General features: G+C 60.7%; 57 protein-coding genes, 1 tRNA gene and 2 pseudogenes (2 of these 60 cut by a window edge). 27 read left to right on the top strand and 33 right to left on the bottom strand.

Annotated features, from left to right (window positions below):
- A protein-coding gene (gene ilvA, locus AC25BC_RS07910; RefSeq protein ID WP_128439338.1) for a threonine ammonia-lyase crosses the window boundary here: on the bottom strand, positions 1-418 show its beginning. Its footprint begins 833 nt before the window's first position; only the first 418 of its 1251 coding nucleotides appear in the window; its start codon is at positions 416-418; the stop codon falls past the left edge of the window.
- A 138-nt stretch (positions 419-556) separates the two neighbouring features.
- Between ilvA and AC25BC_RS07905 the strand changes: the two genes are divergently transcribed.
- Positions 557-991 (top strand): VanZ family protein, encoded by a 435-nt coding sequence (locus tag AC25BC_RS07905; RefSeq protein ID WP_206642389.1) that lies wholly within the window; start codon positions 557-559, stop codon positions 989-991.
- Positions 992-1001: 10 nt separating this feature from the next.
- Here AC25BC_RS07905 and AC25BC_RS07900 read toward each other — a convergent pair whose 3' ends face one another.
- The 3 genes from AC25BC_RS07900 to wrbA all read right to left on the bottom strand — a co-directional run bounded on the left by AC25BC_RS07900 (position 1002) and on the right by wrbA (position 2158).
- On the bottom strand, positions 1002-1133 hold the full coding sequence (locus tag AC25BC_RS07900; RefSeq protein WP_017993704.1) for a hypothetical protein: 132 nt from the start codon (positions 1131-1133) through the stop codon (positions 1002-1004).
- A gap of 133 nt (positions 1134-1266) precedes the next feature.
- Positions 1267-1351 (bottom strand) — tRNA-Leu (locus AC25BC_RS07895).
- A gap of 210 nt (positions 1352-1561) precedes the next feature.
- A complete protein-coding gene (gene wrbA, locus AC25BC_RS07890; RefSeq protein ID WP_017993703.1) occupies positions 1562-2158 on the bottom strand; it encodes an NAD(P)H:quinone oxidoreductase type IV in 597 nt (198 codons plus the stop codon).
- Between the two features lie 284 nt (positions 2159-2442).
- On the opposite strand from wrbA, the gene AC25BC_RS07885 reads away from it, so the two are divergent.
- The 4 genes from AC25BC_RS07885 to AC25BC_RS07870 all read left to right on the top strand — a co-directional run bounded on the left by AC25BC_RS07885 (position 2443) and on the right by AC25BC_RS07870 (position 5629).
- On the top strand, positions 2443-3219 hold the full coding sequence (locus AC25BC_RS07885) for a competence/damage-inducible protein A (protein ID WP_128439337.1): 777 nt from the start codon (positions 2443-2445) through the stop codon (positions 3217-3219).
- Between the two features lie 107 nt (positions 3220-3326).
- Entirely contained in the window at positions 3327-4169 is an 843-nt protein-coding gene (locus AC25BC_RS07880) for a universal stress protein (protein ID WP_012757155.1), read from the top strand.
- Positions 4170-4349: 180 nt separating this feature from the next.
- Positions 4350-4844: a xanthine phosphoribosyltransferase gene (gpt, locus tag AC25BC_RS07875; protein ID WP_128439336.1), complete on the top strand. Its 495-nt coding sequence runs from the start codon at positions 4350-4352 to the stop codon at positions 4842-4844.
- A 194-nt stretch (positions 4845-5038) separates the two neighbouring features.
- The gene (locus AC25BC_RS07870; RefSeq protein WP_041935508.1) at positions 5039-5629 is read left to right on the top strand and encodes a hypothetical protein; all 591 of its coding nucleotides are present in this window, start codon (positions 5039-5041) and stop codon (positions 5627-5629) included.
- A gap of 186 nt (positions 5630-5815) precedes the next feature.
- On the opposite strand, the gene AC25BC_RS07865 is transcribed toward AC25BC_RS07870, so the two are convergent.
- Complete coding sequence (locus tag AC25BC_RS07865) at positions 5816-6097, bottom strand: hypothetical protein (RefSeq protein WP_157628321.1); 282 nt, start codon at positions 6095-6097, stop codon at positions 5816-5818.
- A 121-nt stretch (positions 6098-6218) separates the two neighbouring features.
- Here AC25BC_RS07865 and AC25BC_RS07860 point away from each other — a divergent pair, with 121 nt between their 5' ends.
- Together AC25BC_RS07860 and AC25BC_RS07855 are read left to right on the top strand one after the other, a co-directional pair.
- Positions 6219-10034, top strand: a complete 3816-nt coding sequence (locus tag AC25BC_RS07860) for a vitamin B12-dependent ribonucleotide reductase (RefSeq protein ID WP_012757152.1) — start codon at positions 6219-6221, stop codon at positions 10032-10034.
- Between the two features lie 240 nt (positions 10035-10274).
- A complete protein-coding gene (locus AC25BC_RS07855; RefSeq protein ID WP_012757080.1) occupies positions 10275-11183 on the top strand; it encodes a COG3904 family protein in 909 nt (302 codons plus the stop codon).
- Positions 11184-11369: 186 nt separating this feature from the next.
- Here AC25BC_RS07855 and maiA read toward each other — a convergent pair whose 3' ends face one another.
- The 4 genes from maiA to hppD form a co-directional block, all read right to left on the bottom strand.
- The gene (gene maiA / locus AC25BC_RS07850) at positions 11370-12002 is read right to left on the bottom strand and encodes a maleylacetoacetate isomerase (RefSeq protein ID WP_012757079.1); all 633 of its coding nucleotides are present in this window, start codon (positions 12000-12002) and stop codon (positions 11370-11372) included.
- Positions 11999-13024 (bottom strand): fumarylacetoacetate hydrolase family protein, encoded by a 1026-nt coding sequence (locus AC25BC_RS07845; RefSeq protein WP_128439335.1) that lies wholly within the window; start codon positions 13022-13024, stop codon positions 11999-12001. Before AC25BC_RS07845 ends, maiA begins: the two co-directional genes overlap by 4 nt.
- A gap of 39 nt (positions 13025-13063) precedes the next feature.
- Positions 13064-14425 carry a homogentisate 1,2-dioxygenase gene (hmgA, locus tag AC25BC_RS07840; protein WP_012757077.1) on the bottom strand — a complete coding sequence of 454 codons (1362 nt, stop codon included), beginning with the start codon at positions 14423-14425 and terminating at the stop codon, positions 13064-13066.
- A 61-nt stretch (positions 14426-14486) separates the two neighbouring features.
- Positions 14487-15596 (bottom strand): 4-hydroxyphenylpyruvate dioxygenase, encoded by a 1110-nt coding sequence (gene hppD, locus AC25BC_RS07835; protein ID WP_487778548.1) that lies wholly within the window; start codon positions 15594-15596, stop codon positions 14487-14489.
- A 130-nt stretch (positions 15597-15726) separates the two neighbouring features.
- Between hppD and AC25BC_RS07830 the strand changes: the two genes are divergently transcribed.
- Complete coding sequence (locus AC25BC_RS07830) at positions 15727-16206, top strand: Lrp/AsnC family transcriptional regulator (protein ID WP_003558671.1); 480 nt, start codon at positions 15727-15729, stop codon at positions 16204-16206.
- Positions 16207-16257: 51 nt separating this feature from the next.
- On the opposite strand, the gene AC25BC_RS07825 is transcribed toward AC25BC_RS07830, so the two are convergent.
- On the bottom strand, positions 16258-16719 hold the full coding sequence (locus AC25BC_RS07825; RefSeq protein WP_128439334.1) for an Lrp/AsnC family transcriptional regulator: 462 nt from the start codon (positions 16717-16719) through the stop codon (positions 16258-16260).
- A 123-nt stretch (positions 16720-16842) separates the two neighbouring features.
- Here AC25BC_RS07825 and AC25BC_RS07820 point away from each other — a divergent pair, with 123 nt between their 5' ends.
- Positions 16843-17634 (top strand): phenylalanine 4-monooxygenase, encoded by a 792-nt coding sequence (locus AC25BC_RS07820; RefSeq protein WP_128439333.1) that lies wholly within the window; start codon positions 16843-16845, stop codon positions 17632-17634.
- Positions 17635-17694: 60 nt separating this feature from the next.
- Here AC25BC_RS07820 and AC25BC_RS07815 read toward each other — a convergent pair whose 3' ends face one another.
- Entirely contained in the window at positions 17695-18708 is a 1014-nt protein-coding gene (locus AC25BC_RS07815) for a L,D-transpeptidase family protein (RefSeq protein WP_041935502.1), read from the bottom strand.
- Positions 18709-18827: 119 nt separating this feature from the next.
- On the opposite strand from AC25BC_RS07815, the gene AC25BC_RS07810 reads away from it, so the two are divergent.
- Positions 18828-19721, top strand: a complete 894-nt coding sequence (locus tag AC25BC_RS07810; protein WP_012757072.1) for a LysR family transcriptional regulator — start codon at positions 18828-18830, stop codon at positions 19719-19721.
- Between the two features lie 47 nt (positions 19722-19768).
- On the opposite strand, the gene AC25BC_RS07805 is transcribed toward AC25BC_RS07810, so the two are convergent.
- From AC25BC_RS07805 to AC25BC_RS07785, 5 genes are all read right to left on the bottom strand, one after another.
- On the bottom strand, positions 19769-20653 hold the full coding sequence (locus AC25BC_RS07805; protein ID WP_012757071.1) for a hypothetical protein: 885 nt from the start codon (positions 20651-20653) through the stop codon (positions 19769-19771).
- Positions 20654-20724: 71 nt separating this feature from the next.
- Positions 20725-21039, bottom strand: coding sequence for a hypothetical protein (locus tag AC25BC_RS07800; protein ID WP_012757070.1), 315 nt, complete (start codon positions 21037-21039; stop codon positions 20725-20727).
- Between the two features lie 121 nt (positions 21040-21160).
- On the bottom strand, positions 21161-21742 hold the full coding sequence (locus AC25BC_RS07795; RefSeq protein WP_128439332.1) for a BA14K family protein: 582 nt from the start codon (positions 21740-21742) through the stop codon (positions 21161-21163).
- Positions 21739-21906, bottom strand: coding sequence for a hypothetical protein (locus AC25BC_RS07790; RefSeq protein WP_012757068.1), 168 nt, complete (start codon positions 21904-21906; stop codon positions 21739-21741). The genes AC25BC_RS07795 and AC25BC_RS07790 overlap by 4 nt, the downstream gene beginning before the upstream one ends.
- A gap of 159 nt (positions 21907-22065) precedes the next feature.
- On the bottom strand, positions 22066-22464 hold the full coding sequence (locus AC25BC_RS07785; protein WP_012757067.1) for a DUF1236 domain-containing protein: 399 nt from the start codon (positions 22462-22464) through the stop codon (positions 22066-22068).
- A gap of 298 nt (positions 22465-22762) precedes the next feature.
- Between AC25BC_RS07785 and AC25BC_RS07780 the strand changes: the two genes are divergently transcribed.
- A complete protein-coding gene (locus tag AC25BC_RS07780) occupies positions 22763-23029 on the top strand; it encodes a hypothetical protein (protein ID WP_012757066.1) in 267 nt (88 codons plus the stop codon).
- A 73-nt stretch (positions 23030-23102) separates the two neighbouring features.
- On the opposite strand, the pseudogene AC25BC_RS07775 reads toward AC25BC_RS07780, so the two are convergent.
- Positions 23103-23258 (bottom strand): annotated as a pseudogene (locus AC25BC_RS07775) (ubiquinone biosynthesis methyltransferase UbiE); the annotation flags it as partial.
- Positions 23259-23424: 166 nt separating this feature from the next.
- On the opposite strand from AC25BC_RS07775, the gene AC25BC_RS07770 reads away from it, so the two are divergent.
- The 3 genes from AC25BC_RS07770 to AC25BC_RS07760 all read left to right on the top strand — a co-directional run bounded on the left by AC25BC_RS07770 (position 23425) and on the right by AC25BC_RS07760 (position 25678).
- Positions 23425-23601, top strand: a complete 177-nt coding sequence (locus AC25BC_RS07770) for a hypothetical protein (protein ID WP_012757064.1) — start codon at positions 23425-23427, stop codon at positions 23599-23601.
- Positions 23602-23663: 62 nt separating this feature from the next.
- Entirely contained in the window at positions 23664-25052 is a 1389-nt protein-coding gene (locus AC25BC_RS07765) for a sensor histidine kinase (RefSeq protein ID WP_012757063.1), read from the top strand.
- Between the two features lie 2 nt (positions 25053-25054).
- Positions 25055-25678 carry a response regulator gene (locus AC25BC_RS07760; RefSeq protein ID WP_012757062.1) on the top strand — a complete coding sequence of 208 codons (624 nt, stop codon included), beginning with the start codon at positions 25055-25057 and terminating at the stop codon, positions 25676-25678.
- A 27-nt stretch (positions 25679-25705) separates the two neighbouring features.
- Here AC25BC_RS07760 and AC25BC_RS07755 read toward each other — a convergent pair whose 3' ends face one another.
- The gene (locus tag AC25BC_RS07755) at positions 25706-26218 is read right to left on the bottom strand and encodes a hypothetical protein (protein WP_128439331.1); all 513 of its coding nucleotides are present in this window, start codon (positions 26216-26218) and stop codon (positions 25706-25708) included.
- A 216-nt stretch (positions 26219-26434) separates the two neighbouring features.
- Here AC25BC_RS07755 and AC25BC_RS07750 point away from each other — a divergent pair, with 216 nt between their 5' ends.
- From AC25BC_RS07750 to AC25BC_RS07740, 3 genes are all read left to right on the top strand, one after another.
- On the top strand, positions 26435-26932 hold the full coding sequence (locus AC25BC_RS07750) for a hypothetical protein (protein WP_012757060.1): 498 nt from the start codon (positions 26435-26437) through the stop codon (positions 26930-26932).
- Positions 26933-27098: 166 nt separating this feature from the next.
- The gene (gene xth / locus AC25BC_RS07745) at positions 27099-27893 is read left to right on the top strand and encodes an exodeoxyribonuclease III (RefSeq protein WP_012757059.1); all 795 of its coding nucleotides are present in this window, start codon (positions 27099-27101) and stop codon (positions 27891-27893) included.
- 105 nt (positions 27894-27998) lie between these two features.
- On the top strand, positions 27999-28181 hold the full coding sequence (locus tag AC25BC_RS07740) for a hypothetical protein (protein WP_012757058.1): 183 nt from the start codon (positions 27999-28001) through the stop codon (positions 28179-28181).
- Between the two features lie 45 nt (positions 28182-28226).
- On the opposite strand, the gene AC25BC_RS07735 is transcribed toward AC25BC_RS07740, so the two are convergent.
- The 12 genes from AC25BC_RS07735 to AC25BC_RS07680 form a co-directional block, all read right to left on the bottom strand.
- Entirely contained in the window at positions 28227-30311 is a 2085-nt protein-coding gene (locus AC25BC_RS07735) for an FAD-dependent oxidoreductase (protein WP_012757057.1), read from the bottom strand.
- Between the two features lie 6 nt (positions 30312-30317).
- On the bottom strand, positions 30318-31487 hold the full coding sequence (locus AC25BC_RS07730) for a Gfo/Idh/MocA family protein (RefSeq protein WP_012757056.1): 1170 nt from the start codon (positions 31485-31487) through the stop codon (positions 30318-30320).
- A gap of 24 nt (positions 31488-31511) precedes the next feature.
- On the bottom strand, positions 31512-33167 hold the full coding sequence (locus AC25BC_RS07725; RefSeq protein ID WP_128439330.1) for a GMC family oxidoreductase: 1656 nt from the start codon (positions 33165-33167) through the stop codon (positions 31512-31514).
- Between the two features lie 9 nt (positions 33168-33176).
- Positions 33177-34715, bottom strand: coding sequence for a GMC oxidoreductase (locus tag AC25BC_RS07720; protein ID WP_128439329.1), 1539 nt, complete (start codon positions 34713-34715; stop codon positions 33177-33179).
- A 15-nt stretch (positions 34716-34730) separates the two neighbouring features.
- Entirely contained in the window at positions 34731-35846 is a 1116-nt protein-coding gene (locus AC25BC_RS07715; RefSeq protein ID WP_487778547.1) for an ABC transporter ATP-binding protein, read from the bottom strand.
- A gap of 3 nt (positions 35847-35849) precedes the next feature.
- The gene (locus tag AC25BC_RS07710; RefSeq protein WP_221966260.1) at positions 35850-36794 is read right to left on the bottom strand and encodes a carbohydrate ABC transporter permease; all 945 of its coding nucleotides are present in this window, start codon (positions 36792-36794) and stop codon (positions 35850-35852) included.
- On the bottom strand, positions 36791-37744 hold the full coding sequence (locus tag AC25BC_RS07705) for a carbohydrate ABC transporter permease (RefSeq protein ID WP_064650833.1): 954 nt from the start codon (positions 37742-37744) through the stop codon (positions 36791-36793). The genes AC25BC_RS07710 and AC25BC_RS07705 overlap by 4 nt, the downstream gene beginning before the upstream one ends.
- A gap of 149 nt (positions 37745-37893) precedes the next feature.
- Positions 37894-39156, bottom strand: a complete 1263-nt coding sequence (locus AC25BC_RS07700; RefSeq protein WP_222077663.1) for an ABC transporter substrate-binding protein — start codon at positions 39154-39156, stop codon at positions 37894-37896.
- An 88-nt stretch (positions 39157-39244) separates the two neighbouring features.
- Positions 39245-40765, bottom strand: coding sequence for an aldehyde dehydrogenase family protein (locus AC25BC_RS07695; RefSeq protein ID WP_128439661.1), 1521 nt, complete (start codon positions 40763-40765; stop codon positions 39245-39247).
- Entirely contained in the window at positions 40765-41544 is a 780-nt protein-coding gene (locus AC25BC_RS07690) for an enoyl-CoA hydratase/isomerase family protein (protein WP_128439660.1), read from the bottom strand. Before AC25BC_RS07690 ends, AC25BC_RS07695 begins: the two co-directional genes overlap by 1 nt.
- The gene (locus tag AC25BC_RS07685; RefSeq protein ID WP_128439659.1) at positions 41537-43150 is read right to left on the bottom strand and encodes an acyl CoA:acetate/3-ketoacid CoA transferase; all 1614 of its coding nucleotides are present in this window, start codon (positions 43148-43150) and stop codon (positions 41537-41539) included. Before AC25BC_RS07685 ends, AC25BC_RS07690 begins: the two co-directional genes overlap by 8 nt.
- 9 nt (positions 43151-43159) lie before the next feature.
- Positions 43160-44206, bottom strand: coding sequence for a LacI family DNA-binding transcriptional regulator (locus AC25BC_RS07680; RefSeq protein WP_128439658.1), 1047 nt, complete (start codon positions 44204-44206; stop codon positions 43160-43162).
- A 591-nt stretch (positions 44207-44797) separates the two neighbouring features.
- Between AC25BC_RS07680 and AC25BC_RS07675 the strand changes: the two genes are divergently transcribed.
- Together AC25BC_RS07675 and AC25BC_RS07670 are read left to right on the top strand one after the other, a co-directional pair.
- The gene (locus AC25BC_RS07675; protein WP_128439663.1) at positions 44798-46333 is read left to right on the top strand and encodes a sensor histidine kinase; all 1536 of its coding nucleotides are present in this window, start codon (positions 44798-44800) and stop codon (positions 46331-46333) included.
- 63 nt (positions 46334-46396) lie between these two features.
- Positions 46397-47014 (top strand): carboxymuconolactone decarboxylase family protein, encoded by a 618-nt coding sequence (locus AC25BC_RS07670; RefSeq protein ID WP_012757044.1) that lies wholly within the window; start codon positions 46397-46399, stop codon positions 47012-47014.
- Between the two features lie 40 nt (positions 47015-47054).
- Here the strand turns inward: AC25BC_RS07670 and AC25BC_RS07665 are convergent, their stop codons facing one another.
- A complete protein-coding gene (locus tag AC25BC_RS07665) occupies positions 47055-48029 on the bottom strand; it encodes an alpha/beta hydrolase (RefSeq protein ID WP_171815715.1) in 975 nt (324 codons plus the stop codon).
- A 466-nt stretch (positions 48030-48495) separates the two neighbouring features.
- Here AC25BC_RS07665 and AC25BC_RS07660 point away from each other — a divergent pair, with 466 nt between their 5' ends.
- Positions 48496-49086 carry a nucleoside 2-deoxyribosyltransferase gene (locus AC25BC_RS07660; protein ID WP_012757042.1) on the top strand — a complete coding sequence of 197 codons (591 nt, stop codon included), beginning with the start codon at positions 48496-48498 and terminating at the stop codon, positions 49084-49086.
- Here the strand turns inward: AC25BC_RS07660 and AC25BC_RS07655 are convergent.
- The gene (locus AC25BC_RS07655) at positions 49061-49948 is read right to left on the bottom strand and encodes a LysR family transcriptional regulator (RefSeq protein ID WP_128439657.1); all 888 of its coding nucleotides are present in this window, start codon (positions 49946-49948) and stop codon (positions 49061-49063) included. The two genes, AC25BC_RS07660 and AC25BC_RS07655, sit on opposite strands and share 26 nt — an antisense overlap.
- Before the next feature lie 126 nt (positions 49949-50074).
- Between AC25BC_RS07655 and AC25BC_RS07650 the strand changes: the two genes are divergently transcribed.
- Positions 50075-50926: an oxidoreductase gene (locus AC25BC_RS07650; RefSeq protein WP_012757040.1), complete on the top strand. Its 852-nt coding sequence runs from the start codon at positions 50075-50077 to the stop codon at positions 50924-50926.
- A gap of 148 nt (positions 50927-51074) precedes the next feature.
- Entirely contained in the window at positions 51075-52079 is a 1005-nt protein-coding gene (locus AC25BC_RS07645; RefSeq protein ID WP_012757039.1) for a ketopantoate reductase family protein, read from the top strand.
- A 41-nt stretch (positions 52080-52120) separates the two neighbouring features.
- Here the strand turns inward: AC25BC_RS07645 and AC25BC_RS07640 are convergent, their stop codons facing one another.
- Positions 52121-53068, bottom strand: coding sequence for an alpha/beta fold hydrolase (locus tag AC25BC_RS07640; protein WP_012757038.1), 948 nt, complete (start codon positions 53066-53068; stop codon positions 52121-52123).
- A gap of 196 nt (positions 53069-53264) precedes the next feature.
- On the opposite strand from AC25BC_RS07640, the gene AC25BC_RS07635 reads away from it, so the two are divergent.
- From AC25BC_RS07635 to AC25BC_RS07615, 5 genes and pseudogenes are all read left to right on the top strand, one after another.
- Positions 53265-53411, top strand: a complete 147-nt coding sequence (locus AC25BC_RS07635; protein WP_164902823.1) for a hypothetical protein — start codon at positions 53265-53267, stop codon at positions 53409-53411.
- Between the two features lie 8 nt (positions 53412-53419).
- Positions 53420-54276, top strand: a pseudogene (locus tag AC25BC_RS07630) (dihydrodipicolinate synthase family protein).
- A gap of 117 nt (positions 54277-54393) precedes the next feature.
- Positions 54394-54576, top strand: a complete 183-nt coding sequence (locus AC25BC_RS07625; RefSeq protein ID WP_012757035.1) for a hypothetical protein — start codon at positions 54394-54396, stop codon at positions 54574-54576.
- A 26-nt stretch (positions 54577-54602) separates the two neighbouring features.
- Positions 54603-54866, top strand: a complete 264-nt coding sequence (locus AC25BC_RS07620) for a hypothetical protein (RefSeq protein ID WP_012757034.1) — start codon at positions 54603-54605, stop codon at positions 54864-54866.
- Between the two features lie 132 nt (positions 54867-54998).
- Positions 54999-55015 carry the beginning of a DUF1883 domain-containing protein gene (locus AC25BC_RS07615; protein WP_003547605.1) on the top strand. 295 nt of this gene lie beyond the right edge of the window, so the window shows 17 of its 312 coding nt (coding positions 1-17); its start codon is at positions 54999-55001; the stop codon falls past the right edge of the window.

Raw genomic sequence — 55015 nt, 5'->3', positions numbered from 1 at the left:
CCTCTACGTGTTCGCGCGCGGCCTGGTAGCACTGGTCGAAGAAGTCGCCGAACAGCCGGATGGTGATGAATTCGGCGCCGAACATACGCGTTTTGTCGATCTTCTGCTGCGGTGTCGTCACCGGCATGAAGACGACGCCCGGTACGCCGAAATGGCGGCAGACGAAGGCAAAGCCCTGAGCGTGATTGCCGGCCGAGGCGCAGACGAAGGTCTTGCCGGCCGCACCCTGCCCGATCGCCTTGCGGAAGAAATTGAAGGCGCCGCGGATTTTGTAGGAGCGCACCGGCGACAGATCCTCGCGCTTCAGCCAGATATCGGCACCGTAGCGGGCCGACAGATGATCGTTGAGCTGCAGCGGCGTTGCCGGAAACAGGCTGCGCATTGCCTCTTCGGCGCTTTCGACATCAAGTCTCGTCACGGGCGTGGTCCATTCTCATGAGTAACCGCTGCCGCTATGGCATAGCCGGACCGGCAAAAGAAAGCCCGTTTCGGTCATTTCCGGTTCTCTCCCGGACCGGTTCGCTCCGAGGAAGGCTTTCTTAAGCCAATCGCGAAATTGGCGGCACATGAACTGATTTTAACTGTCAATGAAAAGGGCGGCCACTTATATGAAGCTATGATGATCTTCAAATTCGCAAAACCGCTCGCCTGGCTGCTGCTCGCCTTCATCATCTTCGCTACGGTTTCCCCGATCGGAGAGAGGCCGGACACGGTCACCACGGTCGATGTCGACCGTGCGGCCGCCTATCTTCTCGTCGGCTTGGCCTTTGCGCTCGGTTATCCCAAACAGTGGAAGATGGTGGCGGTGCTGCTGATCGTCGGCGCATTCGCCATCGAATATCTGCAATATCTCGCGCCTACCCGCCATCCGCGCCTGCATGACGCGAGCATCAAGGCGATGGGCGCAGCCCTCGGGCTGCTGGCTGGCTGGGTGATCAACAGGTGGCGCGAGACCAAAGCGCCAAACGCGCTTCCTTTCGCAGAACGCTGATTATCTCGAGTTAGAAATCGCTCAACTGCACTGCCCAGAAGAACAGTGGTATCGCAGCTATCGCAGTTCCGAGAACAAGTGCGACGCTGGTCTTGAAGATCCGGATGCGCCGAACCCTGGTCCCATTCCAATCGTAAACCATCGTCTTACTCCCACAAGACAATACTTACTCAACCGCCTTACTGTCGCGGCGCAATCCTTGCATCGAAAATGTCATTGTCAAGCAAAAACACGCTTTTACGCGCAGATACGGGCAGATTCAAAGTGGATAGTTGTGGTGCGGGCGACGGGGGTCGAACCCGTACAGCCAAGGCCGAGGGATTTTAAGTCCCTTGCGTCTACCAGTTTCGCCACGCCCGCTTGCGGCATTTTCAATATCTTGCGTCATGGGCGATGGGAAGAGCCGGGAGGCGTAAAAATCGCGCCTGTTTTGGCCGGCAGCACCGACGAATGATCGGCCAAGCATTTCCGCTCGAAAGCCGCCACTGATCAAGGGCCGCCAGTCTGTGGACAAAAAGAGGCGCGGCGAGTTCCACGCCCGCCGCGCCTTCATTATTCCAGCATCAAAGATCAGGCGAGCTTGGCAGCAAGCTTGGCGATGTGGGCGCCCTGGTATTTCGCGCCTTCCAGCTCGATCTCGGAAGGCTGGCGCGAGCCGTCGCCGTTGGTGATGGTGGAGGCGCCGTAAGGCGAGCCGCCCTTGACTTCCTCTGTGCCCATCTGGCCCTGGAAGGCATAAGGCAGACCGGCAACGACCATGCCCTGGTGCAGGAAGGTGGGGATGAAGCCGAGGATGGTCGATTCTTGGCCGCCGTGCTGGGTTGCCGAAGAGGTGAAGACCGAACCGAGCTTGCCGACAAGCTTGCCGGCGAACCAGAGGCCGCCCGTCTGATCCCAGAAATTGCGCATCTGCGAGGCGACCGTACCGAATCGGGTGCCGGCGCCGACGATGATGGCGTCATAGTCCGCCAGTTCATCGACGGTGGCGATCGGAGCGGCCTGGTCGACCTTGTAATAGGAAGCCTTGGCGACGTCTTCCGGAACCAGTTCCGGTACGCGCTTGACGGTGACCTCGGCACCGGCCGATTTCGCGCCTTCGGCGACGGCATAGGCCATGGTTTCGATATGGCCGTAAGCCGAATAATAAAGAACGAGAACCTTCGCCATCTTCTATCTTCCTTGAAACATCGTTGAATTTCGTGCCCGACGTGACTTCTATCAGCGCGCCTGGTTGAACAAAGCCCCGCCCTCAAGAACTCAGTGTTCAACACCCGGAGACGAAAATTCGCTTGCGGTTTTCATTTCGGCAAAAATGACGCATCGCCCGAATTTAAAAGTTAGAGCATCATGTCGTCCGAACCCGCCTGCACTTTTCGGCATCATGCTCTTGGTGTTTGCAAAGCGACCGAACGGCGCTACCTATTCCCCAGCCTCACATCACGGAACATCCTATGAGCCAAGACATCGTCGTCACCGCCGCCATGCTCGCCATCGGCGACGAACTTCTCTCCGGCCGCACCAAGGATAAAAATATTGGCCATCTCGCCGATTTGCTGACGCTTTCCGGCATCGATCTCAAGGAAGTGCGCATCGTCGCCGACGACGAGGACGCGATCGTCGAGGCGCTGAACGCGCTTCGCGGCAAATATGATTATGTCTTCACCTCGGGCGGTATCGGGCCGACGCATGACGACATCACCGCCGACGCCATCTCCAAGGCTTTCGGCGTGCCCTGCGAATATGACGAGACGGCGATGACGCTGCTTGCCGAGATGTATCGGCGCCGTGAAATGGAATTCACCGAGGCGCGCCAGCGCATGGCGCGCATGCCGCGCGGGGCTGCCCATATTCCCAATCCGGTCTCGACCGCGCCCGGCTTCATCATCGGCAACGTCTACGTCATGGCCGGTGTGCCGCAGGTCTTCCAGGCGATGGTCGACAATGTGCTGCCGACGCTTCGAACCGGCACGCCGGTGCTCTCGCTCGCCATCGCCTGCCCTTACGGCGAAGGTGAGATCGGTACGCCCTTGACCGCGATCCAGAAGGCACATCCGGAAACCAGCATCGGCTCCTACCCGCGTTATATCGGCCAGAAATTCTCGACCGAGATCGTCGTACGCGGCCGCTCCCAGGCGGTTATCGATGCAGCCGGCACCGAGGTGCGGGCGATGATCGACGCTATCCGCCAAAGAAAGGACATTGCCGAAAACCATTCCGCCGAGGCTTGAGGGCAACGCCGGAACCTGGGGCATCCTTGATCCCTATCAGGGAACAGGAGAACGGTCCGGCGCATTCCTTCCCTCGCGCAAGCCGTTTCAGCGCAAGGAGAATTGATATGTCTTACAAAACCATTCTCGCCATTCTCGATACATCTGACAATAGTACCGCGGTTGCCGATTTCGCCTTTGCCATCGCTGCTGAAAGCGGCGCCCATGTGATCGGCCTGCATGCCGAAATCATCTCCGCCGTGCCGCTAGTGGCGCCGATGGAAATCCCCGATCCCGTTGCCGTGCAGGCGCTGCAGGACATGGCGCATAGCGAAACGATTGCGGTTGAGCGCATCTTCAGGGCGAAAGCGGAGGCATCAGGCGCCTCCTCCGAGTGGCGCAGCTTTGCCACATCGACCGGATACGGCTCCGCGCCGCTGATCGAAAGTGCGCGCAGCGCCGACCTCTTGATCGCCTCGCAGGCCGACCCGGCCAGACCTTCCGACAGCCACGTCGACGTCGACAGCTTTCTCTTCGAAACCGGTCGGCCGGTGCTGATGATCCCCTATATCATCCGCCAACCGAAGCCGATCAAGCGCGTGCTGATCGCCTGGAACGGTTCGAAGGAGGCGGCGCGCGCGACCTTCGACGCGCTGCCGATCCTCAAAGCCGCCGACGAGGTGGAGATCTTTTCGGTCGATCCGGCCGAAACGGCGCTGCAATCGCCGCTGACGGCAGGCGCCGACATCGCCGCGACGCTTGCGCGTCATGGCGTGAAGACGACGCTTTCGACGGCACAAAGTGTGGACAAAAGCGCATCGCATGTCATCGAGAACCGGCTTTCGGACAGCAGCATCGATCTTCTCGTCATGGGCGCCTATACGCACTCCTGGCTCTGGCAGATGATCTTCGGCGGCACGACCAAGACCCTGCTGCAATCGATGACGGCGCTGACCCTGTTGTCGCGTTGATTGGCTGCTCTTGCCTTTTGCCGGCAAATCCCGCTAATTGCGGCGACCGATGACAGCTTCGAGCTCGGCCCCCTCTCGCGCAGTTCCGGCTGCGCGATTTGCGTTTTGCCAATCGCCGCTTCAAGCCTGTCCGGTCGCCGGCCAACGGCGTGTCGTTTTTTCATGCCGCGGAGCAGCCCGATGTCCCTTCCCGATAAAGCCTTTCCCGTTTCCTGGGATCAGTTCCACCGCGATGCGCGCGCCCTTGCCTGGCGGCTTGCCGGCTTGAATCAGACATTTAAGGCGATCGTCTGCATCACCCGCGGCGGCCTCGTTCCGGCCGCGATCATCTCGCGTGAACTGAACATCCGGCTGATCGAGACCGTCTGCGTCGCGTCCTATCATGACTATGTGAACCAGGGTGACATGGTGCTGCTCAAGGGAATAGCGCCCGAACTTATGGAGAATGGCGGCGAAGCCGTGCTGGTCGTCGACGATCTGACCGATACCGGCAAGACCGCCGCACAGGTGCGCACCATGCTGCCGAGGGCACATTTCGCCTGCGTCTACGCCAAGCCGAAGGGCGTGCCGACGGTCGACACTTTCATTACCGAGGTGAGCCAGGATACCTGGATCTATTTCCCCTGGGACATGGGTTTCACCTATCAGGAGCCGATCGCCAAGGGCGCGGGCTGATCGTTACAGACCAAAGCGCGCGACAATCGTATTTACTACTTGAAATTGTTCCAGATTTTGTCAGCGAGGTCTTCGGAATCCGCTATCGGGATCTGCACATCTATTTTATCTTTTGCTCATAAAATCGACAGATGCGAATCGTGTCGGGTTGCGCCTCAAGCGTGCGGCGAACAATACGGGTATAGGGAAGCAAGATGGCTCGATGGGGGCATATAGGAGCGGTTGTGACTGTCGGGCTGGGGACCTTTCTGTTGCCGCTGGCGCCTGTCCACGCTGAGCCTGCCTACGTTCCCCTCGTGCACGACTACGTCGAGAAGCGGATCCGACCAATTGTGGAAACGCCATTGGTACTGAAGGCCATTGCCGAGCAGAACGCGAAATTCGGCAATGTCAGCGAAATGGATATGCGGGTACTCGATGAGACCTACCGGTCGGAAGTCAATCAGCACCACCTGCAGATGGTCAAGCTGTTGCTCGACAAATCCGTGTCGCAGTACCTGAGGGAAAATCAGGATGCTTCGCAGGGCGCGATTCTCGAATTTTTCGTCACGGACTCGCATGGGCTGAATGTCGGGCAGAGCACCATCACCGCCGACTTCTGGCAGGGCGACGAGGAGAAATATCTCCAAACCTTCGCCAGCGGCTCCCGCGAGATCTTCATCGACCGGGCGGAACGCAACGAATCCACCCAGAATCTCGAGACGCAGGCGAGCTTCGTCGTCATGGACGAAGAGAACAGGCCTATCGGCGTCGCCATCGTTACCATCGCCATCGATGCGCTTTGACAGGCACTTGCACCCGGGCGAATCGGCATGCCCATTTGCACCGGAAATGCCATCACAAGATTTGCCGCATGACGCTTTTTTGCCGTTTCGACCTTTTCCTTAGCCGGCAACACCTGCAAGCCATTGTAATATCAGCGCTCCCCGGCTTTCCCCAATCTCCACAGGCGCATCCACAACATGTTGTGGTTAGCAATCAATTAAAAGCCAGCCCTTGACGGAATCAGCTGTTTCAAACTTTACTGATCCTGATGTTGCGGCGGCGACAGGACCGGAGGTAACGAGCCCGGTTCCCTTTTGAAAATTAGGACGCGGAATCAGGGCGATGGACCGGAAACAGTTCAGGCCCGACAGGATTTTTGCGCGGTTTTCAGCCTCCAAAAAAAGTGACATCGGGGCTGGCGATAATAAGCTGTTAATACTATATTTAGTGTTTGCAGCCACCATCACCACAAGATACAGGAAGGACATCTCCGGATGACACCCCTGTCACAATACGGAAACGAGACTGGCTGCGCGACGACAAAGTGCCGCCGGATAGGAATTTTGCGCCGAGGTCGCGGGGACCAGGCGCCAACACGAGGTCAAGACAATGCGCATCGAACGTCGTTTCACGAAGGCCGGCCAAGGCGCCTATGCGGATATCGAATTCCGCAAGGCGACGAGCGAGATCAAGAACCCCGACGGTTCGATCGTGTTCCGCCTCGAGAATATCGATGTTCCCGCGCAGTTCTCCCAGGTCGCGACCGACGTTCTGGCGCAGAAGTATTTCCGCAAGGCCGGCGTTCCCACCCGACTGAAGAAGGTCGAGGAAAACGATGTTCCTTCCTTCCTGTGGCGCTCCGTTCCCGACGATGCTGCGCTGAAGACCCTGTCCAAGGACGAACAGACCGGCTCCGAAATCGATGCGCGCCAGGTCTTCGACCGTCTTGCCGGCACCTGGACCTATTGGGGCTGGAAGGGCGGCTATTTCTCCTCCGAGGAAGATGCCTCGGCCTTCAAGGACGAGCTTGCCTATATGCTCGCCACCCAGCGTGTCGCCCCGAACTCGCCGCAGTGGTTCAACACCGGCCTGCATTGGGCCTACGGCATCGACGGCCCCGGCCAGGGTCATTTCTACGTCGATCCCTTCACCGGCAAGCTGACCAAGTCCAAGTCGGCCTACGAACACCCGCAACCGCATGCCTGCTTCATCCAGTCTGTCGAGGACGATCTCGTCAACGAAGGCGGCATCATGGACCTCTGGGTGCGTGAAGCGCGCCTGTTCAAATACGGCTCCGGCACCGGCTCCAACTTCTCGATGCTGCGCGGCGAAGGCGAAAAGCTTTCCGGCGGCGGCCGCTCCTCCGGCCTGATGAGCTTCCTGAAGATCGGCGACCGCGCCGCCGGCGCCATCAAATCGGGCGGCACGACACGCCGCGCCGCCAAGATGGTGGTCGTCGACATCGACCATCCCGATATCGAGGAATACATCAACTGGAAGGTCAAGGAAGAGCAGAAGGTTGCGGCTCTCGTGACCGGCTCGAAGGTTGTCGCCAAGCATCTGAAGGCGATCATGAAGGCCTGCTTCAATTGCGAAGGCGGCGACAACGGCGATTGCTACGACCCCAACAAGAACCCTGCCCTGAAGCGCGAAATCCGCGCCGCCAAGAAGGACCAGGTTCCCGAGAACTACGTCCAGCGCGTCATCCAGTTTGCCCGCCAGGGCTACAAGGATCTCCAATTCAAGACCTACGACACGGATTGGGATTCGGAAGCCTACCTCACGGTATCCGGCCAGAACTCCAACAACTCCGTCTCGATCAAGGACGACTTCCTGCGCGCCGTCGAGAATGATGGCGAATGGAACCTGACCGCCCGCAAGGACGGCCGAGTGATGAAGACGCTGAAGGCACGCGATCTCTGGGAAACCATTTCCTACGCTGCCTGGGCCTCGGCCGATCCGGGCATCCACTTCAACACGACGATGAACGACTGGCACACCTCGCCGGCCGGCGGCCCGATCCGTGGCTCGAACCCATGCTCGGAATATATGTTCCTCGACGACACGGCCTGCAACCTTGCCTCGCTGAACCTGCTGCAGTTCAAGGACAAGGCCACCAAGCGCATCAACATCGCCGACTACGAACATGCGGTTCGCCTGTGGACCGTCGTGCTCGAAGTCTCGGTGATGATGGCGCAGTTCCCGTCGAAGCGCATTGCCGAACTCTCTTACGAATACCGCACGCTCGGCCTCGGCTACGCCAATATCGGCGGTCTGCTGATGTCAACAGGCATTCCCTACGACTCCACTGAGGCCCGCGCCATTGCAGGCTCGTTGACCGCGATCATGACCGGCATCTGCTATGCCACCTCGGCCGAAATGGCTGCCGAGCTTGGGCCCTTCCCGAACTTCGCGCCGAACCGCGAGAGCATGCTCAAGGTCATTCGCAACCATCGCCGTGCGGCGCATGGCGAGAGCTCCGGCTATGAGGCGCTGTCGATCAACCCGGTCGCGCTGATCCATTCGGAAAACCCGGACCAGGATCTCGTCGCCCACGCCAAATCGGCCTGGGACAAGGCGCTCGAGCTTGGTGAACAGCATGGCTACCGCAATGCCCAGGTTTCGGTCATCGCGCCCACCGGCACGATCGGTCTCGTCATGGATTGCGACACGACCGGCATCGAGCCCGACTTCGCCCTCGTCAAGTTCAAGAAGCTCGCCGGCGGCGGCTACTTCAAGATCATCAACCGCGCCGTGCCCGACGCGCTGCGCACGCTCGGCTATTCGGAAAGCCAGATCGCCGAGATCGAGGCCTATGCCGTCGGCCACGGCAACCTGAACCAGGCACCGGCTGTCAATCCGTCGACGCTGAAGACCAAGGGCTTCACCGACGAGAAGGTCGAAGCCGTCAACGCCGCGCTGAAGAGCGCCTTCGACATCAAGTTCGTCTTCAACCAGTGGACGCTCGGCGCCGACTTCCTGAAGGAGACGCTGAAGGTTTCCGACGAACAGCTCGGCGACATGAGCTTCAGCCTGCTCGACCATATCGGCTTCTCGAAGAAGGACATCGAAGCCGCCAACATCCATGTCTGCGGTGCGATGACACTGGAAGGCGCGCCCTTCCTCAAGAATGAGCACCTGCCGGTCTTCGATTGCGCCAATCCCTGCGGCAAGGTCGGCAAGCGCTACCTCTCGGTCGAAAGCCATATCCGCATGATGGCGGCTGCCCAGCCGTTCATCTCCGGCGCAATTTCCAAGACGATCAACATGCCGAACGAGGCGACCGTCGAGGATTGCAAGAACGCCTACATGCTCTCCTGGAAGCTTGGCCTCAAGGCCAACGCGCTCTATCGCGACGGCTCGAAACTGTCGCAGCCGCTCAATTCCTCGCTGATCGAGGACGAAGACGACGAGGATGCGCTGGAGGAACTGCTGCAGGCGCCGCTGGCCGCCCAGGCCGTTACCGTCACCGAGAAGATCATCGAGCGGGTGATCGAACGAGTTTCGCGCGAACGCGAGAAGCTGCCGAACCGCCGCCAGGGCTATACCCAGAAGGCCGCCGTCGGCGGACACAAGGTCTATCTCCGCACCGGCGAATTCGGCGACGGCCGCATCGGCGAGATCTTCATCGACATGCACAAGGAAGGCGCTGCCTTCCGTGCGATGATGAACAATTTCGCCATCGCCATCTCGCTCGGCCTGCAATATGGCGTGCCGCTCGAGGAATATGTCGAGGCCTTCACCTTCACCAAGTTCGAGCCGGCCGGCATGGTCATCGGCAATGACGCGATCAAGAACGCTACCTCGATCCTCGACTATGTCTTCCGCGAGCTTGCCGTCTCCTATCTCGGCCGCCATGACCTGGCGCATGTCGATACGTCGGATTTCTCGAACACCGCGCTTGGCAAGGGCATCCAGGAAGGCAAGACCAACCTGCTCTCCACCGGCTGGACCCGCGGCTACAAGCCGACCCTGGTGTCCGGCACCGGCGGCGAACGCCAGGCAGGCGAACCCAAAGGTGCGGCCACCGCCGCCCCTGCCCGCGCCGCTTCCACCGGCACCGTGACCGCCTTTGCAGGCGCGGCTGCCCGCAAGCTGGAGCCGACGGTCGCCATCGCCACCTCCGAAATCGTCGCCTTCAAGCGCGATTACGAAGAGCGCGCCAAGGAACTGGCGGAAGAGATCGCCGAAGAGGTGACCGAGGAACTCACCAGCGACGCAACGGCCCTCTTCTCCGACAAGGCGGCAGCCGACGCGGCAACGGCGAAATCCGAAGCCAAGAAGCGCGAAGCCGAACGCCGCCAGCGCTCGATCATGCAGGGCTATACCGGCAACATGTGCTCGGAGTGCCAGAACTTCACGATGGTGCGGAACGGGACTTGTGAGAAGTGCGACACGTGTGGTGCTACGAGCGGGTGCAGCTGAGTAGGCGGTAGTTGTGTAGCGCCACCCGAAGGCGTCCGAGAAAAGTTGATCGATAGTGAAAAGCCGCCGGCAGTCAGCGCCGGCGTCTTTTTTTGGCCGAGACGATCGCCACTCGTTTGAAGCTCAAGATAAACGCCGCGGTCTTCTCACTTCTCCTACAGCCTGTCTGGTGAGCTACGAGCAGGCTTGCAAGAACATTCGTCGCAATGTTGAATAGTTACAGTAAACGCGGGGGAATCGATGCGTTACATCGTGGCTGGGTTGTTGTTTCTATGCGCATTTCCTCTGTCTGCGGCGGAGATCACGCGAGAGCCGTTGGAGGGCGACACAGACCTGATCTCCGTCACGGGCGTCTTGAACGAAGGCGACGAAATTGTCTTCAGAAACTTGGCCGCCGCCTCCAGCAAAGCCCTTGTTTTTCTAAACAGCGAGGGCGGTGATCTCAAAGCCGGGATTGAGATCGGACGTGCCATCCGCCTTCGAGGCTTTGCCACTGCCACCCCGCCGGGGACCTTGTGCGCGTCGGCTTGCGCCCTGACCTGGCTTGCCGGTTCGCAGCGGTTTCTTCAGCCCGAATCCAATATCGGTTTCCATGCCGCCTATCGCGTGGTCGACGGAAAGGCCAGCGAGAGTGGTGTCGCCAACGCACTGGTCGGAGCTTATCTCAACCAGTTGGGATTGTCCGAGACTGCCATCGCCTACGTGACGTCGGCACCGCCTGAAGGCATCGCGTGGCTGACGGCCGCGAAGGCGCAGATGGTGGGCATCACTTACGACGCGATTGACGAGGACGGACCTGATCCGGCGTCCGAGGCGGGCAAGACGTTTCCCCACGATCCCATGGGCACGGTGACGGCCTTCTACTCCGCGCTCGCCGCAGCCGATGGTGAAACCGCCTCAGCGCTGGTCGTTCCGGAGAAACGCGGCCAAGGCCCATTCAACGAAGTGTCGATCCACGCCTTCTTCGGCGCGATGTCGGAGCCGCTCAAACTCACGGGAACGGCACTACGCGGCAATGATGATGTCCGGGTTTCGTACGAATACGTCACCAATGATGGACGTCGCTGCCAGGGTCGTGCCGATGTCCAGACCACCTACGTGTTTGGCAAGACCCTGGTCTCGAGGATCAAGGCGCTTGATGGCTGCTAGACAAATTACCGCACCTCGCCCGCGGACCGGCGATGCTTACTCTTCATACCTATAGGAATTGGCATCGCATTCGCCGCGATCGTGAGATCCCAGTCCACGCGATCTGGTGTGTGCCGGCCATTGATGCGAGAGCCGCAGGAAGAAGGGGATGCTTCTTCGAATTTCGTCCCGGGTCCCGCTCTGCCGTTACGGCTTCACGCGGTCGGGATGCGCCGCCTGGAAGGCCGGCAGGTCTGCGCATCCGGCGTCGATGTCGACGATGCGCTTGAAAGCGGTCAACTCAACGCCCCAGCGACGGGCGTTGTAGACCTGGGGAACGAGGCAGAGGTCCGCCATCGTCGGCGTATTTCCAAAGCTGAACGCGCCATCGGCTTTGCCGATCATGGTTTCCAGTTTGCCCAGTCCGTCGGTAATGAAATGCTTCATCCATTCCTCGCGGGCATCGGCCTTGTCAGCCATGCTCATCAGATGTGACACGACATGCAGGTTGCAGATCGGATGGATGTCCATGGCGACCGCATATGCGAGAGCGCGGACTTTCTGGCGATCGGCAATGTCAGATGGCAGCAATCCGCATTCCGGCCTGGTCTCAGCGAGGTATTCGACGATCGCCAGCGACTGCGTCAGTGTTTTCCCGTCGATCACCAATGTCGGCACCAGTCCCTGCGGGTTGAGGGCCAGATATTCCGGGGTCTTGTGCGCTACTTCCAACAGGTTGATGGACACTGTCTGATAATCGACGCCCAAGAGATTGAGCGCGATGCGGACGCGATAGCTCGCCGAGGATCGCCAGTAGTCGTAAAGGACGACCTCGCTCATTGCGGTCCGGCCCCTTGGTATTTCTCGACCGTCTGCTCGATTGCCCCGAAGATCGAATGGCCGGCCTTATCCTTCATCTCGATGCGGACCTGATCGCCGAACTTCATGAAAGGGGTCTTCGGCGATCCGGTCTCGATCGTCTCGATCATCCTGATTTCGGCAATGCAGGAGTAGCCGTCTCCTCCCTCTTCCACCGGCTTGCCCGGGCCGCCGTTGAGCTTGTTGGAGACCGTTCCCGAGCCGATGATTGTGCCGGCCGCGAGATTGCGGGTTTTGGCGGCATGGGCGATCAACTGGGCAAAATCGAAGGTCATGTCGATGCCGGCGTTGGCCTTGCCGAATGGCTTGCCGTTCAAGCTCACCAGCAGCGGGAGATGCAGCTTGCCGCCGTCCCAGGCATCTCCGAGCTCGTCCGGCGTCACGGCGACCGGAGAGAATGCCGATGCCGGCTTCGACTGGAAGAAACCAAATCCCTTCGCCAACTCGCCAGGGATCAGACTGCGCAGCGACACATCGTTGACGAGCATCAGGAGACGGATGGCGCCGCGCGCCGCTTCCGGGCTGCAACCCATGTCAACGTCGCCGGTGAGGACGGCGACCTCGCCCTCCATGTCGATCCTGTAAGCCTCGTCGGCCGCCACGATCGGGTCACGCGGCGCAAGGAAAGCGTCCGAGCCGCCCTGATAGATCAGCGGATCGGTCCAGAAGCTCGCCGGCATCTCGGCGCCGCGTGCCTTGCGCACCAGTTCGACGTGGTTGACGTAAGCGGAGCCGTCGGCCCATTGGTAGGCGCGCGGCAGAGGTGACGTAGCGTCATGTTCGTGAAACCGGATCGTCGGCTGGGCTCCGGTCTCGACCCCTTCGGCAATCAGCGCGAGCCTCGGAGCCACATGCTCCCAGTCATCGAGTGCTGCCTGCAATGTGCGGGCGATATGGCCGACCTCGGAACAGCGGGTCAGGTCGCGGGAAACGACGACGAGCCGGCCGTCCCGCGTGGAGTCTTTTAACGTCGCAAGTTTCATGTCCGAATTCCGTGCAGGAGGATGACTTCAGTTGATGCATCACTTGATGCCGGGGGTTCCGTCGAACTTGCGTTCCAGGCCGTCCCAGCATTCCAGGTAATTATCCTGCAGCGTTTCGAGCTCGGCTGCGTATTTCGTCAGTTGCTGCGGGTACCGGGTCTCGAACATGAAGGCCATGGTGTGATCGAGCTTCACGGGTTTGAGCTCGGTATTGGATGCCTTTTCGAAGGCGAGCGCGTCCGGCCCGTGGGGAAGCATCATGTTGTGCAGGCTCATGCCGCCCGGCACGAAGCCCTCCTCCTTGGCGTCATATTGGCCATGGATCAGGCCCATGAATTCGCTCATGATGTTGCGGTGGTACCAAGGCGGTCGAAACGTATGTTCGGCGACCAGCCAGCGCGGCGGAAAGATCACGAAATCGACGTTCGCCGTACCCGCATCTTCGGTCGGCGCGGTCAGCACCGAAAAGATCGACGGATCGGGATGATCGAAGCGGATAGCGCCGACCGGCGAGAACGTCCGCAAGTCGTATTTGAACGGGGCGTAGTTGCCGTGCCAGGCCACCACATCCAGCGGCGAATGGCCGATGTCGGTGACATAGAATTTTCCGCACCACTTCACATGCACGCGGCACGGCGTTTCCTTATCCTCGAATGCGGCGACAGGCGTCTTGAAGTCACGCGGGTTTGCCAGGCAGTTGGCGCCGATCGGTCCGCGGTCCGGCAGGGTGAATTTCGCGCCGTAGTTCTCGCAGATGTAGCCACGCCAGACCGTCTGGTCGCCACCCCTCATGATCTTGAACATCATGCCGCGCGGGATCAGGCATATTTCCAGGGGCTCGACATCCATGATGCCCATTTCGGTGAACACTCTGATGGCGCCGAGCTGCGGCACGATCAGCAATTCACCATCGGCGTTGAAGAAGTAATCGTCGACCATGTCCTCATTGAAGACATAGGCATGGGCTGACATGCCCACCTGGGTGGTGGCATCGCCTGCCGTGGTGATGGTCCGCACCCCCTCGAGAAACGTCAGCTTCTCCGAGGGTGCGGGGATGGGATCCCAGCGAAGCTGGCCGAGAGGAAGCGAATGTTCGTCCAGGCAAGGTGCGGTTTTCCAGAGCGGATAGGACGCGTTGGAGAAGCGACGGGTGTGACGCACGCTCGGGCGGATGCGGTAAAGCCAGGACCTTTCGTTGGTCCCGCGCGGCGCGGTGAACGGCGAGCCGGAAAGCTGCTCCGCATAGAGACCATAGTTGCATTTCTGCGGACTGTTCTGGCCTTGCGGCAAGGCGCCGGGAAGCGACTCGGTTTCGAAGTCATTGCCGAACCCCGGCATATATTTCAGCGTGTTTGCTGTCGCGGCTTCACCATCCGACGTCTGGATCGATGTCTGGTCCATGCTCACTCCTCCCCGAACACTCCAGCGCCGCGCGTCTGAAAGATGCGCGGCGCTAGTGAGTTTACTCCGCTGCAGTCCCGATGACACCACGCTTGATCTGATCGGCCTCGATCAACTCAAAGAGAGCCCGGAAATTGCCTTCGCCGAAACCCTCGTCGCCCTTGCGCTGGATGAATTCGAAGAAGATCGGGCCGATGACGGTCTTGGAGAAGATCTGCAGCAGGATTTTCGTCATGCCGCCATTCACCACACCTTCGCCATCGATGAGGATACCGTGTTTCTTCATGCGTTCGACAGGTTCACTATGGCCGTTCACGCGTTCATAGGACATGTCGTAATAGGTCTCCGGCGGACCCGGCATGAAACGCAGGCCGTTGTCGGCCAGCCTGTCGGTGGCGTCGTAAATATCCTCCGTTCCAACGGCGATATGCTGGATGCCCTCGCCCTTGTACTTCTTCAGATATTCCTCGATCTGGCTGGTGTCGTCCTTCGATTCATTCAGCGGAATGCGGATTTTGCCGCAGGGCGAGGTGATGGCGCGGCTCACCAGACCGGTGATGCGCCCATCGATATCGAAGAAGTGGATCTGCTTGAAATTGAACAGGTTGCGGTAAAAATCCCACCACTTGTCCATGTTGCCGCGAAAGACGTTGTGCGTCAGATGGTCGAGATAATAGAAGCCGATCCCTTGGGGATGCGGGTCGCGCTCGCCGAGCCAATCGAACTCGGCCTCGTAGGCCGATCCCTTGGCACCATAGGTCTCGACGAAATAGAGCAGCGAGCCGCCGATGCCGACAATCGCCGGAACATCGAGCATCTTGTCGTCCCCTTCATAGGGGACAGCGCCTTTTGACACCGCATGCTTGAACGCGTGTTGGGCGTCGACGACGCGCCAGGCCATCGATGGGGCGCAGGGACCGTGATTTGCGACGAAGCGCGCGGCATGGCTGCCGGGTTCGGCGTTCAGGACATAGTTGATGTCGCCTTGTCGCCAGACGGTGATATCTTTCGTCTTGTGTTTGGCGACCGCAACATAGCCCATGCGTGTGAAGAGTTCGCGCAGCGTTTCGGGCTCGGGATGGGCGAATTCGACGAATTCGAAGCCGTCGGTGCCGGCCGGATTGTCGGCGGTGATTTCCGAGGGCGGCGCGTCATGCGGGAAAGGACCCATTTTCTTTCCTCCAGAGGAAATTGCATTTGATATGCAAAGTGTGGCCCAAAACGCGTGCAAAGTTCTTGCATTCTTTATGCTTCAGGAGGAGATTATGCACGATCTGTGAGCGTTTTGGAGATTTTGTGCAATGGATGAGCCGCTCGATAAATTGGACCTGCGCCTGCTCCAGGAACTGCAAAAGGATGGCAGGCTGACGAACAACGAGTTGGGCGAGCGGATCGCGCTTTCACCGTCGCAATGTTCGCGCCGGCGCACAAGACTGGAGGCTGAAGGATATATCCGCAGCTACCGCGCCTACCTCGATCGGCAGAAGCTTGGTCTCGATATGCTGGTGGTCATTTCCGTGACACTTGCGACCCACAACAGAGACAATGCCCGCCGGTTTTCGCAATTGATCAACGGGTTGCCTGAAGTTCTCGAAGCCTATGCGCTGACCGGTGAAATGGACTATCACCTGACGGTCGCGACCCGCGGCCTCGCCGACCTCTCGAAATTCGTCAACGACGTGCTGTTGCCCCACGAGTCGGTGCAGCACGTGAAGACGTCGATCGTCCTCGACACGCTGAAGACATTCGAAGGCTTTCCGGTGCTGATGCCGGGCCATTGACATGGCGACAGCACGCGATGATGTCGACAGCATCGCCCTGCGCAGTCATATCTAGAGCGGCAATTCGGTCGAGAATTTCAGCTCGCGCAGCACAAAGCTCGAGACCACCGTGCGCACATGCGGGTTGCGCATGAGATAGCGGGTCATGAAGGCTTCGTAGCTTTCCACGTCGCTTGCCCTTATCTTCAGCATGTAGTCGAAGGCGCCCGACAGGGCGTAGCATTCCATGATCTCCGGCCGCTCCAGCACCATCGAAGCGAAAGATGCGACCGCCTCTTCGTGGTGATCCTCCAGCGTCACATGCGCGATCACACAGAGCTTGAGATCGAGTTTTCCAGGATCGAGCAGCGTCACCCGCTTGCGGATGACGCCGTCGGCTTCAAGCTCCTGGATCTTCCGCCATGCCGAACTCTGCGACATGCCGGCCTTTTCCGCCAGGTCGGCCAGCGACAGGCTGCCGTCGGCCTGGACGAGCTGCAGAAGCTTACGGCGAAAATGCCCAGGTTCTTTCATTTTTGGCGTCGCTTTCGGGAATATTTGCCACCATTATGGCGACAGCCAGCATGAAAGAAAAGAAAATCCTCCAAACTCGGATCATAATGGCAGGAAAAGTGCCCTGCTCGGGAGGATCAGCACATGACCAAGGAAAGCAGCTATACCGCCAAACTGCCCGGCCCGGATGGTTTGTACGACTACACCCCGGATGAAGATGTTATCTGGGGCGAACTCTACCGGCGTCAGATGACGCTGCTTTCCGATACCGCCTGCCGCGAATATCTGGACGGCGTCAAAATGCTGGGGCTGAAGCCGGATAAGGTGCCTCAGCTTCTCGATGTGAACAGACGCCTGAACGAGACCACCGGCTTTGGCGTCGAAGGTGTGCCGGCGCTCATTCCGCCCTCACGCTTTTATGGACTTCTGTCACAAGGCAAATTCCCGCTTGCAACCTTCCTGCGCCGTCGCGAACATATCGATTATATCGAGGAGCCGGACCTGTTCCACGAGGTCTTCGGCCACTGCCCCATGCTCACCAACCAGAGCTATGCCAATTTCGTCCGGCATTTCGGCGAAACCGCGGTCCGCCTCGGCAAGGGCTATTCATGGCATCTGTTCCGGATCTTCTGGTTCACTGTCGAATTCGGCCTGATCAATACGCCGCAGGGACGCCGCTGCTTCGGCGCGGGCATCGTCTCATCGCCCAACGAAGCGAAAGCGGCAATGGAAGGCAAAGCGTGCGAATTCCGGCCGTTCGATCTGCTGAGCGTGCTGCGGACGCCCTACCGGATCGATATCCTCCAGCCGATCTACTATCTGATCGACAGCTTCGCCGATCTTGAAGCGATCGTGGAGCAGGATATCGAGGCCACGATCCTCAAAGCAAAACAGCTGGGAGATTTCGCCCCGGCTTTCGAAGCCAAAGCTTCGTGAATCGCGAATGATAGGGAGCGACGCCAACACATCGCGTCGACGACGGACTGGAGAAGGCAGTCACTTCGGAGCGGCTGAACTTCGATTGACGAAGTCCACCACGACCCCTGGTTTGACCATAGCCGCCAACTCTTCGGCATCCCAGTTCGTCAACCGCACGCAACCGTGCGAGCCAACCTTGTCGATGAGCTTCGGTTCCGGTGTCCCATGTATACCATAAGTCGGCTCGGTCAGATCGATCCAGACCGTACCAACAGGACCGTTCGGCCCTTTCGGGATCGTCAGGACCTTATCGTTCTTTCCCTGTTTGAAGTTGCGCTTCGGGTCATACCGGTAGACCGGCATCCTCGCGACACCCTTGACCTTGTGTTTTCCTGACGGCGCCGGATTGTCTTCGCTTCCGATCGTTGCGGGATAGACTGCAAGCAGCGATCCATCCGCGGCATAGGCGAGCACCTGCCCCGTCTTCCTGTCGGCCTCGATCTTCTTGACCTTTCCTTGCCTTGGAGAGCCGGGATCCACGACCCACACCGTATCGCCAGGAGCAAACTGCGAAGCCAGGTTGAGCGCATGCACGAGATCGATGCCCATGTGGAACCGCTCGGATAGTTTCTCTGCAACGCTCGTATATCCCAAGCTCTGCATCTTTGCCTTCTCGCCATAGTCTTCGGGAATCTTGTCGACGACGCCCGCGGCATCCTCTGCCGAGACGACATAGCTTTCAACGATCGGGGCAACGATGGCGGCATTGCCTTCAAGGCGGGAGGCGACCTCTGGATCCAGCCTCCCATCGACAGGAAGATTGTTCATCGCCTCGAAGCCGGCCACGGCCTTGTCTACGTTTTCGCCGGAGAGGCCATCGATCACGCCGGGAGACGAGCCTGCACGGTCGAGCAGGACCTGAAGGCGGACGATCGCCGGGTCCGGATCTGCGGGCTTGGGCTTCCCTGCCTCAAAGGAAGCAATCGACGCGCTATTGATTGCTTCGGGTCGGAGTTCCCGCGCGCTAGCACCGCCAACGGAGATGGTGAGAGCGAGCAGCGACATCGGCAGGGCTGTTTTCATGGACGACAAATGGTCGGCGGCGCAACTTGTTCCAGTGCGACCCGAGCCAGAGGGGTGTTCACGATGATTTCAATGTCCAGCCTCAGCAAATTCAGTACAACGGCCATTTGATCCGAAGGAGCTCGTGAATGCCGCGCGAGAGCGTCAATGACCTGATGGCCTTTCTGGCGGTCGCCCGAGAGAAGAGCTTTACGCGGGCGGCTGCGAAGCTGGGCGTGTCTCAATCGGCGCTCAGCCACGTTGTCCGCCAGCTCGAGGCGCGGCTCGGGATCCGGCTGCTGACCCGTACCACGCGGGCCGTTTCGCTCACTGACGCTGGAGAGCGGTTGTTCCAAGGCGTGGGGCCTCATTTCGACGAGATCGAGGCTCAACTCGAAACCATCACGGAATTCAGGGAAAAGCCGGCCGGGAACATCCGCATCACGGCATCCGACCATGCGATCAACTGGATCATCTGGCCGAAGCTCCAGCGTTTCCTGCCGAACAACCCTGACATCAAGGTGGAGTTGATGCGCGAAAACGGGCTGTCTGACATCGTGACCGAGCGCTTCGACGGCGGCGTCCGGATGGGAGAGCAGGTGGCGAAAGATATGATCTCGGCACGCATCGGGCCTGATTTCCCTTTTGCCGTCGTCGGCGCACCCTCATATTTCGACGGCAATGGGGTTCCGGAGCATCCGCAGGACCTTGTCCGCCACAACTGCATCAACGAGCGCCTGCCCACATATGGCGGCTTCTGGGCATGGGAGTTCGAAGACAACGGGAAAGAGATCAGGATCAGGGTGGAGGGACAGCTTGCCTTCAATAACTCCTATCAGAGTGTGGAAGCGGCGCTGGACGGACTTGGCTTGGCATACGTACCGGAAGACGTCGCGCTGCCTCATATCGCGGAAGGCCGTCTGAGACGCGTGCTGGAAGCCTTTTCCCCACACTGGGATGGCTACCATCTCTACTATCCCAGCAGAAGGCAGTCCTCTCCGGCTTTCGTGGCGCTGGTGGACGCCCTGCGCCACCGAACCTGACGATCGGCATCGGGTATAGTCATCCTCTTTTCTACGGCAAGCAGCGCTCACGGCGTCTTCGCGTATTTCCTGGCTTCGCGCGATCTTGCCGTGCGACGGGCCGGCCTCAATTCCTCGATCGTCGGCAGCCACCACTCGGCGTTTTGAATCGGAAGCATTTTCGCGGGCCAGGTGCGGACGAGTTCTTCGAATGTGGGCGGCCGCCAATATCCCCAGACGTGATCCTCAGTAATGCCGGGATAGACGTCCACAACGACGTCCGGGTCGACCAGTTCGCCTGAGATTTCGGTAAAGACGACGATTCCATAGGCGATGACCACAGGACGTCCTATCGGCGGCAGGTCGTCGCTTCGAAGCGGGTAACGATGACGCTTTCGTTCCGCAGAGCGGAGCTTGCTGCGTATATCCTGTTCGGTCCCCTTCCGCTCCTCGGCTCGACGTCGTCTCTCCTCCGGCTCGTTTCTGCGAGCCGCCGCCTCGATATCAGACCATCTGCGTCGGAGTTCCTCATAGGACCGAAAGGGAACGTGCCATATCCTGAGATCGCCGTCCCACCGTGAGAATGGCACTTCGCGCAATTCGTCGACGACGGTCTTCGAGTACGGCGTGCGGATTCGAAAGCCTGCCTTGCCGAGTTCAAGATATGGACTGTCGATGGGATCGAAGACGAAGGCGTCGCGTCCCTTCGCATCCGCATGGGCGTCGGCTTCGGCCTCGATCTCGGCAAGCCATCGTCCGATGCGGCGGGACGCCGTCCGTCCGGGAACGAACCACGCCTTTCGGGCATCACTCCAGCGGGCCCGGGGGAAGCGGCTTCGGAATTGCTCGACAGTCATCCTGTCGTAAGGGAAGGAAATGTCCGCGCCCGGCTTCGCATCGTCTTCGTCGGACGGCGCCTCGTCGTGATCAGCGGCGGATTTCCTTTCTGTCATGGAAGGAGAACGCTGGCGCGAAGGGATCGGTTTCCGGTGAGGCGCCAGTTTGGCCACCGCTGGCGACCCTTTCAGTGAATTGTCTTCGATCGCTTCTCGGCATGCGAAATGTCATCGAGCGTCGCAATCAGCTTTTCGAACTCGTTCAAGACCCGATGGAACTCGGCGTCCTGCATGTTGGCGATTTCCGATATCGTCGAGGACACGGACGCAATCAGCCTGTCGATCCAAACACAGTGCTCGGCCGGCACATGTCCGAGAACCTCCCGACGATGCGTCTTCAACTCGCGGAGGATGCGAACGATAAGGGTTCCCCTGTCCGCTCGGCTCAAGAGCGGAAGCCTTGTCTGTGCCTGCTGGATTTCCGTTATCAGCGCCGTCGCCATCCCTGATCTCCAACACTCTAATACAACCGGGTATCACAACCGTAGCGTTCGCAACACGGACTTAAGTCCGATTCACCAGCGTGGTGCAGCATCATCCGCACCGCGCGACCACCGCCGATAATCAATTGCTCGTCGCAACGAGATCCGACATGTCACAGCTGCGCCGCGGTCCTTCCCATGGTTGATACGTATTGTCTTCCGGTCGATACGAGTTGTAGCGAGCGGCGCACCGGGCTACCGCCTGTGCATTCACTTTCGTACCGACGCCTTCACCGGCCTCCGCGACAGTCCGCCGGAACGGCGAAGCGCATTCGCGAGTCTCGCCGCTATAGGCCCGATAGCTGTTGGTCGCGGGATCGAAAGAGCGGTAGCGGTTTGCACACCAGCTAAGATGCGAGGCCGAAAGTCTGGGCTGCGGGGTCTGAAGTTCGGCTGGCGGGCGAGCCGAATCCGGCCTCGCCGCTGACGCCATGCTGGCCGACGCCTCGGTCACATAGCTGGAATAGAGAGGCGCAATTCGTTCATAGTGCTGCTGCCGAGGATCGACTTTCGCCGGCGTCGTCGTCCATAGATCGGGCGCTGCGAGCTCCTTGAAGGCGTGAGGCTCGGAATCCGCCACGACATAGGATGCGACAGATGCGGCAGCGACGCAGACCCCGACCGAGCTTAAGATGCCAAAGGCAACCGATGCGATGGCTTTCATCGTCCCGACCCCTGCTGTTGAGCCTGTGGAATCCAGACGCGGCCGGCGGCACTGCTATGTCGGCCGCCGGTGGCGACAAGCACGGCGAGAATGCCGGCGATTGCCAGCAGGATGGCGATCAGCGGCACGGCCAGACCACGGGATTTCTCTTCGGAATAGATCATGTTCCTCTCCTCGTTGGCGCTCCGGCGGCGGAGTCGCCGCCGGGGCATCGGCTGTTTTTGGCCGCACGACGACGCTGCCGTCGGTCGTGCGGCGGTTCCCGGACTTTGAGCGATGATTTCCGGATGGAGGACGCGGCAGAGGCCGCGTGTAGGATCAGATCACTTGATAACCTGGATCACCTTGCGGGACGACGGTTCGACGATGACACGTTCATCATTGACGACCGCGTAAGCATAGGTCGGGTCATCCGGAATAGGCGTCACGACAACCGTCTCCGGCAGGGGCTGGCCGACGACAACCTTCTCCTTCATGACCACGCGCGCCGATGGTGCCGGCGCCTCGCGGACATAGGTGATGACCTTTTGCGGCGGCGGATCGATCGCCGTACCCACGACTGCGCCGGCAACGCCGCCGACAGCAGCGCCGACGGGGCCGCCGACGATCGCCCCAGTGATCGCGCCACCGGCCGCACCGTTGACGGTCGAGGACTGGGCGAATGCGACGCCCGACATGAGGGTCGCGGCAGTGGCCGCACCGACGATAAGCTTGGAGATCATTTTCTCCTCCTTCTGTTTCGAGGCGGCCTTCGTGACCGCTGGCAAACCAACTAGCTGGAGGCGCGGTCGTTCCACGGCCCGGACTTCAGTCTGATAGACCCCGGCCTTTGGTCCCAAACCCATGTCAATGCCCGTCGCCGGCGCTACTTCAGGATCGAAGACCCCACATACGGGCTTACAGCGCCACGCGTCTTTTCAGACGCGTAAAGGACGCTGTAACACTTTGAATTACTGCATAATTTATCCTTAGATCGATGCCGTTTTGAGGAATTATACAGGAGGCAGGAGACTGAAGGAGATGGCACGATCCAACCGCCGGGAAGCTGGGCGCCGGCGCCTGGCGATGCGTTTGCCGCATATGCGGACGCTGATCATGGCAGCGTGCGACCCGTTGCAGCTCGAGCTCTTCGAGGCCTACCAGATGGCAGTCGAAGCGCGCGACACACTTCGAGGACGACCATCCAATTCGAACCTCGTACGGGAATACGACGAGACCTGCTTCGAGATCGAGCAGCACGTCATCCGCGCGATGCAAGAACCTTCCTACACGCAGCGCACGAGCTGAATCCCTGCGCCGTCACATCTTGGCGGACAGAGCTTTGGAATTCCATTTGAAAAATCGCGCGATTGGTCCGCTAGCGCTCGGCGACGATCGCCATCTCCGAGGCATAGGGCTCGAAGAGAATCGGCACGAGATAGCTATCGTAAAATTCGGCGACGCCTTCCTCGAACGGCTGGAGAGAAGCGACAGATGCGGCGCGGTCGTCGCTGCCTTCGAAGTCCATGGAAATCATCACTCACAAGCCTCCAAACCCAAGTCGGTCGGCCAGGAAATATGCCTGAATGTGCTGATGTCTACGGGCGTCAGACCTTGGTCCCAACCTCCTCCGACCGAAGTCCCTGAGGTGGAACGCGCATCGGACTCGCGCCGTTTCGAACGATACTGAAGGAGATCCGAACATGAACCAGAGTCATAGATCCCGAGTGAATGACGCCTGTAATGCGTCCGTCTTCGCACTAGTCATCGTTCTGGCCGCCCTTCTCTACGTCTTCGGTGCAGCCATATCAGGCGACACCGTCGGGTTGACCCAAAGCATAAGAGGCGCCGAGGTGTTCGACACCAGGAATGTGCCCTGATGCTGTTTGGAAAACCCTAAAGACGCGGTAGGTTAATCGGGCAGTCTCTTACCGGTATCAAAATGAATTGGCTTCGCCGCTGGAATGCCCGCTCGCTCGCCTCCCAGTTCTTCATCGCGGGTGGGCTCATATCGATCGCCGCCATGTTCGTGGTGGGTTTTTTTGTAAGCCACCTGATAGAGGAGGCCGTCATCCACAACTCAGGCGCAGCGACGGCGCTTTATGTGGACAGCGTGATCGCGCCGCTACTTCCCGATATGCAAACAGAGTCATTGCTGGATGAAGCGAGTGCTCAAGCTCTGGACGAGACACTCGGTCAGGGCGCGCTCGGCAAGCGCCTTGTTTCGTTCAAGCTGTGGCGAAGCGACGGCACCATCCTCTACTCGAACGAGAAGGAGCTGGTGGGCAGGAAGTTTGCGGTAAGCGACAAGCTGCAGAGGGCATTCGCAGGATCTCTCGTCGCGCGCTACGAGATTGCCAGCGATCCGGAAAGCGACAACGAGCGCGCGCTCGGCAAGCCGCTGATGGAGATCTATAATCCTGTGCTCCAGCCATGGTCCGGACAGGCGGTCGCCGTCCTTGAGTTCTACGAGACAGCAGAAGGACTGGGCGATAGTCTGGCGCATGCCAGGCTCCGGAGCTGGGGCGCCGTCGCCGCTCTGACGGCGACCTTTTTCCTTGTTCTCTCCGTTCTGGTGTTCCGGGGTAGCCGCACGATCGAGGCGCAGCGCAAGGATCTCAACGAACGCGTCACCGAACTGTCTGCGCTGCTGGCGGAAAACCGTGGACTCCAGCGTCGTCTGCAGCGCGCCTCCCAGCGGGCGGCAGCGCTGAACGAAACATATTTGCGCAGCATCGGTGCAGATCTGCATGATGGTCCAGCCCAGCACATTGCCTATGCCTCACTGCGCCTGGACAGCGACGTGTTGATCAATGCCTCCACCCAGCCCGAAGCGCGCGAAAAGGAGCTTGCCTGGATACGTTCGAGCCTTGCCGAGGCGATGACGGAAATCCGCAATATCTGCAGTGGGCTGGTGCTTCCGCAGATCGAAAAATCCTCAATCACCGAGATCGTCACGCGGGTCGTCGACGCGCATCGGCACAAGACCGAAAGCCATGTCGAAACGATTGTCGACGAAGATGGACCGGACCTTCCTCCCGCCGTGAAAATCTGTATCTATCGCTTCGTTCAAGAAGCCTTGAACAACGCTTATCGCCACGGCGGCGGCGTTCAGCAGGCGGTCAGGGCCGTCTCGCACAAGGGTCATGTCCGTGTCGAGGTCAGCGATCGCGGCGACGGCTTCGATCCGACGGAGGTGAGGCCAACGAGCCTTGGCCTCGTTGGGTTGCGGGAGCGCATCGACAGCCTGGGAGGATCCTTCGACATCAAGACAGGCGAAGGAGGAACGACCGTGACCATGATCTTCGAGCCAATGGAAGTGGGAGAGTAGAGATGACATCAATCACCATCGGCGTCGTGGACGATCATCCGCTTTTTCGAGAGGGTGTAACGCGTAGCCTGTCGGAGATCAGCGGCTTTGTCGTCGTTGGTGAGGGAGCCAGCAGCGACGACGCGGCGATGATCGCCTCGGACAACCACCCCGACATCATGCTTCTCGACGTCTCGATGCCCGGCGGCGGGCTGTCTGCGGTCAGTGACGTCCTGGCGCGGAGCCCCACAACGAAAGTGCTGATGTTGACGGTATCGGAGGAGGTGGACACCTTGCTGGGAGCTCTGCAACGGGGCGCGATGGGTTATGTTCTGAAAGGTGTCGGTTCGCGTGGCCTCGCCGAAGCAATCCAGACCGTCCTGCGTGGCTCGCGATATATCTCGCCGACGATGTCGGCAAAAGTCATGGAGAATTCGCTGAATGGCGGAACCTCCGACAAGAACAGTCTGACGCCCCGGGAACGCGAGGTGATGGATCTTGTCGCCCAAGGCCTGTCAAACAAGCATATCGGCTTGCGCCTCAGCCTGCAGGAAAAGACCGTGAAACACCATATGACTCAGATTCTGAGCAAGCTTGGCGCCTCGAACAGGACTGAAGCGGCTCTACAATGGCGGGAACGGCGCTGAAAGATATTGTCGCCCGACGATCACGCTTCAGCGAAGAAAGCGGCTCAGCCGGCGGGCATCGTTGGCCGTCGCCTGTCGATTTATGATCGTCCGGCCCTTCGAGTCCTTCATAATGTAGCGACCGCGCTGCAGGACTTCAGTGATACCATTCGAATGACGGACGTCGATCGAGCCATCGGACGCAGCTGTCGCTCTCGCTCCCGATCCTGCTGACGACCCGGTGCTAGAGGAGGAGGAGGAGGAGGAGGAGGAGGAGGAGGACCCTCCGCCGCCGGAGGAATTCCCACCGGAGGAGTTCCCGGAACCGCTGTTGCCGTTGCCGCCACCGTTGCCATTCCCTCCCCCATTGCCATTGCCATTGCCGCCGCCGTTGCCATTCCCTCCACCATTCCCGTTGTTGCCGTCCTTTGCCTGCGCAAAGTCCACTGCCAGAACAGGAAGGGAACCGCCAAAATTCAAACTGGCTGGTGATGCGGCAGCGACGAGGGCGACCGCGGCGCTGCCGCCCAATCTCAGAAAATCGCGTTTCCGGATACTCATGCCATAGCCTCGTTCGTCCGTTCCCGGCCGTTTCCCATACAATATATGACGTATGAGATTTCTCGCTGTTCCTCGTAAAGAATGCAACCGACCTAGGTAGTAGGGCCGGCAAGACTTTGGTCCGGCGTGACCCGATTGCAATGCTCGGAAGCATTTCTATGGAACTTCTTTCCCTGTCGTCGCTTTGATTGTCGAAGTGCAACAGAGGAAACCCCAATGGCAAATCCGAACGACTCCCCTGCAGTCCAGTCGATGCGAAAAGAGCAGGCAGAGCAGCGAAACCGGGCCCAAAAAGGCGAACTCGACAAAGCAATCGAGGATACCTTTCCGGCGTCCGACCCGGTGTCAGCCACCCACACCTCCATTCCTGCCGGCCGCAGCGACGTCGAGGCGGCCGAGCGTGTGAAGCGTGAGCCAGATCCCACCAGGCTGGACGAGGAGTTTCCGCTCGTCGATCAAGCCCTGCGCGCAAGCGGCGAAACCGCACACCCCTCAGAGAGATTTGACGTCGATCGCGAAGAAATGCGCGCGCTTCAGAAAGAAGCCGGTCGGATGGCGGAATCTGCTTCGGAGCTGGCTTCTGGAACAGCCCGCCTGGCAAAGGCGGAAGCTCGCACATTCGTCCATGACCTCGAGGATCGCATACGCCGGCAGCCGCTGACAGCCGCAGCGATCGTCGCCGGCATCGCCTTCGTCTTCGGCGCGACGCGTTGAGGAGCCAAGTGACAGCCGGCTCGATCACCCCGAGAGGATTCCGACCGGCGGACCATTACGGTGTGGAGAGCCGCCTCCATTGGGGCGATTGCGGGCTCAGATTTCCTGAGGACGAAACTCAGGAGCGCTTCTAGAGCCCGTCCGTGCTTCGACTTCCGAGGGCATCGTGAAAATCGCAACCTACAATGTCAACGGGATCAATGGGCGACTGGACATCCTGCTGCGCTGGCTCAAGGAGGATGTCCCTGATGTAGTCTGCCTCCAGGAACTGAAGACAGACGATGCCGGGTTTCCGCGAAAGGAGATCGAACGGGCCGGCTACGGCGCCATCTGGCACGGGCAGAGATCCTGGAACGGGGTGGCCATCCTGGCGAAAGGCAAGACACCGATCCTGACGCGTCGCGGTCTTCCCGGCGATCCCGATGATACCCATAGCCGCTATATCGAAGCTGCCGTCGACGGCATTCTGGTCGGATGCCTGTATCTTCCCAACGGCAATCCGTTCCCGGGAGCGAAGTTCGAGTACAAGCTTCGCTGGTTCCGTCGCCTGCAGGACTACGCCGCCGAACTCCTGGAGCTCGGGGTGCCTTCGATCCTGGCCGGCGACTTCAACGTCATGCCGACGGAGATCGACGTCTACAAGCCTGAACGCTGGCTGGACGACGCCCTCTTCAGGCCGGAAGTGCGCAAGGCCTATGCTCATCTCGTCGCTCAGGGCTGGACCGATGCGGTCAGGCATTTGCATCCGGAGGAGCGGATCTACACCTTCTGGAGATACTGGCGGAACAGCTTCGAACGTGACGCAGGGCTTCGGATCGACCACTTCCTGCTCAGTCCGGCAGTCGCCCCGTTGCTTCGATGGGCAACCGTCCGGAAAAAACCGCGCGGCTGGGAGCATACGAGCGACCACGCGCCCGTCATGATCGAGCTCGACGTTTCCGAAGCTGGAGCCGATATATAAGCCGCAGGCCGCTCGCGAGCGAGGGAACCTGTCACGTCGCCGAGAGTTAGCCCAAAAGCGCGGGACGGCATTTGCCCCGCAATTTTCCAGCCGGACGCAACCGCTATGGACGAAAGCAAGAACTACCTGAACACCGACGAGATCCAGGCCGACGACCAGTTGTCGCCGAAGCCGGTCGAAGGCAAGGATCCGCCAAGGCGGGTGCGCAGAAGCGAGGAAGCTATCGCCGAAGGCTCTGACGACACCGAGCGCGTCCGAGTTCCGCCCCCGGTTTCGAATCCCGATTGATCAGCCGCACGGCTCCGTCTCGAAGTGACGCCTACCGGCATCGCCTCATTTGTCCGCGCCCAGATCGTAGATGCGGCCTGTCAACCAGGCTGGCCAGTCTCGCTCGAAGAAGGACTTGGCGCTTTCATCCAGCATGCGGTTCGGACGGGTTGAAAGCCTGATCTCATCGCCATCAAGCCGAACGACGATCTGTTCCTTGCGATGCGCCTCGCGTTCCTTCCGAAAACGATAATCCTGCAACGGCCCTGAACGCGCCAGCGGAAGGGATTCGCCTTCGGCATCGCATATCGCCCGCGCGCCACGGCTGCCGCCTCCATTGCGAATGAAGAAATCAAGCGCGCTGAGCACGGCTTCCGACACGAGCGCCATATGCCGCCATTGCACACCTCGAACGGCCTCCGCTGCGCGACCGTAGGCAATGCCGTTCGCATGGATTTCAGCGTTCAGTTTGCGCGCTTCGATCAAGGCCCGGCCTACGCTTTCTTGATCACAGATGATGCCAGCCTTTTCGCTCATTCGCGCCTGCACTTGCGAACGGATCGATTTGACGGTGAGCGGGCTCTCGGTCCGAAGGACGGCAAGGAGGTCGGCGATGCCCGCCTCTGCGATATCGGCTATGTCCTCTGCTGCCGACCGCTTTGCGCTGCCACTCGCGCTGATGTGCTCTGCCGCGCGCGTACCGAAGACTTGCCCGGCATTGAGCGCCGCTCCACCCGGCCGCGTCACGCCGTGTGTGCCCGATGCTTCTCCGACAGCGTAACAGCCGCCGAGACTGCTGCGGCCCCAGGTGTCGACCATGATGCCGCCGTTCATGTGCTGGTTGTTGACGGCAAATTCCAGCGGCTCCTCGGCAATATCGACCTTGTAGCGGCGGTAGAGCTCGATCGCGAGCGGGTTCATATGCTTCAATCGATCGATCGGCATGTCCTGGTCGGCGCCGGCCTTGCCGAGATAGTCGCGGACGTCTTCGTCAAGTCTCTCCAGACTGAATGGCAGGTCGCCCGGCACGGATAGGGGATTGCGATTGAAGTCCATAAAGACGCGCCGCCCTGCGGCGGTTTCCCGGGAGATGGCAAGGTCTACCAGGCTCGAGCCGAAATCGAGCATGCGCGTCGCGTGAAATGGCCACTGATAGCCCTTGCGGAAGACATTCGAAGCCAGCTCCTGCGTGCTGCGATAGTATTCTGCCAGGAAATGGTGTTCGGCGCCGTCTGAATCGAGCGAGTAGATATGCGGGATCGCCTGGACGTATGTGCCCGACAGATTCCATGGGAACCCTTCCCTGCGTGTTCCGATACCAAACTGGCTTTCGGTCAGGTTGACGAGCTCGACGCCTGCCTCGAGCGCCAATCCGAGAGAGCCGAAGCAGCCGTTGGGATAAACGCTGTCGCGATATAGTTCACCCGGCCCGCCGGCGGCGAGCACAATCACGCCACTGACGAACAGCGCGATGCCCAGCGGGTTCTCCTCCGTGCGGTCGCTGGCGCGCATGGCGAGTATTCCGACAACATGGCGGTCATCGCCATCGCCCTCGGTGAGGATCTTTACCGCGGTGGTCTGGTTGTAAAACGGCACTCCGAGCCGGATCGCCTCCTCAGCCAGCACCTTGACCATCAGGCGCGATGTGCGCGGGCCACAACTGGTGGCGCGGCCGACCTCGTCATGGTCGGTCTGATATCTGAGCGTCCCGCCAAGCGGATCCTGAGGCAGCGGCAGACCTAAGAACTGGAGCGATGCCATCATCCGGGACGATCCCACAGCCTCGACATACGCGGTGTCCTCGTCCATTGCGCCGCCGCTGCGGATGGCTCGGGCCATCGCCTTGTAATTGTCGCCCTGATCGGCAGTGTTTGCAGTGTGAAGGGTCTGTTTGTCGGATCCAGAACAGGCCGAGGTTCCACCCCACGCGCTTTGGCTGATAATGACGACGTCATCGCCGCGCCGCTTCATTTCCACCGCCGCACGCAGACCTGCCGCGCCGGATCCGACGACGACGCAACCAGCCCGATAGACCGGCACCTCGAGGCCGGCGAGCCGGACCACGTCGAAAGGGGCGGGCTCGGTTGGGAGCCGCGGCATGTCGACATCGGTCAGTGCGTCAAGAATTTCCTGCGGAACGTCTATGGTCATCGGCGTTCAACCCAGCGGGATGTCGACCCAGCGTTTTTGCCGGGAGGACTCCATGCATGCGTCGACGATCTGGCAGATGTGGTGGCCGGTATCGAATGTCGGCCACATCGGCCTGTTTGCAACAATCGAGCGGATCACCTCGGCCACCTCGATGATCTTGCTTTCATTGTAGCCCAGACCGAAATTCGGCAGAGGAAGGAAAGCCCTGAAGGTGGGATTTTCAGGACCCACGTCGATCTCCCGAAAGCCGCGCCGCCCCGTCCGGTCGTCGTTGGAATAGAAGCGCAGCCGGTTTATCTCGTCATAGCTATAGGCGATGCTGCCTTTCGTTCCATAGATTTCGTAGGTCTGCATGAACTTGCGGCCGGTCGCGACACGGCTGAAATCGACGATCCCGCCGGCACCGTTCTCGAACCGGCACAACAGGTTCGTCGCATCGGGGTTGGTGATATCAGCCCAGGACTCGTTGCCTGACAGTTTCATCTGTTCGCCATAGGCAAGGCCCTCGACGACAGGCCGACGCGGCGTCACGATGAGATTGTCGGCAATCAGGGAACTGACTCGCCCGACCAGGAAATCCATGAAGCTGAAGATGTGCGAGCCGGTATCACCGACGATCCCGGTCGGCGCGAGCTTTCCGTCGGCCCGCCACATGAAGGGCGCGTTTGGATCGCCATACATGTCGACGTGCTGGCAGCCCCGGAAGAGCTTGATCTCGCCGATTTCGCCGGATTGAATGATATCTTTCGCCAGATCATGGACGGGATTCCGGGGAAAGGCGTGTCCGACGCGGGTAATGACACCCTTTTCCCTGGCGATGTCGGCCAGTTCCCGCGCTTCGGCGGCGGTGTTTGCCAATGGCTTTTCGCAATAGACATGTTTGCCGGCCAGCAAGGCCGCCTTGGCCACCTGGTAATGAAGGTGGTCGGGCAGGCAGATATCGATCAGATCGACCTCAGGATCAGCGACCGCCAGATTCCAATCCTGAAGAATTCTTGCACCCGGCGCCCTGTGGGAAAGATCCCCGGCTGCCTTGGAGGGACCTTCGACGAGAGCGACGATCCGTGCCGTGCCGTCCGACACTCCGAAGAAATGCGGAAAGGTCTGATAAGCCATCGTGTGGACCTTTCCCATCCAACCCGAGGCGCCAAGCACTGCAACTCTGACTTCAGACATTGTCGTCTCTCCTCTCGACATGGCCTACCGGATTTCGGTGCGGGCCCGAGGCCTCGCATCGTTGCGTTCGTAGGCAAAGATGGTGGGGGCAAGTGCCGGCAAGCCCCGGATGAGGTCCGATCCTTTTTCGCCGACCATGATCGTCGGAGCGTTGGTATTGCATGACGGGACGCGCGGCATGACGGATGAATCGCAGACCCTGAGGCCTTCCAGGCCATGGACCTTGAGATCAAGCCCGACAACCGCGTCGGGTCCCGCTCCCATCTTGCAGGTGCCGACCGGATGATGGTCGGTCTTTGCGTTGGCGCAGCCGTAGTCGAAAAGCTGCTCGTCGGTCATCACCTTCGGTCCAGGAAGTCTTTCGGCCATGACATAGGGCTTCAGCGCCGCCTGCTGCATGATCTCGCGGGCGATCTTGAGCCCTTCCAGGGACATCGTCCTGTCGTGGGGATCGGACCAGTAGTTGGGGTCGATCAATGGAGCGACAGACGGGTCGGAGGATGACAGGCGGACCGTCCCCCGCGACCGCGGATGCAGATAGGCGGAGTTAAGGGTCACGCCGGCATTCTTGAGCCGCTCGACACCCGCTTCGATGCCCGAACCCAGGCCGAGGTGGAACTGGATATCAGGAGAACGGGCCTCGGGATCGGCATACCAGAAGCCGCCGGTCTCGAAGAGCGACGAGGCGACAGGACCGGTCCGGAACAGGACGTATTGAATCCCGGCCCAAAGTGTCCGGTGGAGTTTTGCGACGCCATCATAGGTGTGATCGCCGGTGCATTCAGCGATGACGAAAAGATCCAGGTGATCCTGGAGGTTGCCGCCAACACCCGGCAGATCGTGGAGCACCTTGACGCCCGCCGACCGCAGATGATCGGCCGGTCCTATGCCGGACTGCAAAAGCAGCTTCGGCGATCCAATGGCGCCGGAGGAAATCAATACTTCGCGTTCGGCGCGCACGACCTCCAAGCCGCGCGAGGTCACGATCTCGACGCCCGTCGCACGGCCTCCCTCCAGGACAATACGCGCGACGCGCGCGCCCGTCCGGACCGTCAGGTTCTTGCGGTCCTTGATCGGCGAGAGATAAGCGAGCGAAGCCGACGACCGGCGGCGGTTGCGCTGCGTCAGCTGATAAAATCCCACGCCCGCCTGCTGGCGTCCGTTGAAGTCGTGATTATAGGGAATGCCGAGCTCCTGCCCTGCACGAATATAGGCGTCACAGATCGGCAGCGGCGCAGCAGGCATCGAGACGCCGAGCGGACCACCATAGGAGTGGTAGTCATCGGCGAAACGCTGGTTGTCCTCCGCACGTTTGAAATAGGGAAGAATCGAACGATAGTCCCAGCCCTCGCAACCGTCTTCGCGAGCCCAGAGGTCGTAATCCGCCGCATTTCCGCGCGTATAGAGCTGTGCGTTGATGGACGAGCCGCCACCGATGACTTTCGCCTGCGTATAGCGAAGCACGCGGCCTTTCATGTGTTTCTGGGGAACGGTTTCCCATCCCCAGCTGGCGACGCCTTTGGTCATCTTGGCGAAGCCCGCGGGCATGTGAAAAAGAGGATTCCAGTCGCCTCCACCCGCCTCGAGCAGGAGTACGCTGACATCGGGATCTTCGCTCAGCCGATTTGCAAGCACGCATCCTGCAGGGCCGGCGCCGGTGATGATATAGTCGAAACCCATCTTACTGTCCTATTTTGTCCGTTCGGTCTGCCAGCGCGTGTCTGATGCCTGCAAGTCCTTCGATGCGATGTGATCTGCCACTCTCAGCGCCTGGGCGGCGATAGTGAGCGCAGGATTCACCGCGGCCGATGTGGGGAGGAAACTGGCGTCGACGACGAAGAGATTTTCGTGATCATACGAACGGCAGTACGCGTTCAGCGGTGCAGTCGCGGGATCGTTTCCAATGCGGATCGTTCCGCACTGATGCGACGGCGTGCGCTTATCGAACGGCCTAGAGAGCACGATCGGAAACCCGATTGACTTCAGTATAGCCTTCAGCTTGGCGACAAGTGCGAGATGAGCGTCCCAGTTGGTTCGCTGCCATTGGAGAATAATCCGGTCTCCATCCACCCTGACGCGGCTTTCGGGGTTGGGAACGTCCTCGCTCATCGCATAGAAGTCGATGGCATGGCCGGTGATGAAGCGCAGAAGCCATTCCGGAGCCTGCGGCAGAGAGCCCTTGAGAACCTTTTCAGAGATGCGCCCTAGGAGCTGCACGTTGCCGAGGGGCGGTCCGCCCTCCCCGTCGGAGAGATAGAAGTCGTTGAAGGCAAACGTCTTCTGGTAGATCGAGGTATTGCTGAACCGTGGCGAGACCCCGATGACGGCAGACGCATTGTGATTCATGAAGTTGCGGCCGACCTGGTCGGAAGAGTTCGCCAGACCCTTTGGAAAGCGGTCGTTTTTCGAACGCAGCAAAAGCACGGACGACTGCACCGCCCCGGCAGAAAGGATCACGATCTCAGGCGAAACAGTCACGGTCTGCCCGTTCTTGAGATAGGTCACCCGGTCGATCCGGCCCTCCGCTCCCGTGTCGAACCTCGTCACACGCGCATTGGTTTCGAGCCGCACGTTCTGGTGTCTCAGCGCCACTGCGAGGGGTGCGGTCTCGGCGTCCATCTTGCCGTCGCGGGCGTTGGGATGCGCATCCCATGGCGTGGGTGCTTTGGAGAGCCAGGCGTCGAGGTCGAGGCCGAGCGGCAGGGAAAACGGATGCAGGCCTTTCTGCTTGAGGCGCGCCCTGATATCGGCGATCGGCGCCTCGTCCGGGACGGGCGGGTACTCGTAGGCAGCCGAGTGGTGCGGTTCGGTGGGATCTTCACCCAGACTGCCGCGAACCTGGTACATGCGTTCCGCCTTGCAGTACCACGGCTCCAGGGCTTCATACGGAAACGGCCAGGCCGGCGACACACCCTCCCGGTGCTGGATGACGTCGAAATCTTGCCTGCGATAACGCGACAATACTGCGCCATAGAACTTCGAATTCCCGCCGACATTGTAGTAGTTGCCGGGATTGAACCCCTTGCCGCTTGCCTCGTACCAGGTTTCCTTCGGCCGAAAATGTCCCCGCTGGAAGATCGCGCGTTGGTCGCGGTTGACAGGAAGATCGGCGATCTGATCACCGGCTTCGAGGATCAATATCTTCGCACCGGTCACGGCCAGGCCGGCCGCGACCGTGGCGCCGCCAACGCCTGAACCGATGATGACGATGTCAGGTGAACCGCTCATGTTAGCACCTGGCCCTCACCCGATCCGCGCCTGTGTTTCGGGATCGAAGAAGACGGCCTTGTCGAGGTTGAATGCGAGGCGGGTGTTTTGTCCTGGAGCGATGCCGGTATCGGCGCGTAGGCGGGCGACGACGGATTTGCCGCCGAGCTTGGTGACGGCGAAGGTGTCGGAGCCGGCCGGTTCGACCACCTCGATCAGGCAATCGCCCTCGGTCAGCGAGCGCGCCTTGCGGTCGGCGCCATCGGGATCGGTCAGGGCCTCCGGGCGGATGCCGAAGATCACCTGTCTGCCGGTATAGGCGGTCAGGCCGTCATTGCCTGCGATGACCGGCAGTCGGAGCGGGGCGGCATTCGGCCGCTCCAGCGAGACTTCCAGCCCGCCGGCGCCGTTCTCGACGGTGGCGTTGAGCAGGTTCATCGCCGGCGATCCCATGAAGTCGGCGACGAAGATGTTGGACGGGCTGTTATAGATCTCGGCCGGCGTGCCGAACTGCTGCAGCACGCCGTCCTTCAGCACGGCGATCTTGGTCGCCAGCGTCATCGCCTCGATCTGGTCATGGGTGACATAGACGAAGGTGGTGCCCATGCGCTGATGCAGCCGCTTGATCTCGGTGCGCATGTCGACGCGCAGCTTGGCATCGAGATTGGAGAGCGGTTCGTCGAACAGGAAGACCTGCGGATTGCGCACCAGCGCTCTCCCCATGGCGACACGCTGGCGCTGGCCGCCGGACAGCTGGCTCGGCTTGCGGTCGAGCAGATGGCCGATCTGCAGCATGTCGGAGACTTGGGCGATCGCCCTGGCGCGCTCCTCCTTGGGCACGCCGCGGATCTCCATGCCGAAGGCGATGTTGCCCGCCACCGTCATGTTCGGATAGAGCGCATAGGACTGGAACACCATGGCGATGTCGCGCTTGGAGGGATGCAGGCCGCTGATGTCGCGCCCGTCGATCCTGATATCGCCGGAGGTGATCGTCTCCAGCCCGGCAATGGTGTTGAGCAGGGTGGACTTGCCGCAGCCGGATGGGCCGACCAGCACGAGAAAGCCGCCCTTTTCGAGTTCGAGGTCGATCCCCTTGAGAATGTCGACTGCGCCGAAGCGCTTTTTGAGACCGGAGATTTCGAGGAAGGCCATGGATTACCCTTTGACAGCGCCCGCCATCAGACCGCGCACGAAGTAGCGGCCGGCGAGGATATAGACGATGAGCGTCGGCACGGCGGCGATCATCGCCGCCGCCATGTTGACATTGTATTCGACGACGCCCGTCGAGGTGTTGACGACATTGTTCAGCGCCACCGTCATCGGCATGGTGTCACCGGTGCCGGCGTAAGCCGAGGCAAACAGGAAGTCGTTCCAGATATTGGTGAACTGGTAGATCACCGTGACGACGATGATCGGCAGCGAGTTCGGCAGCATGATGCGGCGGAAGATCTGGAAGAAGCTGGCGCCATCGACCTGGGCGGCGCGGACGAGCTCGGTCGGAAAGGCCTCGTAGAAATTGCGGAAGAACAGCGTCGTAAAGCCCAAGCCATAGACGACATGCACGAAGACCAGATTGACCGTCGGATTGCCGAAGCCGAAGCTCAAACCCGTGGCGTTCTGCAGCGTCATGCCGAAGCGGCCGAGGCTGCCGAGGATCGTTGCCATCGGCAGCAGCACCGACTGGAACGGAATGAAGCAGGCAAACAGCATCAGCCCGAACACCAGCGTGTGGCCGGGAAAGCGCCATTTGGTCAGGACATAGCCGTTCAGCGCCCCCATGATGGTGGAGATCGCCACCGCCGGCACCACCATCTTGATCGAGTTCCAGAAGTAGCCCTTGATGCCGGCGCAGGTCAGCCCGACGCAGGTCTCGCCCCAGGCCTTGATCCAGGGGTCGAAGGTCGGCGATTGCGGCAGCGCCAGCATGTTGCCGTTCTGGATCTCGTCCATGGTCTTGAACGAGGTCGTCAGCATGACGAAGAGCGGCATCAGGTAGAGGACGGCGAAGATCAGCAGCAGGCCGTAGATGACGGTGCGGCCGATCCAGCGGGTGTTGGTGCTGTTCTGCGAGATTGCTGTCGGAGAGGTCACGCTGCTCATCGCGCCTTCTCCTTCAGTTCGGAATAGAGATAGGGAACGATGATCGCCGAGATCGTCATCAGCATGATGATGGCGCTGGCCGAGCCGACGGCCATCTCGTTGCGCTTGAAGGTGTATTCATACATGAAGTTGGACGGCAGCCAGGCCGAGCCGCCGGGGCCGCCGGAGGTCAGCGCCACCACCAGGTCATAGGACTTGATCGCCATATGGGCGAGCACGATGAAGGCGGAGAGAAAGATCGGCCGCAGCAGCGGAATGACGATGCGCCGATAGAGCTGGAAGGCAGACGCGCCATCGATCTGGGCGGCCTTCATGATCTCGCCGTCGATGCCGCGCAGGCCCGCCAGGAACATCGCCATGACGAAGCCGGACGCCTGCCAGACGCCGGCGATGACGACGGTGTAGATGACGAAGTCCTTGTTCTTGATCCAGTCGAAGTGGAAGCTCGTCCAGCCGAAGTGGTGCAGCGTCTGTTCCAGCCCGAGGCCGGGATCGAGGAACCATTTCCAGGCAACGCCTGTCACAATGAAGGAGAGCGCCATCGGATAGAGGAAGATTGGCCGCAACACGCTCTCACCGCGGATCTTCTGGTCGAGCAGGATGGCGAGGAAGAGGCCGAGCGCCAGGCAGATGCCGACATAGAGGAAGCCGAAGATCGCCATGTTGGTGATCGAGGTATACCAGGAAGACGGCGGATCGCTCTCGAAGGTCCAGCGCCACAGCCGCTGATAGGCGCGTGCTCCGGTCAGCGCATAGGAGGGAAAGGTCTTGGAATTGGTAAACGACAGATAGGCCGTCCAGACGATGAAGCCGTAGACGAAGATGATGGTGATGACGAAGCTCGGCGCCAGCACGATCTTCGGCAGCGCATCCTGCAGCCGGCCCCTCAACGAGATCCCCGTCGATTGCCTCGGCGTTAGAACCGGATCGGTGGTCGCAACGGTGCTCATGGAATGTCATCTCCTGCCTGCAATCGGCCCTGCATGATCGGCTCTGGATCGGGCATGATTGTCCGCGCATGATCATGCCTGCATGATCGGCGCGGAGCCTGAAGCTTCCCCGCCAGCAGGGCGGGGAAGCATTGTCATCACACGTGGTCTCAGCGAGCGTCGTCGATCGCCTGGACGAGCTGCTTGACGGCTTCGTCGGAGGTCTTGATCTGGCCGTGGACGAACTTCGAGACGACATCCTTATAGGCATTGGCGATGGCCGGCGGAGCGCCGTACCCTTGCGCCAGCGAGCCGAACAGCGTGCCGCCTTCGTTCGCTGCCTTCAGGTCAGCAATACCCTTCTTGCCGCAGGCGTCGAAGTCGGTATCGGGAACGTCGGTACGAGCCGGCACCGAACCCTTGACGACGTTGAAGGCCGACTGGAAGCTCTTCGACAGCGTTGCAGTGGCCAATGCCACCTGGGCCGCCTTGCGGTCATCAGGGACGTTGAACATACCGAACATGTCGGAGTTGTAGACCACGCTGCCGTCGGTGCCGGGGAAGCGGTAGCACAGGAAGTCGGTATCAGGCGTCTTCTTGGCGGCGACGAATTCGCCCTTGGCCCAGTCGCCCATCACCTGCACCAGCGCATCACCCTTGATGACCATGGCGGTCGCGAGATTCCAGTCGCGGCCCGAGAAGTTCGGGTCGACATATTTGATGATCGTGGCCAGATTATCGAACGACTTCTTCATCGTGTCGGACTTCAGCGATTCATCGTCGAGGTCGTTGAAGGCCTTCTTGTAGAACTCCGGCCCGCCGGTCGACAGCACGATGGAATCGAACATCGTCGCTTCCTGCCAGTTCTGACCACCGAGCGCCAGCGGGATGACGCCGGCGGCCTTGGCCTTGTCGAGCAGCGCGATCAGCTCGTCGAAGGTCTTCGGCTGAGTGCCGCCGATCTTGTCCATCACAGCCTTATTGATCCACAGCCAGTTGACCGAGTGGACGTTGACGGGGGCTGCGACCCACTTGCCGTCATAGACCGAGAACTTCTGCAGTGCGGCCGGAACCGACTTGTCCCAGCCTTCCTTCTTCGCCGTCTCGGTCAGATCGCCCATGACGCCAGCCTGAGCATAATCGAGCACGGTATAGCCCAGCATCTGCGAGGCGGTCGGATAGGTGCCGGCCGCAACCATCGCCTTCAGCGCCGTCATCGCCGCATCGCCGCCACCGCCGGCAACCGGCACATCCTTCCAGGCAAAACCTTCCTTCGAAAGATCCTGCTTCAAGACGTTCAGCGCCGCCGCCTCGCCGCCCGATGTCCACCAGTGCAGCATCTGCACTTCCTTCACGTCGGCGGCATGGACGGACACGCTAGCGCCGGCCAGAGCCAATGCAATCATTGCGGTCGTGGTCAAAAACTTATTCATCGAAGAACCTCCCAGTTCAAATTTGGAAGATGCGGGACCCACTCCCGCACCAATCACCCGCCCTCCCCGGGCGTAGTTCAGCCGCCGGCTAAGCCGGCTTTTTCGTCTGCGGCATCCACCAGCTGGTGCGTTTGCCGATATGCATGTTGAGCGTCTTGGTCTCCGTGTAATCTTCAACCGCATGGCGGCCGAGCTCACGGCCGAGGCCGCTTTGCTTGTAACCGCCAAAGGGAAGTTCCGAGGCGCCGTCCATGAAGGTGTTCATCCAGACCGTCCCTGCCCGCACCGACCGGCCGATCGTCAGGCACGTGTCGAAATCGCGGCTCCAGACACCGGCCGACAGGCCGTAGTCTATGGAATTCGCAATCCTGATCGCTTCGGCCGATGTCTCGAATGTCAGGACCGAAAGCACAGGACCAAAGACTTCCTCGCGCGCCACGGCCATATCGGGGGTGACCTCTTCGAGGATCGTCGGCGACATGAACTGCCCCATGCCGAGATCGAGCGTCTCGCCGCCATGCGCGACCCGGGCACCGCTGCCCCTCGCGCCGGCGACGTATCCTGATATCTTCTCCAGATGCTCAGGCGTGATGATGGCGCCGACCTGCGTCGAAGGATCGAGCGGGTCGCCGACCTTCACTGCCTTCGACAACTCGGCGATCCGCTTGACGACATCGGAAGCGATTGATTTGTGAAGGATCAGCCGCGAGCCGGCATTGCAGCACTCGCCGGCATTGAAGTATGCGCCGAAGACCGCCGCATCGATGAAGGCATCGAGATCGGCATCCGGAAACACGATCTGCGGGTTCTTCCCACCCAGTTCCAGCGAGACCTTCTTCAGCGTCTGTGCGGCATTCGACATCGTCAGCTTTCCGACACCGGTCGAGCCGGTGAAGGACACCATGTCGACGTCAGGATGGGACGTCATGACCGCGCCGACCTCTGGTCCCGTACCGGTGACAATGTTGACGACGCCATCCGGAATGCCTGCCTCCTGCAGGATCTCTCCCAGCACCAGCGTCGATCCCGAAGTCAGTTCCGAGGGCTTGACGACCGTCGTGCAACCTGCGGCCAGAGCGAATGGCAGCTTCTGGCCGACGATCAGGAACGGAAAGTTCCAGGGTGTGATGATCGACACCACCCCGATCGCTTCGCGCAAGACGACGCCGAGTGTGCCATCGCCGAGCGTGTTGTAGCTTTCACCATGGAGGTCGCGGGCAAGAGCCGCCGCGTAGCGCCATATGTCAACCGAGCCGGCAATTTCTCCCCGTACCTGCGTGATCGGTTTTCCTGCCTCGATCGCATCGAGAAATGCCAGCTCCTCTGCACGCGCCGCGATCAAATCCGCAGCCTTGAGCAGGATGGCGGAACGTTCAGAAGCGGTCATTCGGGGCCACGGCCCGAGGTCGAAGGCCTTGCGTGCCGCGGCGATCGCGCGCTCGGCGTCCCTCTTGCTGCCGGTCGGAAACCGGCTGACCACGACACCATGGCTTGGAGCGACACGCTCGATCGGATCGGAGCTGCCTGCCTCCCATTTGCCATCGATGAGCATCTTGAAATCACGCGCTTTGTGGTCGCTGAGCGCGGTGGGGTTGACGAGAACCGTCATTACCATTCTCCCTTGAACGTTGCCGGGCGCTTCTCGCTGAATGATGCGACGCCCTCCTTCAGATCGCCGGTCTTCGCAGCGAGGATCGAGCCCAGGGCTTCCACCGCGGTTCCATTGTCTTCGCCGTTTGCCGATGCGATCATCAACTTCGCGATCTCGGTCGCAGCCGGCCCCCTTGCGGTAATCCGCTGGGCATATTCCCTGGCAGTAGTGAGCGCGTTTCCTGTGGGGACTACCGCGTCGACGATCCCGAGCAGGCGTGCCTCCTCGGCGGTGAATATCTCGCCGCCCAAGGCCATGCGTCGGACGGCCTGCGCCCCGAACCGGCGGACGAGACGCTGCGTCCCGGACCAGCCCGGCACCATGCCAAGGCCGGTTTCCGGCAGACCGATCTTGATCTGTTCCTCGGCAAGGCGAATGTCCGCAACCCCTGCAAGTTCAAGCCCTCCCCCGAGGGCATGGCCATTCAGAGCCGCGATCAGCGGCATCCGGAGCGTCGCCAGTCTTTCGAAGATACGGTGGCCGTGGCGAACCCAGAGATGACCGAACTCCTGAGGCAACATTCCGCCCCAGGCCTTGATATCGCCTCCGGCGGAAAAGCCCTTTCCTTCACCCGTCAGAATGGCAGCCCGCACATTGGCGTTCGCCTCCACCTCGTCGGCCGCGTCCGCCAACGCCTTGAGCATGTCCAGGTCGAGCGCGTTCAATTTCTCCGGACGAGAAATCGTCAGCGTCGCAACATGTCCATCGACGTCAATTCTGACTGTTCCGCTAGCCATCGAAGCTGCTCTCCAGCATCCGTGCCCTTTTTTCTGGAAGCGACAGGCCGATTTTTGCCTCCGCGAAGAGCGCGGCGTCCATGATCTTCAGGTCGGGCGCGACGATCAGCGGAAACTCCGACTGATCGAGGATGTGGGCCTGGAGATCGACGCCGGGCGCAATCTCGGTGAGGACGACGCCATCAGGCGTCAGCTTCATCACGCACCGCTCGGTGACATAGGTGATGTCCTGCCCCTGCTCGATCGCGCGCCTGCCGCTAAAGGTGACATGCTCGACCTCGTTCACGAGTTTCTTCAGCTTGCCTTCCTTCTCGATGAGAAGGGCTCCATCGGCGATCGAAAGCTTCGCTCCGGCGTTGAACATGCCTGAGAACACGATCTTCTTCGCCCGCGCCGTGATGTCGACGAAGCCTCCGGCGCCAGCCGTCACATGCGGCCGGAAGGAGAGCTTGGAGACGTTGACCGAACCGTCTTTGCCGATCTCGAGGAAGGATAGCAGCGAGGCATCGAAGCCTGCGCCCTGGAAATAGATGAACTGATAGGGAGACGGCATATAGGCGTCCGCATTGGAGGCGCAGCCAAAGGCGAAGTCGAGCAGCGGCACCCCACCGACCGCGCCTTGCTCGATGACCCAGGTGACTGCGCCGTGAAGCCCTTCCTCCAGCAGAATTCGCGGCACGTTGGCCGATATGCCGAAGCCGAGATTGACGCAGCTTCCCGCTTGCAGTTCCTGCGCAACACGACGCGCGATGACTTTCTGAACATTGAACTCCGGAACGCTGAAGCTATCGAGCGGGCGGAAGATCTCCCCGGAAATTGCCGGATCGTATTGCGTCTGCGTCGTCTGCTTCTGCTCCGGATCGACGACCACATAATCGACCAGCATTCCAGGCACGCGGACGTCATGAGGCTTCAGCGAGCCTTCCTTGGTGATCCGCTTGACCTGGGCGATGACGATGCCGCCGTTGTTGCGCGCAGCCAGCGCCTGATCGAGGCCGCCGAGATAGGCGCCTTCATGTTCGTATGTCAGGTTGCCGCGCTCGTCGGCGGTGGTGGCGCGGATGATGGCGACCTCAGGGACGATCGAGGGAAAGAACAACCAGTCGTCGCCCTCGAAGCGCACGCGCTTGACCACCGGATGCTCCGAAGCCCGGCCGTTCATCGCGCAACCCTGCCGCTCCGGATCGACGAATGTATGGATGCCGATCTTGGTCAGAACGCCCGGCCGCTTGGCGGCGGCCTCGCGATGAATATCGAAGAGGATACCCGAGGGAATGTTGTAGGCCGGGATTTCGTTGTTGGTGATCATTTGCCAGATCAGCGGCGGCTCAGACGACGACGGGCCGGACGGATAGGAGCCACCGATGATGCGCTTGAGCAGCCCCTTCTTGGCGATATGGTCGACGCCCTTGATGCCGCTCATGTCGCCGGCAGCGATAGGATGAAGGGTCGTAATATCACGGGGATGGCCGGTCGCATCGAAACGCTCGCCAATCGCCTTCAGCATGAGGTCCGGGCAACCGAGACCGCTCGAGGAAGACACCGTTACAACAGCGCCATCCGGGATCAGCGCGGCCGCTTCGGTCGGGGTGAGATGCTTCTTCATGGGCCTTACTCAGGGTCCTGTTTTGATTTTTACGCTCTTGCGGGCGCCACAGCTCTCGCGAACAACCAGCCGAACGGCGGTTGTCACCGTCTCCGCCTCGGCCTTGCCCGCATTGATCTGCTTCAGAAGCAGCTGCGCGCCGCGGCGGCCAATGCCCTGCGGATCGACCGAGACCGTCGTGAGCGCGGGAACCGCCGCCTGAGCCTCGATGACGTCGTCGAAACCCACGACCGCGAAGTCCGAGCCGGGCTCCAGACGGCGCGCACGCAATCCGTCGCAAACACCGAAGGCGACGGCATCGTTGAAGCAGACGGCTGCCGTGGGTTTGTCGGCAAGACCGAGTGCCTTTCCGATCGCCTCCACCCCACCGGCTCGCGAAGGCGCAGACGAGATGACAAGTTCTTGGTGATAGTCGAGCCCGGCTGCCTCCATGCCGCTTCGGTAACCGGCAAGGCGGTCGTCGAAGACAGCGGTGTCGGGAAAGCCGCCGAGAAAAGCGATGCGCTTGTGACCGAGCTCCGCCAGGTGCTTGACCGCGGACCTCATGCCAGCCTGGTTGTCGGAGACGACGGACGAGACTTTGGCGCCAGGCAGGTTTCTGACGACGACCACCACCGGAATCCCCGCGGCGACAAGCGGCTTGAAGTCTGCGGCATCGGTAGCGCGCGCCGGCGACACGATGAGTCCCGAAATGCCATGTTCCCGCATCGATGCGACAACCTCGCGCTGCCTATCGATGCTCTCGCTGGTGTTCGACAGGAATTGCACGAACCCGGCCGACTGAACGACCATATCGACGCCGACTGCCAGCTCCGCGAAGAAGCTGTTCGTCAGGTCGTTGACGACGACCCCGATGATCCTCGACTTGGCACTGGCCTGCCGAAGATTGGCGGCGCCGCGATTGTAGACGTAGCCCAGCTCGCGCATCACCGTATTGACCTTGGTACGCGTCCCCTCATTGACCAGCGAGGAGCCCTGAAGCACCAGCGAAACCGTCGATTTCGAGACGCCTGCGGCTTTCGCAATGTCAATGACGGTTACCCGCGCCTTTGTCACATCTTCCTCCCGCGCCAACGATCGACCGATCGCTTTAAATATTTGGAACGTTCCAATTCTGTCAAGTGAAATTTATACGTGCCGTTATCCATTTGGAGCATATTCGGCAAATTTCCGCCTCCTCGATTGCCGGAATCTCATCATAAAAATTGGAACGATCTAAAAAATGACCCTGACTGAGAGGCGTATGTCGATATTTTTCGACCTGCAAAATCGTGCGTGGCGCACGACCGACCGATGCGTTGGCAGCAAAAATGTGGAAGATTCGGGCTCGCCCGGTACTTCCGTCGAAGCGATCTATGCGGCGCAATGGGCGGACATTCCGGCAAAAGCAGGAAGGGCTCCTATTCTGCGTTCATAGACGCTGCGACAAACCCAGTGGAGAACATGGAGACATGAAACTGCGCGCCGAGTTGACCGTTCTGGGGCTACGGCTTCTCCAAGTATTCGCCGACATGGTCGGAGAGGATCGTCCCTTGTTTCTCGATGCGCACTCGAACATCCCTCGATTCGATAGACATTAGCGAAACTTTATCGTTTGTGACGAATGCTACGAATACGTGCAACGCGCCAGATCTGAAGCAGGGCCGGATGATGTCACACTCGTTTGAATCCATTCTGGAGAGCCTGCCTCAGGGCATTGTTCTGCTTGATCCTGCCGGTACCGTGACGGCATTCAATTCACGCACGCTTGATATTCTCGGTCTTCCGCAAGGCGCCATTCGCAAAGGCATGAATATCCACGGATTGCCGGGCGCTGCAGACTGCCGTTCAGTGGCATCCCGGCGGTCGACGGCCGGTGGACCGCCGACGTCTCAGTTTGCCCTTTCCGACGGAGGAATGGTGTCACTGACCTGCGCCCCATCGCGGGATGGAGGCTGGATCCTCAGTTACGAAGACATCTCGACTCTCATTCGTGTCGAAGACAGGCTGACCGAACAACATCGCCGGTTCGACGCAGCGCTCAGCAACATGCCGCATGGGCTGTGCATGTTCGATTCGACCAAGAACCTGATATTGTGCAACGCCTCCTACGCGCGGATGTACAATCTGCCGGACCTGCTAACGCAACCGGGGACACCACTTGTGGATATCCTCGCCTATCGCAGCCGAGAGGGAAATGGCCCGGCCGATACCGCCGCCTATTTTGACGTGGTCTTTGAAGCGACAGCACGCGGTGCGCCGGCCAGCCAAAATATCGTTTTGGCAGATGGACGCGTTATCAAGATCACCCACAATCCGATGCAAACGGGTGGATACGTGGCCACGCATGAGGACGTGACAAAGACCGTGCGGCTTGCCGAAGAGCTGCGCCGGCATCACGATCAGCTCGAAGCGACGGTTAAGAGCCGCACGGCGGAAGTCGAGCGGCAGGCGCGAGAACTCGAGCGAATGCTGGCGCAGGAGCGGAACATCAACGAGCTGCAGCGGCAATTCGTTGCGATGGCATCCCATGAATTCAGGACCCCACTTGCAATCATCGACGCTGCTGCCCAGCGGCTGCTGCGAAAAAGGGGGGCGGTCGAGCCCGAATTTCTCAGCGACAAGGTCGATCAAATCCGCGCATCGGTGACCCGGATTGTCGATCTCATGGAGAGCATCCTGTCAGCCGGACGCCTTGATACCGGCAAGATCGACATCAGCTACGACGCATGCGCATTGAGATCATTGATAAAAACCTGTTGCGAGCGGCAGTCGACGATCGCAAAGTCGCACAGGCTTGTGTTGGATATCGATGGGCTGCCGGAGTTCATCGACGCCGATCCCCGCACTTTGGCGCAGGTCTTTACCAACCTGCTTTCCAATGCCGTCAAGTACGCGCCCGGAACCTCCGAAATTCGCGTCACGGCATGGGCAGAAACGGGGAACGTCAAAGTTTCGATCAGCGATGATGGGGTGGGGATCGATGCCGAAGACGTGCCCCGGCTGTTCCAGCGTTATTTTCGTGCCCGGACGTCGACCGGGATTGCCGGAACCGGTATCGGCCTCAACCTGGTTAAGCAGATCGTCGAACTGCATAACGGCTCGATAGAGGTTCGAAGCGCAAGAGGATGCGGATCGACGTTTATCGTAACCCTTCCCATCAAGAGAAGTGGTAACGCTTCCGCGACCAATGACGCTGCCTGATATTTCAGGATTGCTGTCCTGAATATCTACCCTATCCTTCTCACAATAGAGGAGGATCATGCCATGGCTTTCATTCACACCCCCAATGCATCCGCCAGCGAGAAGACGACGTCGATGTATGCGTCGGCCGAGGCGAACTATGGTTATCTGCCGAACATGTATCGGGCCTTCGGCCATCGGCCGGAGGTGATGGAGAGCTGGGCAGCGCTGCTTTCGAGCATTCGCGGCCATATGAGCTTGCGGCGCTACGAGCTGGTGACGCTGGCGGCGGCCAAGGAGCTCAAATCCTCCTATTGCATGCTGGCGCACGGCTCAGTGCTGCTGCGCGAGGGTTTCACCAGCGACGGGCTGACGGCTGTTGTCAACGAGACGGACAAGGCGCCGATCGATGCCGGCGAACGCGCGATCATGGCCTTTGCCGCCAAGGTGGCGCGCGATGCGACGTCGGTGACCCAGCAGGACATCGACGGGCTGAAGAAACACGGGCTGAGCGACGCCGATGTCTTCGACGTCACGGCTGCTGCAGCGGCCCGGTGTTTCTTCTCGAAAATGTTGGATGCGCTGGGTGCTGCACCCGACCATGCCTACATCGAGCGGCTGGAGCCGAATGTGCGAAAGACGCTCAGCGTCGGCCGAGAGGTCGAGCGGCCTCTGGCGCCGTCACCGTCTCGCGCGCAATGATGCGATGACGGAGGCGCCAGGACGCCTAGTCCTGCAGCCCCTATTCCTGCGGTTTGTCCGCAAAATGCCGGATCGCAAATTCGGCGATATTCTGGCTCGACCGATCGGCATCGTCGAGCAGCGAGGGAAACAGCTGCCACTGATGCGGCATGCCGGGCCATACCTCGGTGGTGACGTCCACGCCCGCCACGCGCGCCTTGTCGGCGAGCCGCAGCGTATCGTCCAGCAGGACTTCGCCGGAGCCGACCTGCAGCAACAGCGGCGGAAAGCCGGCCATGTCGGCGTAGAGCGGCGATGCCTGGGGATCGGTCAGAGACCGGCTGCGGAGATAGGTCTTGCGCAAGGTCTCGATCCAGTCCTTGCCGACCAGCGGATCGCTTCCGGCGTTTGATGTCATGGAGTCACCCGTCGCGGCAAGATCGGTGATGGGGCTGAGCGCAATCACAGCCGCCGGCAACGGCTTTGCCGCCTGCATCTGCCGCAGCACCGTCTCGATCGCGATATTGCCGCCGGCGCCGTCTCCGGCCACGATGACATTCTCGCTCCGATAGCCGTTGTCGAGAAGCCAGCGATAGGCCGTCAGCGCGTCGTTGATCTGCGCGGGATAGGCATATTCGGGCATCAGTCGATAATCAATGAGAAGAATGTCGCTGGATGCGGCTTTGGCGAGCGAGCCGGCAAGCAGGCTATGCGTGCGGATCGAGCCGCTGGAAAAGCCGCCGCCATGAATATAGAGGATCACCCTTTGGCCGATCGGATGATGAAGACGAGCGGGCCACATCAGCTCGGCATCGACGCCGTCGGCATCGACCTGCCGAACCTGGATGCGCGTCGGCCCCGGCATCGTCTCCATCAGCGTCCTGAAGGCTGTCCGCCGCTGCTGCAGGCTATCGGCGCCGGCAAAGTGATCTTTCCAGAGGCCGACAAGTTTTTCGACCTGTTCGCGCGAGGCCGAGCTTTGCGGCCCAATGTCCCGCCCGACCGCCGCCGAGGCGAGCAGCATCAGCGCAGCCAACGCGGGGAACAGACGTTTGAGCCGCTTTGGGGCTCTTCGAATACCAACTGGCAAAATCCGACCGTTCATCAACCTCTCCCGACGATACTGGCCATGCGGCATCTTTGGCCGGTTCGTCCACCGGAGTCAAAAGGGTGACAGGCTCGAACCCCAAGCTTTTTCACTCCACGAACATCGCCGCACCCGTCCGGGCCTGGGTGCGGTCGATGGCCGCCTTGAGGGCCGTCCACATCAAGCGGCGACTCGATGACGGAGATAGGGCGGATCCTCTGGACGTCCCTCCACTCTGCCTGGAATGAAAGTTGGCAGTTGCCCGTTCACTGTGGATTCATCAGACTGCTCTTAAAAAATTGAACAATGCCTGCCTGCACGGCTTGCCATTTGCCGCGCTTCCGTCGGAAATGGACGACGTGCCTGGCTGTCCCCTATCCCGGCGCCTCGTCTTGCTTGTGAGTGAAGGATACCGATGACCACCATTTACCTTGCCGGCCCGGAAGTCTTTCTTCCGGATGCCATGCCCATCATGGCCGAGAAACGCCGATTGGCGCGCCAGTTCGGCTTCGAGCCGACCGGTCCCGGCAGCGACGAAAACCAGACGCCGGTGAAGCGGACGGCCGCAGAGATCTATGCACGCAACGACGATGCCATGCGTCGAGCCGAGATCTGCCTTGCCAACATCACTCCCTTTCGAGGCGTCAGCGCTGATCCGGGTACGGTCTATGAGATCGGCTTTATGATTGCGCTGGGAAAAGCGGTCTTCGCCTATACCAATCACCCCGACGACTACGGTCTGCGTGTTCGCTCGATCTGGTATGCGGGGCTCGATATCGATGAGACGAGCGGGCGCCCACGCGGACCGGATGGCATTGCGATCGAAAATCACGGGATGGCCGACAACCTGATGATCGACGGAGGGGTCGAGGCGACGGGAGGCAAGGTGTTCCGTGCGGCCGCGCTCCCGGCGGATCCCGCCCGCGACCTTACGGTTTACTTCGAGGCGCTTCAGACCATCGCCGGCATGCTGGCCTCTTTTACTCCGCCTTCATCGCGTCGATGAACGCCCTGAAGCCCGCCGACATGTGGCGGCGGCTCGGATAGTAGAGATAGAGCGGTTCCTCCGGCTGGCACCAGTCGTCCAGCACCTGGATCAACTCGCCGCTGGCGATCGCCTTCTCCACGCGCGGCTCCCAGACATAGGCAAGGCCGACGCCGCCGAGCGCTGCCTGCATCATCAGGTCGTGATCGTCGAGCGACAGCGGTCCGGTCGGCTGAAAGCTCACCGCCTGGCCGTCCTTCTCGAATTCCCAGGCGTAACGCGCGCCTGAAGGAAACATGTTCTGGATGCAGAGATGGCGCTTGAGTTCGTGCGGTGTCGCCAGTTTCGGCCGGGTCTCGAAATAGGCGGGCGAGCCGACGACGACCAAGCGGATGCGCGGCTTGATACGCAACGCGATCATGCCCTCGGTGACGCGTTCGCCGAAGCGGATGCCGGCATCGAAGCCCTCTTCGACGATATCGACCAGCCTGTCCGTGGCGTTGATCTCCAGCTGCAAATTGGGATTCTTTTTGAGCAACGGGCCGATGACACGACCGATGACGAAGGGGCCGATCGAGTTCGGAACGTTGATCCGCACCTTGCCGAATGGCGTGTCGCGGTAGCGGTTCAGCGCATCCAGCGCCGCAGCCATTTCGCCGAAGGCCGGGTCGAGATGCGAGATCAACAGTTCGCCGGCCTCGGTCAGCGAAACGCTGCGCGTCGTGCGGTTGAGCAGGCGGATGCCGATCCGATCTTCGAGATTGAGCACGGCGTGGCTGACCGCGGAGGCGGTGACACCCCTCTCCTCGCCCGCCTTGCGGAAGCTTTTGTGCCGGGCGACGGCCGCGAAGGCAGCGAGTTCGGAAAGTTCGGTGGCGCGCATTCCTGAATGTCACTCATCATAGTTTCAAGAATAACAAATCTTATACAGCAACGGATTTTCGGTCAAATTCAACCGGTCAGCGCAGAGATGCGACGCCAACCAAATAGCTCTCGAAAGGAATTCGTCATGAAAGTATGGTTCATCACTGGTGCATCCCGCGGCTTCGGCGCGCTGATGACCAAGGAAGCCCTTGCGTCAGGCGATGCCGTTATCGCCACTGCCCGCAACCCGAAGACCATCACCGAGCAGTTCGGCGAGCATCCGAACCTGCTGGCCGTTGCCCTCGACGTCACCAACGAGGCGCAGGCCAAGGAGGCAGCGGCTGCCGGCATCGCCCGCTTCGGCCGTATCGACGTCCTCGCCAACAATGCCGGCTACGGCCTGCTCGGCGCTGTCGAGGAAGCCACCGCCGAAGAGGTCGAAAAGCTCTATGCCACAAATGTCTTCGGCCTCTTGAAAGTGACGCGCGCCGTGCTGCCCTATATGCGCCGCCAGCGTTCCGGCCATGTCCTTAACTTCTCATCGATCGGCGGTTACTTCGGCTATCCCGGCTGGGGCGTCTACGGCTCGACGAAGTTCGCCGTCGAAGGCCTCTCGGAATCGATGGCCGCCGAACTCGAACCTTTCGGCATCAAGGTGACGATCGTCGAGCCCGGCTTCTTCCGCACCGACTTCCTCGCCGACACGTCGCTGGCGATCAGCCCGGCCTCCATCGCCGATTACGAAGGCACGCCGGCCGGCAACATGCGCAGTTTCGCCGCCGACGCCAACCATGCCCAGCCCGGCAATCCCGCCAGGCTCGCCACCGGCATCATGACGATGGTCAACTCGGCCGATCCGCCGCTAAGGATGCCGTTCGGCAGCGACACGGTGGCCGTCATCGAGCAGCAGCATGCCAGCGTCGAAAAGGAACTTGCCGCCTGGCGCGAACTCGCGCTGTCCACGGATTTTCCAAGCGATGCAACGGCCTTGGCCTGAAAGGCACTGCCCGCCGCATCCCAGATCTCGGGATGCGGCGGCAGCGCCGCTGTGACCGCAGGAAAGCGCATGATGCGGCAAATTAGCATTCGCCTCACACCTGGAATGACCTAGATCTAGGTTCGATCACCACCATGAAGAGGCGAGCATGTCCATCAAGTCCATCTGCATCTATGGCGCTGGCGCACTCGGCGGCGCTATCGCCGCCAAGCTTGCAAGCCAAGCCGGAAACAACACCATCATCTCCGTCGTTGCGCGTGGAGCCCATCTCGACGCCATCCGCGACAACGGTCTCAGCCTGCGCGAAGCCGATTCGGAAAGGCCGCTCAATGTTCGCCTTACCGCGACCGACGATCCCGGGACATTGCCGCCGCAGGATCTCGTCATCACCGGCCTAAAGGGGCATCAGCTGGCACCCGCTGCCGAAGGCATTGCAGCCCTCCTCAAGGAGGGCACCCGCGTCATCATGATCCTCAACGGCATTCCGTGGTGGTATTTTCACCGCGATACCCAGAGCCGGCATGCCGAACTGCAGTTCGATGAGCTCGATCCCGGCGGCAGGCTCTGGCGGCTGATCGGGCCGGAGCGCGTCATCGGCTGCGTCGCTTATCAGGGTGCCGAGGTGATCAACCCCGGCGAGATCCAGCTTGCCAACAACGGCCGCTTCGTGCTCGGCGAGCCCTCCGGCGAAATCTCGCCCGATCTCGAGGCAATCGCCGCGCTGCTGACCGGCGCCGGCCTCAGCATTACGACGACGCCTGATATTCGCGGCGAGATCTGGAGCAAGTTGATGGGTAATGCCGCCTTCAACCCGATCAGCGCGCTGACCAGGGCGCTGATGACCGACATCATGGCGGATCCCGCCCTTTCGGCTACGGTCGGCAAGGTGATGAGTGAGGTCCGCGCCGTAGGCGAGGCCTTGGGCGCGCGGTTCAGCATGACCGTCGAGCAGCGGTTGGAACAATCGCGCCATATCGGCGGCGTGCGCACATCGATGCTGCAGGATCTGATCGGCGGCAAGGCGCTCGAAATCACGCCGCTGGTCGGCATGGTGGTGGCGCTCGGACGCCTGGGCGCCGTGCCGACGCCGGTGTCGGAAACGATCCTGGCGCTGGTGACGCAATTGGATCGGGAAAACCAGCGCGGCGGCTGATTGCGGAGGAAGGGCGGCCGGGAAAACCCGGCCGTCTTCGCTTACTTTCCGACCTGCTCGGCCCAGTTCGGCGCCTTGCCGCCACCATCGAGGAAGGTCATCGCCATAGTCGCCATGAGGGGCGAGGCGAAGGTCTCGTAGTGGGTGAGATCGGGCAGGATCGCCAGCCGGTTCTTCGACATGTTTTCCCGCATCCAGCCCGCATCGCGCAGACCGCCGCCGAGCTTGTGGTAGAAGTCGATCATATGCTCGGGCCGGATCATGTCGGCATCGCCATAGATCAGCATGACCGGCATGGTGAGCTTGTCGACGGCATCGCTATAGTCGATGGGTTCGCGCATCAGCGCGCCCATGGCGTCGAGCAGCTTCGGAAATTCCGAAACGTCAGGCGCCACCGCCTTGTAGGAGAGGAACATCGGCGTGTCCTTCATCATGTCGGCCATACCGGCGCCGACGGCCGCCTGCTGCGGCAGCATCTCCGGGAAGAAGCCGTTCTGCGCATAGGGTGCCGAGAGGATCACTAGCCGGCGCACCTGGTCGGGAGCGTTCGCCGCCATGTTCAACGCCACCCCGCCGCCAAAGGAATAGCCGAAGACATCGAGCTTGTCGTAACCGAGCTGCTTCACCAGGATTGCCAGATCGGCGCCGATGGCCGGAAGCTCGATCGGCCGCTTGCCGAGGGGCGTGCGGCCATGGCCCTGCAGATCGACGGCGATCACCTGCCGGTGGTCGGTGAAAACAGGCATGACCGGCGCGAACATCTCGATCTGCCCGAGGCCGCCGTGAAGGAGCAGCAGCGGCTCGCCCTCACCGCGAATCTCGTAATAATAATCGATGCCGTTGACCGGCAGACTTCCCTTCCTGACAATCGGCGCTGCAGCCTTCTTCTCCTCGATAACAGGCGTGCTGCTGTCGGCGCCTGATATATCGGGCGCGGCCAGGAATGCGGCAGCGGTTGCGATCATCGAAATCAGCGTCATCTTCGACATGTCCTTGCTCCCATGTTTGCGTCGATACCGCAAGGACGGCGGCGCTCATGTCTTTCCGACACCGCACTTCGAAATTTCTCGCATTGGTCTTTATGTCATTCCTATATTTTCGCGCCTCGCTCCGAATGGATTTCCTATCGCAAGCGGCATTAGCCTTTCGTCATCACTGCAAAGGTCAAATGCCATGCGAGATGTCATGTCTTCCGGTTTTCAGTTCCCTCGTCCACACAGGATCACCCGCGGCAGTAAGCAGATGCGCGAGAAGCGCACCGCCCAGGCGCTGATCGTCTTCGGCGTGGTGCTCGCCTGCGTCGAGCTCTACATCGTTTTCGGCGCGCTCTGAGATCCGCCATGGAAACGGCGAGAATGCCGCGCCTTGGCGGCGCGATCACCGCTCTTGTCACACCGTTTCGCCATCGCGGCCTCGACAGGCCGGCGTTTCGGGCGCTTGCAGAATGGCAGATCCTCAGCGGCGTCGACGGGCTTGCTGTCTGCTCCGTGTCAGGGGAAGGCCCGACGCTTTCGCCGCAGGAGCGCGCTGAGGTGATCGACCTCAGCATCCAATCGGCCGCCGGCCGCGTGCCCGTCGTCGCCGCCACCGGCACCAACTCCACCGAAAGCACGATCGCGCTCACCCGAGAGGCGGAAGCGCTCGGCGCCGCCGCCGCACTCGTCACCGTGCCCTATTATTCCAAGCCCGGGCAGAAAGGCATCATCCACCACTTCGAACAGGTGGCAGCGGCGAGCCGACTGCCTGTCATCGTCGACCACGCGCCGGCGCAGACGGCGAGCGATCTTTCGACGGAAACGCTCGGCAGGCTGGCCGCCATCCCCGGGGATTGTCGGCATTCGCGACGCGACGGGCGACATCGCTCGCTTCGCCGGCCTTTCGCCGATCCTGCGACAGCGCTTCCGCTTCTTTTCCGGCCATGACCCTTCCGCGCTCGCCTTCACCATCGCTGGCGGCGACGGCGCGATCTCGCCGGGCGCCAACGTTCCGCCAAGGCTCTTCACCTCGATGCAGCAGGCAGCACGGGCCGGAGGGCGATCCGTCGAGGATCAAATACGCGCTCCGGCTGATGCGCGGCCTGGAGGCCGAGCTTCGCCTTCCGCTTGTCGCTGCCGAGCCGGAGGTGCGTTTGGCCATCGGCAAGGCGCTTGCGCCCTTCCTTGACGAAAACAGCGCGGGGATGGCGTTATCCCTATGAGATTTTTATATTTTCGTTTTCGCCGCCAAATGGAAACCCTATCCACCGGAGCTTATTTTTGAAGCGTGACACCGCCGCTCGATCAAGCGGCGGTTGAGACTTCGAAAGGACAAACCGATGTCACGCCTGACTGAACCGAGTGCCGAGAGCGATCCGCTGCAACGCGGCCACATCAGCACACTCGCCGCCGATCCCTCCCATTCGATACTCTCCGGCCTTGTCGCGATTGCACCCCGCCTTGCGATGACGCTGGCCTTTGCTGGCCTGGTCCAGATGATGTTCGACCTCATCTCCCGTTGAAGCATCAGGACCGAAGGATCACCACAATGGCAAACGCACAGCAACGCCGCAGCCTTCCCGCTGCAGCACTTTCGCCTTCCGCCCGCTTCACCGTCGGCCGCAACAGAAGCGGCCGCTGGATCGTCCACGACCGCGACGGCCTCGTCGGCGGGCTCTTCATCAATGAAGCGGCCGCCCTCCATTTCGCAGCTGGGGAATGCAACTGCCTCTCCGCCGATATCCACAGGGCGGCCGCAGGCATGGTGCTCGAACTCGCGCCCTTTGCGCGCGGCACGGCGAATATCCACTAAATCTTGCCGTACTCCCGCTGTTTTCATGCAGCGGGAGTACGAAGACATGAGCTGAACGGCCGATTTCCAACTTTTCCTTAACCCACATTCTGGTAAAATCCTGGCGCAGAGACTTCAGACGCCGCGAGACCGATGCCGAAACCGAATTT

Source organism: Rhizobium sp. WSM409, from assembly GCF_057653825.1.
Note: the sequence above shows the minus strand (reverse complement) of the source record. Positions and strands in the feature narration are given on the sequence as shown.

What these genes read in the sequence shown, in the direction of transcription:
- AC25BC_RS07645 (WP_012757039.1), top strand. Translation starts at nt 51,075, where the DNA reads ATGTCCATCAAGTCCATCTGCATCTATGGCGCTGGCGCACTCGGCGGC.
- AC25BC_RS07830 (WP_003558671.1), top strand. Translation starts at nt 15,727, where the DNA reads ATGGATGAGCCGCTCGATAAATTGGACCTGCGCCTGCTCCAGGAACTG.
- AC25BC_RS07760 (WP_012757062.1), top strand. Translation starts at nt 25,055, where the DNA reads ATGACATCAATCACCATCGGCGTCGTGGACGATCATCCGCTTTTTCGA.
- AC25BC_RS07735 (WP_012757057.1), bottom strand. Translation starts at nt 30,311, where the DNA reads ATGACCATAGACGTTCCGCAGGAAATTCTTGACGCACTGACCGATGTC.
- AC25BC_RS07640 (WP_012757038.1), bottom strand. Translation starts at nt 53,068, where the DNA reads ATGTCGAAGATGACGCTGATTTCGATGATCGCAACCGCTGCCGCATTC.
- AC25BC_RS07660 (WP_012757042.1), top strand. Translation starts at nt 48,496, where the DNA reads ATGACCACCATTTACCTTGCCGGCCCGGAAGTCTTTCTTCCGGATGCC.
- AC25BC_RS07655 (WP_128439657.1), bottom strand. Translation starts at nt 49,948, where the DNA reads ATGCGCGCCACCGAACTTTCCGAACTCGCTGCCTTCGCGGCCGTCGCC.
- AC25BC_RS07780 (WP_012757066.1), top strand. Translation starts at nt 22,763, where the DNA reads ATGGCACGATCCAACCGCCGGGAAGCTGGGCGCCGGCGCCTGGCGATG.
- wrbA (WP_017993703.1), bottom strand. Translation starts at nt 2,158, where the DNA reads ATGGCGAAGGTTCTCGTTCTTTATTATTCGGCTTACGGCCATATCGAA.
- AC25BC_RS07790 (WP_012757068.1), bottom strand. Translation starts at nt 21,906, where the DNA reads ATGATCTATTCCGAAGAGAAATCCCGTGGTCTGGCCGTGCCGCTGATC.
- AC25BC_RS07675 (WP_128439663.1), top strand. Translation starts at nt 44,798, where the DNA reads ATGATGTCACACTCGTTTGAATCCATTCTGGAGAGCCTGCCTCAGGGC.
- AC25BC_RS07765 (WP_012757063.1), top strand. Translation starts at nt 23,664, where the DNA reads ATGAATTGGCTTCGCCGCTGGAATGCCCGCTCGCTCGCCTCCCAGTTC.
- AC25BC_RS07705 (WP_064650833.1), bottom strand. Translation starts at nt 37,744, where the DNA reads ATGAGCACCGTTGCGACCACCGATCCGGTTCTAACGCCGAGGCAATCG.
- hmgA (WP_012757077.1), bottom strand. Translation starts at nt 14,425, where the DNA reads ATGGACCAGACATCGATCCAGACGTCGGATGGTGAAGCCGCGACAGCA.
- AC25BC_RS07770 (WP_012757064.1), top strand. Translation starts at nt 23,425, where the DNA reads ATGAACCAGAGTCATAGATCCCGAGTGAATGACGCCTGTAATGCGTCC.
- maiA (WP_012757079.1), bottom strand. Translation starts at nt 12,002, where the DNA reads ATGAGCGAGGTCGTCCTTTACGACTACTGGCGATCCTCGGCGAGCTAT.
- AC25BC_RS07825 (WP_128439334.1), bottom strand. Translation starts at nt 16,719, where the DNA reads ATGAAAGAACCTGGGCATTTTCGCCGTAAGCTTCTGCAGCTCGTCCAG.
- AC25BC_RS07845 (WP_128439335.1), bottom strand. Translation starts at nt 13,024, where the DNA reads ATGAAACTTGCGACGTTAAAAGACTCCACGCGGGACGGCCGGCTCGTC.
- AC25BC_RS07720 (WP_128439329.1), bottom strand. Translation starts at nt 34,715, where the DNA reads ATGAGCGGTTCACCTGACATCGTCATCATCGGTTCAGGCGTTGGCGGC.
- AC25BC_RS07755 (WP_128439331.1), bottom strand. Translation starts at nt 26,218, where the DNA reads ATGAGTATCCGGAAACGCGATTTTCTGAGATTGGGCGGCAGCGCCGCG.
- AC25BC_RS07620 (WP_012757034.1), top strand. Translation starts at nt 54,603, where the DNA reads ATGGCAAACGCACAGCAACGCCGCAGCCTTCCCGCTGCAGCACTTTCG.
- AC25BC_RS07885 (WP_128439337.1), top strand. Translation starts at nt 2,443, where the DNA reads ATGAGCCAAGACATCGTCGTCACCGCCGCCATGCTCGCCATCGGCGAC.
- AC25BC_RS07725 (WP_128439330.1), bottom strand. Translation starts at nt 33,167, where the DNA reads ATGGGTTTCGACTATATCATCACCGGCGCCGGCCCTGCAGGATGCGTG.
- AC25BC_RS07855 (WP_012757080.1), top strand. Translation starts at nt 10,275, where the DNA reads ATGCGTTACATCGTGGCTGGGTTGTTGTTTCTATGCGCATTTCCTCTG.
- AC25BC_RS07670 (WP_012757044.1), top strand. Translation starts at nt 46,397, where the DNA reads ATGGCTTTCATTCACACCCCCAATGCATCCGCCAGCGAGAAGACGACG.
- AC25BC_RS07730 (WP_012757056.1), bottom strand. Translation starts at nt 31,487, where the DNA reads ATGTCTGAAGTCAGAGTTGCAGTGCTTGGCGCCTCGGGTTGGATGGGA.
- AC25BC_RS07805 (WP_012757071.1), bottom strand. Translation starts at nt 20,653, where the DNA reads ATGACAGAAAGGAAATCCGCCGCTGATCACGACGAGGCGCCGTCCGAC.
- AC25BC_RS07750 (WP_012757060.1), top strand. Translation starts at nt 26,435, where the DNA reads ATGGCAAATCCGAACGACTCCCCTGCAGTCCAGTCGATGCGAAAAGAG.
- AC25BC_RS07860 (WP_012757152.1), top strand. Translation starts at nt 6,219, where the DNA reads ATGCGCATCGAACGTCGTTTCACGAAGGCCGGCCAAGGCGCCTATGCG.
- AC25BC_RS07795 (WP_128439332.1), bottom strand. Translation starts at nt 21,742, where the DNA reads ATGAAAGCCATCGCATCGGTTGCCTTTGGCATCTTAAGCTCGGTCGGG.
- AC25BC_RS07625 (WP_012757035.1), top strand. Translation starts at nt 54,394, where the DNA reads ATGTCACGCCTGACTGAACCGAGTGCCGAGAGCGATCCGCTGCAACGC.
- AC25BC_RS07685 (WP_128439659.1), bottom strand. Translation starts at nt 43,150, where the DNA reads ATGAAGAAGCATCTCACCCCGACCGAAGCGGCCGCGCTGATCCCGGAT.
- AC25BC_RS07880 (WP_012757155.1), top strand. Translation starts at nt 3,327, where the DNA reads ATGTCTTACAAAACCATTCTCGCCATTCTCGATACATCTGACAATAGT.
- AC25BC_RS07650 (WP_012757040.1), top strand. Translation starts at nt 50,075, where the DNA reads ATGAAAGTATGGTTCATCACTGGTGCATCCCGCGGCTTCGGCGCGCTG.
- AC25BC_RS07870 (WP_041935508.1), top strand. Translation starts at nt 5,039, where the DNA reads ATGGCTCGATGGGGGCATATAGGAGCGGTTGTGACTGTCGGGCTGGGG.
- AC25BC_RS07690 (WP_128439660.1), bottom strand. Translation starts at nt 41,544, where the DNA reads ATGGCTAGCGGAACAGTCAGAATTGACGTCGATGGACATGTTGCGACG.
- AC25BC_RS07710 (WP_221966260.1), bottom strand. Translation starts at nt 36,794, where the DNA reads ATGAGCAGCGTGACCTCTCCGACAGCAATCTCGCAGAACAGCACCAAC.
- AC25BC_RS07800 (WP_012757070.1), bottom strand. Translation starts at nt 21,039, where the DNA reads ATGGCGACGGCGCTGATAACGGAAATCCAGCAGGCACAGACAAGGCTT.
- AC25BC_RS07900 (WP_017993704.1), bottom strand. Translation starts at nt 1,133, where the DNA reads ATGGTTTACGATTGGAATGGGACCAGGGTTCGGCGCATCCGGATCTTC.
- AC25BC_RS07785 (WP_012757067.1), bottom strand. Translation starts at nt 22,464, where the DNA reads ATGATCTCCAAGCTTATCGTCGGTGCGGCCACTGCCGCGACCCTCATG.
- AC25BC_RS07715 (WP_487778547.1), bottom strand. Translation starts at nt 35,846, where the DNA reads ATGGCCTTCCTCGAAATCTCCGGTCTCAAAAAGCGCTTCGGCGCAGTC.
- AC25BC_RS07740 (WP_012757058.1), top strand. Translation starts at nt 27,999, where the DNA reads ATGGACGAAAGCAAGAACTACCTGAACACCGACGAGATCCAGGCCGAC.
- hppD (WP_487778548.1), bottom strand. Translation starts at nt 15,596, where the DNA reads ATGGGTCCTTTCCCGCATGACGCGCCGCCCTCGGAAATCACCGCCGAC.
- AC25BC_RS07865 (WP_157628321.1), bottom strand. Translation starts at nt 6,097, where the DNA reads ATGTCCTTCCTGTATCTTGTGGTGATGGTGGCTGCAAACACTAAATAT.
- gpt (WP_128439336.1), top strand. Translation starts at nt 4,350, where the DNA reads ATGTCCCTTCCCGATAAAGCCTTTCCCGTTTCCTGGGATCAGTTCCAC.
- AC25BC_RS07635 (WP_164902823.1), top strand. Translation starts at nt 53,265, where the DNA reads ATGTCTTCCGGTTTTCAGTTCCCTCGTCCACACAGGATCACCCGCGGC.
- AC25BC_RS07810 (WP_012757072.1), top strand. Translation starts at nt 18,828, where the DNA reads ATGCCGCGCGAGAGCGTCAATGACCTGATGGCCTTTCTGGCGGTCGCC.
- AC25BC_RS07820 (WP_128439333.1), top strand. Translation starts at nt 16,843, where the DNA reads ATGACCAAGGAAAGCAGCTATACCGCCAAACTGCCCGGCCCGGATGGT.
- AC25BC_RS07700 (WP_222077663.1), bottom strand. Translation starts at nt 39,156, where the DNA reads ATGAATAAGTTTTTGACCACGACCGCAATGATTGCATTGGCTCTGGCC.
- AC25BC_RS07695 (WP_128439661.1), bottom strand. Translation starts at nt 40,765, where the DNA reads ATGACGGTTCTCGTCAACCCCACCGCGCTCAGCGACCACAAAGCGCGT.